Here is a 57,671-nt window from a genome sequence, read left to right as displayed (position 1 = left end):
CATCATGCGCAGAGGCCCCAGCGGCGTCACGCTGTTATCGCTATGCAGGGTAATTCTCATGCCTTGTTTTAACGCGGACTGGCAGCGGTCAAGCAAACTGGCGCGCTGTTCGCCAAGAATAGTCTGCTGAAATACCCATCCCCAATACCCTACATGACCGATTAAAAAGCTGGGGGAAATACCTAACGCTTTCATATCATCAAGATTCTGATCGGAAAGCAGGGAGGCATGTTCCATGCGATCTCGCCGCTCGTTATATGTGCTCTGTGTCACTCCGGCCTGCCTGAAGGCCAGCAGGGTACGATCAATCGCCTGCCCGCCATTAGCATGGATCATCAACGGCCAGTTATATTGAACCGCTTCACTCACCAGATGATTAAATACCGTTGGGTAATCAAAATTGAAGACCCCAATATTCTGCTCTGATGCATTTTTTTCATAATTATTATCACAGCAATACGGCTGTAGTTGATATCCCGTCAATCCCTGATTCGACCCATCGGAAACAACCTTGATGCATGGCAGGTTAAAGCGACTATCACCTGTATTTGGGAGGTATCGATTATTTATTTTGTTTTTAAAATCATCAGGGCTTGTCACTACCAGCGCCCCGCCAATTCTGGTGGGACAACGGCTGGCGCGTGCTTTTAACTTCAACAACAAGGGCTGGTTGAGCAGAGATTTTCCATCCCAGGGCTCAATCCCCGCATCAAATAAATAAGTCACGCCCCGCTGACTGGCTTGCACAAATATATTGTCAATGGATTGGTTTAACTGGAACGGGAAGGTTAACGGATTCTGGCTGCTGGTAATCACAGCGATAACAGGGGCAATGCCTTCTATTTCAGCCAGAATACCATCCGGACTGATGGTGATCGGCTGGCCTTTGTCTTTATAGTACTGCTGAACGACAGTGATCGCATGGTTGTTAATATAGGCAAGATGCATCGACGCATTCATGATAAAAACCGGCTTATCCGTCCCTATTTCCTGATCGAGAATAGTGGCATTGAACGCCTTGTCATCGCCAAGGAAAAGGGAGGGGTCGACATTATGACCAATCACCCATCCTCCCATATACGGACCGCTTTTCATGACATGCTTTAACTGTGATGTCACCCATTGCCTAGTGTATTGATCTTCCGGCTTCTGCGCCACCTGAGAGCGCAAATTCTGTCCAATAAATGGGCCAACGTCCGTTGCCAGATTTAGAACCGCAGTAGGAATGATATGTACGTGGGGTTCAATCAAACCGGGAATGAGGGTTTGGCTGCCCGACAGTACACGTTCCTGCGTACCGGGCGGCATCTGCGTTTTGACATAATTATATGACCCGGTAGCGACAATGATGCCGTCCTGAATCCCCATCGCCTCGACTGATGCGCTCTGACCATTCTCCAGTGTCAGAATGGTTCCCCCGGCGGCGCCATCCGCGCCCGTCGCAATGCGGAAGATAAGGGTTTCTGCATTCACCTTATTGATATCATTGGAGATATTGATAGTAATATCCGGAATGAAAGACTTCCATAACGGGCTACAACAGGAACAGGTAATACTGTCAGAATGATTGCATGCTTGCGTCATAAAATTTCCTTCCAACAATGAATTATTTAGAAAAACCAATATAAAGCTGGTCCACAATGCAGAATTCTTCAAGTTGGGGAAATCACTCATGACTTTTATCAAAAAATATTATTGATATTTAAAAGTTTTTTGTGAAACCTTCGTTACATGAAGCATGTCGCGCCTATATCGGCTTAATAGTTAAATTATCATTTTTTATGTATCACCATCGTCATGGTGTTTTCAGGTAATTAACAATGAATCTAAGGTCAGGCAGTATGTCTGCATCGGGAAAACATGTGGACAGGCAGAAAAAACGCATCAATAAACAGCGTTTCAGGCAGGGAACGGTGAGGAAAATGATCGACAATACGTTGTTGTGACAAAAAAATAGCACCCAACTGGGTGCTATCCATGAAACAGACGTTACAGCTGGTTAATCAGCCATAAATATTGGCGCGATCGCGTAATTCTTTACCCGGTTTGAAATGAGGAACGTATTTGCCTTCCAGTTCCACCTTCTCGCCAGTTTTCGGATTACGACCCACACGCGGTGCACGGTAGTGGAGTGAAAAACTGCCAAACCCGCGGATTTCGATGCGATCACCGGTGGCCAATGTTGTGGCCATCTGTTCCAGCATCTCTTTTACCGCATCCTCAACCACCTTGGCCGGGATATGAGATTGCTGTCCAGCAAGTCTTTCGATAAGTTCAGACTTGGTCATGATTCCTCCAAGCATGTGGTTAGTTACTGCCACGTTAACTTACTACCGTTTGAGGCCGGGCGGCAAGTATCGCCGCCCAACCCACCGTCATTACTCGCCTTTTGCAGCTTTGAAAGCTTCCGCCATGGCGTTAGAGAAATTGCCTTCTTCCTGTTTGTTGTTAACAGAAGCGATAGCATCTTTCTCGTCAGCTTCATCCTTGGCACGGATGGACAGGCTAACAACGCGGTTTTTGCGATCAACGCCAGTGTATTTGGCTTCGATCTCATCACCCACGCTCAGAACCAGCGTTGCGTCTTCGATGCGGTCACGAGAGGCTTCAGAAGCGCGCAGGTAACCTTCAACACCGTCGGCTAATTCAACTGTAGCACCTTTGGCGTCAACTGCGGTGACTTTACCTGTAACAATTGCACCTTTCTTGTTAACAGACAGGTAGTTGTTGAACGGGTCTTCAGCCAGTTGTTTCACGCCCAGGGAGATACGCTCACGCTCGGCATCAACCTGCAGAACCACAGCAGCGATTTCGTCGCCTTTCTTGTATTCGCGAACGGCTTCTTCGCCAGCTACGTTCCAGGAGATGTCAGACAGGTGCACCAGACCATCGATGCCGCCATCCAGACCGATGAAGATACCAAAGTCAGTGATGGACTTGATCTTGCCTTCTACGCGGTCACCCTTGTTGTGGGTTTCAGCGAACTGCTGCCACGGGTTGGCTTTGCACTGTTTCAGGCCCAGGGAGATACGACGACGTTCTTCGTCGATGTCCAGAACCATAACTTCCACCACGTCGCCCACGTTAACCACTTTGGACGGATGGATGTTTTTGTTGGTCCAGTCCATTTCAGATACGTGTACCAGACCTTCAACGCCTTCTTCGATTTCTACGAAGCAGCCGTAATCAGTCAGGTTGGTTACGCGGCCAGTCAGCTTGGTGCCTTCCGGATAGCGCTTAGCGATAGCGACCCACGGATCTTCGCCCAGCTGTTTCAGGCCCAGGGAGACACGGGTACGTTCGCGGTCGAACTTCAGCACTTTAACAGTGATTTCGTCGCCCACATTGACGATTTCGCTCGGATGCTTAACGCGTTTCCAGGCCATGTCGGTGATGTGCAGCAGGCCGTCAACGCCGCCCAGATCAACGAATGCGCCGTAGTCAGTGAGGTTCTTGACGATACCTTTGACTTCCATGCCTTCCTGCAGGTTTTCCAGCAGCTGATCGCGCTCGGCGCTGTTTTCGGATTCGATAACGGCACGACGGGAAACAACAACGTTGTTGCGTTTCTGGTCCAGCTTGATCACTTTGAACTCAAGCTCTTTGCCTTCCAGATGCAGGGTGTCGCGTACCGGACGGACATCAACCAGAGAACCCGGCAGGAACGCACGGATACCGTTCAGCTCAACGGTGAAACCGCCTTTCACTTTACCGTTGATAACACCGGTAACAGTGGCAGATTCTTCGTAAGCTTTTTCCAGCATCAGCCATGCTTCGTGACGTTTAGCTTTTTCACGGGACAGCAGAGTTTCGCCGAAGCCGTCTTCTACCGCGTCCAGAGCTACGTCTACTTCATCACCAATCTGGATTTCAATTTCACCCTGGGCGTTTTTGAACTGCTCTACCGGAATGGCAGATTCAGATTTCAGGCCGGCATCAACCAGGACAACGTCCTTGTCAATAGCAACCACAACGCCGCGAACGATGGAACCCGGGCGGGTTTCAATTTCTTTCAGGGATTCTTCAAAGAGTTGAGCAAAAGATTCAGTCATGTTGATAATCTTTGGGTTTTTAAATTTAACGTCCATCTGGCTTCCTGCTCGATGGGGTTGTTTCACATCCCCGCCACATCCTTGCGGCGAGGTAAAAAATAATATCAGGCCAATTGAGGCAATATCTGGCGCACATGCGCCAATGCCAGCCCGACCACTTCATCCAACGTCATATGCGTGGAATCCAACACCAGTGCATCCGGTGCCGGCACCAACGGCGCAACCGGTCGATTACGGTCGCGCTCGTCACGCTCTTTAATCTCGGACAAAAGACGTTCAAAGTTAACATTAAAGCCCTTCGCCTGCAACTGGAGCATGCGACGTTTGGCGCGTTCTTCCGCGCTGGCATCCAGAAAAATCTTCACTGGCGCATCGGGGAACACCACCGTTCCCATATCGCGGCCGTCGGCAATCAGCCCCGGCATTTCACGAAACGCGCGCTGACGACGCAGCAGCGCCTCGCGCACCCGCGGAAATACGGCGGCCTGAGACGCTGTATTGCTCACTTCCTGGCTACGAATCTCATTGCTGACATCTTCGCCTTCCAGGATAACTTTCAGTTGCCCGTTTTCCGGCACAAACCGCACATCCAGATGCGACGCTATCGGCACCAGCGCCTCTTCGGAGGCAATGTCCACCTGATGATGCAGGGCTGCCAACGCCAGCACACGATAAATCGCGCCGGAATCCAGCAGATTCCACTGCAGCGCGTTAGCCAGCGCCTTGCACAGGGTTCCCTTGCCCGCACCACTTGGCCCGTCAACCGTAATTACCGGTGCAGTCACCGCCATCTCTTACTCCTTACAAAACAGGGAAATCGCATGTCATTGTAGACAATACAATAAGTCATTATACCCTGCTGTGGCAGCAAGCGTGAAATTAAAGACTTATTACTGCAGAAGATCGGGCAAATATTGTGATACCCAGAGTATAACGCTAAATGTTGACGCACAGGACCCTATCGCAGACCTGTGCGTCAGAACATCAGCCGTGCTGGCTCAGACGTTCCAGTTGCTGGAAGTAATCCGGGAACGTTTTGGCGGTACATTTAGGGTCGAGAATGGTCACCGGCGTGTCAGACAACGCCACCAGCGAGAAGCACATCGCCATGCGGTGGTCATTGTAAGTGCCGATTTCAGCTGCTTTCAGCTGCGTTGGCGGGGTAATGCGGATGTAGTCATGCCCTTCTTCTACCTCAGCGCCGACCTTGCGTAACTCCGTCGCCATAGCTGTCAGACGATCGGTTTCTTTCACGCGCCAGTTGTAGATATTGCGCAGCGTCGTCGTCCCGCCCTCGGCAAACAACGCAGTAGTGGCAATGGTCATTGCCGCATCGGGAATATGGTTCATATCCATATCGATAGCGTGGAGATTACCGCGCTGACATTCGATATAGTCATCACCCCAACGGATCTCCGCGCCCATTTTCTCCAGCACATCGGCAAAACGGATATCACCCTGCACGCTATGGCGGCCGACGCCGGTCACACGTACCGTTCCCCCGCGAATTGCCGCTGCCGCCAGGAAATAAGAGGCGGACGATGCATCGCCTTCCACCAGATAGTGTCCGGGCGACTGGTAATGCTGATTACCGGCGACCACGAAGGTCTGGTAGTCGTTATTGTTCACCGTGATGCCGAAGGTCTCCATCATGTGCAGGGTGATATCGATATAAGGTTTGGAGACCAGGTCGCCTTTAATGCTGATGCGCGTATCCTGCGTAGCCAATGGCGCCGTCATTAACAGCGCAGTGAGAAACTGGCTGGATACCGAACCGTCGACACTGATGTCGCCGCCTTTGAAGCCCCCTTGCAGGCGCAACGGCGGATAATTTTCCTGCTCCAGATAGTCGATACGCGCGCCCCCCTGCCGCAACGCATCTACCAGATGACCAATCGGACGTTCTTTCATGCGAGGTTCACCGGTCAGCACGATATCGCCATCAGTCAGGCACAGTGCGGCGGCCAGCGGACGCATCGCCGTCCCGGCATTTCCTAAAAACAGCTCCAGCGGCGCAGACGCCGTTAATGCGCCCCCCACCCCGACGATTTCGCACTCTGTGCGGCTGCCCGACAGATGGTATTCAACGCCCAATGCACTCAGCGCATTAAGCATATGACGGACATCGTCGCTGTCCAGCAGGTTGGTCAGGCGAGTCGTGCCTTTGGCCAATGCCGCCAACAGCAACGCACGGTTAGAAACGCTTTTGGAACCCGGCAGATTGATCGTGCCGTTAATCAATGAAATCGGTTGTAGGGTCAGGGATTCCTGCATGTGAAACATGTTCTCCAAGAGTTAACACAAAAACCCCGGCCAGATACCGGGGTTTAAAATCAGAAGCAGCACGTTATCGCGCTATACCCGTCATACTTCAAGTTGCAGGTGCGTTGGCTGCGTTACTCGGCCCATTTCATAGGCCTAGCCCCTTCGGGGCCGCTGCCAGCAGCGTTCAAATCGGCTTACGCCAATTTGTCGCTCACCCCAGTCACTTACTTGTGTAAACTCCTGAGGATTCACTCACTTGCCGCGTTACAAGGCTCATAATGAGCCTTGCCCTAAAGGGCCAACGCGTGGCGTTGTTCAACACGCCAGCGTGTTGTCCTGCAACTCGAATTATTTAGGGTATATATTTATCAGCCGTGGCGACGCTCAAAATCGACCATGAATTCCGTCAGCGCTTTTACGCCCTCCAGCGGCATGGCGTTATAGATCGACGCACGCATGCCGCCTACGACACGGTGGCCTTTCAGCGCATGCAGACCGGCCGCCTGAGCTTCCTGCAGGAACACCGGATCCAATGCGGCATCTGCCAGCTGGAACGGCACGTTCATGCGGGAACGGCTGGCCAGCACAACGTCGTTACGATAGAAATCGCTGCCGTCAATCGCGGCATACAGCAGTTCGGCCTTGGCTTGATTACGTTTTTCCATTTCCAGCAGGCCGCCTTGCTCTTTCAGCCACTTGAACACCATACCGGACAGATACCAGGCAAACGTCGGCGGCGTGTTGAACATGGAATCGTTATCAGCCAGGGTTTTGTAATCCAGAATCGACGGCAGTTCACGGCGTGCCTTGCCGAGCAGGTCTTCACGCACAATCACCAGCGTCAGGCCGGCAGGCCCTACGTTTTTCTGCGCGCCAGCGTAAATCACGCCATAGCGACTGACATCCAGCGGGCGGGAAAGAATGCTGGAGGAGTAATCCGCCACCACGATTTTGTCGCCGAAATCCGGCGTTTCTTCAATCGCCAGACCGTCAATGGTTTCATTCGGGCAATAATGAACATAGGCGGCGTCATCCGACAGCGCCCATTCACTCATCGGTTTCACGCCGCGCAGACCGTCAACGCGGGTTTTCACGTCAATGACATTCGGGGTGAGGTACTTTTCAGCTTCCTTGACCGCACTATGCGCCCAGTAGCCGCCATCGATATAGTCGGCTTTGGTGTTATCGCCCAGCAGGTTGAGCGGAACCGCCGCAAATTGCGCACGTGCGCCGCCATGACAGAACAACACTTTGTAATTCGAGGGGATTTTCAGCAAATCACGCAAATCCTGCTCAGACTCGCTGGCCACTTGCATAAACTCTTTACTGCGGTGGCTGATTTCCATCACCGATGTACCCAGCCCATGCCAGTTGCACAGTTCCTGTTCTGCACGACGCAACACTTCTACCGGTAACATGGCCGGACCGGCACTAAAATTAAAAACCTGAGTCATTTCCCCTCACCACCTATCACTATAAATAGCGACCTGTCTAAGTCGCATCAGTTTACCCTGCTATCGGTTTTATCACTCGTTTTTCCTGCCTGCAATGCTTATTGCCCCTGATGTCGGAAAACTTGCGCGCGCGTTCGCCTGTTATCGTCCCCGGCGATACATCTGTTACATCATCGCCGGAACACGCCGCGCAATACGCAACATGCAGGATAGAGTCAGCACACAAAACCACGTATGATGCAGCCTCCTCATAACACATTCAGGTTCGAACCATGACCCAAACGTTTATCCCAGGCAAAGACGCCGCCCTGGAAGATTCCATCGCCCGTTTTCAACAGCAGCTCCTCAACCTGGGGTTCAACATCGAAGAAGCCTCCTGGCTGAATCCGGTGCCCAACGTCTGGTCGGTACATATTCGTGATCGCGACTGTGCGCTGTGCTTCACCAACGGCAAGGGCGCAACCCGGAAAGCCGCACTGGCTTCCGCACTGGGCGAGTACTTCGAACGTCTGTCCACCAACTACTTTTTTGCCGATTTCTATCTGGGCCAGCAGATCGCCGAAGGTGACTTCGTGCATTACCCTGACGAGAAGTGGTTCCCGCTGCCCGAAGACGACAGCCTTCCGGAAGGCATTCTGGACGCGCGCCTGCACGCCTTTTACGACCCGGAACAACAGTTGATCGCCAGCGACCTGGTGGACCTGCAATCAGGCAACCACAATCGCGGCATCTGCGCCCTGCCGTTTACCCGTCAGTCCGACCAGCAGACGGTGTATATCCCGATGAATATCGTCGGCAACCTGTATGTGTCGAACGGCATGTCCGCAGGCAATACCCGTAATGAAGCACGGGTGCAGGGGCTATCTGAAGTATTCGAACGCTATGTGAAGAATCGTATTATCGCCGAAGCCATCAGCCTGCCGGCGATTCCGGCCGACGTGCTGTCGCGTTATCCGGGCGTGGTGGAAGCCATTGCCACGCTTGAGCAGGAAGGCTTCCCGATTTTCGCCTATGACGCCTCTCTCGGCGGTCAGTACCCGGTGATCTGCGTGGTGCTGTTTAACCCGGCCAACGGCACCTGCTTTGCCTCGTTTGGCGCACATCCGGATTTCGGCGTGGCGCTGGAGCGTACCGTCACCGAATTGCTGCAAGGCCGCGGGTTGAAAGATCTGGACGTATTTACGCCGCCAACGTTCGATGATGAAGAAGTTGCAGAGCATACCAACCTGGAAACTCACTTTATCGATTCCAGCGGCCTGATTTCCTGGGATCTGTTTAAAACCCAGGCGGACTACGCGTTCGCCGACTGGAACTTCAGCGGCACCACCGAGCAGGAGTTCGCAACGCTGATGGCGATCTTCAATAAAGAAGACAAAGAAGTGTATATCGCCGATTACGAACACCTGTCGGTGTACGCCTGCCGCATTCTGGTACCGGGCATGTCGGACATCTATCCGGCGGAAGACCTGTTGCTGGCGAACAACAGCATGGGCGCGCATCTGCGTGAAACCCTGCTGTCCTTGCCGGACAGCCAATGGGAAAAAGCGGATTATCTGACGCTGTTGCAGCAACTGGACGATGAAGGGCTGGATGATTTTACCCGCGTACGCGAGCTGTTAGGGATAGCAACCGGCAAAGACAACGGCTGGTTCACACTGCGCATTGGCGAACTGAAATCCATGCTGGCTCTGGCCGGCGGCGACCTGGAGCAGGCGCTGAGCTGGACGGAATGGTCACTGGATTTCAACCAATCCGTCTTTGCCCCAGCGCGCAGTAATTACTACCGTTGTCTGCAAACGCTGCTGCAACTAGCGCTGGAGCCTGAACGCGACCCCGCCCAGTATTACGATGCATTCGTGCGCATGTACGGGCAGGACGCCGTTGACGCTGCAAGCGCCGCCATTGCCGGCGAACAGTGCTTCTACGGTCTGTTCACCGTCGATGCTGACCTGAAAGCGCTGCCGGCTCACCAGTCGTTGCTGGCTGCTTACGAAAAATTGCAGCGCGCTAAGCGCCAGCACTGGCAGGTAAAATAAGCCGGACCTGTAGCTGACCGGATGGCCCTCCGTCATCCGGTCAGGTCTTCACCACAGGCTACGGCTGCATTTCCGTATATATCTTTTTTACAGTATTACCACCGGGCAACACGATTGATGTTATTTTAAGCCTCGCTTATTCCCTTATTTTTATATGGGTATGTGAGCCTCGTTGCGAGATATTTATTTTTAATAAAAGCACCATTGTTATCGAATGGTAAATAACAAATTAAATAATATAAAACTCAAGTGTAGAATCACTACAAAAACTTATTTTATTTAACGCTAAATAGGTAAACAGAACCCTTAATTCAACTGTTTTTATAATTTTTAAAAAATATTTTTTACATTAAAATCAATTCATTAAGTGAAAAACACCCCATGAAGCCGCTCCTGATCAGCCTAATAAATTCCAGCGGTATGATCCACGTCAAATTATGACGAATAACCCTTTGTTAGTATCTCACCGTAGATAAACTTTAAGAGAGAGTTAGTGTGAAAGCTGACAACCCCTTCACCCTGTTATTACCGCCGGCGATGGCGAAAGTCGCTGAAGATGCCGGTGTCTATAAAGCAACAAAACAACCGCTTACTGCGTTTTTTCTGGCGATTACCGCCGGTGTGTTCATCTCAATAGCGTTCGTTTTTTACATCACCGCCACTACCGGTTCTTCATCCATGCCGTATGGTATGGCTAAACTGGTAGGAGGCATCTGCTTCTCTATGGGGTTGATGCTGGTGGTGGTCTGCGGCGCAGATCTGTTTACCTCTACTGTGCTTACCGTGATTGCCAAGGCCAGCGGCCGCATCACCTGGAAACAGTTGGGGATGAACTGGCTCAACGTTTATATCGGCAACCTGGTTGGCGCCTTGTTCTTCGTAGCGTTGATCTGGTTTTCCGGCGAGTTCATGGTAGCGAATGGCGCCTGGGGGCTGAATGTCTTGCAAACCGCCAGCCATAAGCTGGAGCATTCATTCGTTGAAGCGCTGTGCCTTGGGATTCTGGCGAACCTGATGGTTTGTCTGGCGGTGTGGATGAGCTACTCTGGTCATACCCTGACCGACAAGATGCTGGCCATGATCCTGCCGGTCGCCATGTTCGTCGCCAGCGGCTTTGAACATAGCATCGCCAACATGTTCATGATCCCGATGGGGATTGTGATTAAGAACTTCGCTCCAGATGCATTCTGGCACGCCATCAGCATGACGCCGGGCCAGTTTGAGCACTTGACCGTCAGCAACTTTATTGTCGATAACCTGATTCCTGTCACGATCGGCAACATCATTGGCGGTGGATTGCTGGTAGGGTTGACTTACTGGGTCATCTATTTGCGCGGTGGAGATCAGCACTAAGCTGCTGTCGGCCGCAACGTCGGGTTATAAAAATCCAAATCAAAGGTAGGTGTAATATGACCGAACTTAATCAGAAACTCGCCCAGGCTTGGGAAGGTTTTAGCAAAGGCGAATGGCAGAATGGCGTCAACGTACGTGACTTCATTCAGAAAAACTACGCGCCGTATGAAGGTGATGAATCATTCCTGGCTGGCGCTACCCCGGCAACCACTAAACTGTGGGATGCCGTTATGGAAGGCATCAAACAGGAAAACCGCACTCACGCGCCGGTTGACTTCGATACCAATGTAGCTGCCACCATTACCTCTCATGATGCCGGTTATATCGACCAGAAACTGGAACAAATCGTCGGTCTGCAAACTGATGCGCCATTGAAACGTGCGCTGATTCCGTTCGGCGGTATCAAAATGGTTGAAGGCTCCTGTAAGGTTTATGGCCGTGAACTGGATCCGCAACTGAAAAAAATCTTCACCGAATACCGTAAAACCCACAACCAGGGTGTATTCGATGTTTATACCCCGGATATCCTGCGCTGCCGTAAATCTGGCGTACTGACCGGTCTGCCGGACGCTTACGGCCGTGGCCGTATCATCGGCGACTATCGTCGTGTTGCTCTGTACGGTATCGACTACCTGATGGCGGACAAATTCGCCCAGTTCACGTCCCTGCAGACCAAACTGGAAAACGGCGAAGATCTGGAAGCAACTATCCGCCTGCGTGAAGAAATCGCTGACCAGCACCATGCGCTGTCACAGATCAAAGAGATGGCAGCGAAGTATGGCTGCGATATCTCCGGCCCGGCAACCAATGCCAAAGAAGCGGTTCAGTGGACTTACTTCGGCTATCTGGCTGCGGTGAAATCTCAGAACGGCGCCGCCATGTCCTTCGGTCGTGTCTCCACCTTCCTGGATATCTTCATCGAACGTGACCTGAAAGCGGGCAAAATCACCGAACAGGACGCTCAGGAACTGATCGACCACCTGGTGATGAAACTGCGTATGGTGCGCTTCCTGCGTACCCCGGAATACGATGAACTGTTCTCCGGCGACCCGATCTGGGCAACTGAGTCTCTGGCCGGTATGGGTCTGGATGGCCGCACGCTGGTTACTAAAAACAGCTTCCGTTTCCTGAACACCCTGTACACCATGGGGCCGTCTCCGGAACCGAACATGACCATCCTGTGGTCTGAAAAACTGCCGCTGAACTTCAAGAAATTCGCCGCTAAAGTGTCTATCGATACCTCTTCTCTGCAGTACGAGAACGATGACCTGATGCGTCCGGACTTCAACAACGACGATTACGCGATCGCCTGTTGTGTAAGCCCGATGGTAGTGGGTAAACAAATGCAGTTCTTCGGCGCCCGCGCTAACCTGGCGAAAACCATGCTGTACGCTATCAACGGCGGCGTGGACGAAAAACTGAAAATGCAGGTAGGTCCGAAATCCGAACCGATCAAAGGCGATGTGCTGAACTTTGACGAAGTAATGGATCGTATGGATCACTTCATGGATTGGCTGGCTAAACAGTACGTCACCGCACTGAACATCATTCACTACATGCACGACAAGTACAGCTATGAAGCATCGCTGATGGCTCTGCATGACCGTGATGTGTTCCGTACCATGGCTTGCGGTATCGCAGGTCTGTCCGTAGCGGCTGACTCCCTGTCTGCTATCAAGTACGCGAAAGTTAAACCGATCCGTGACGAAAGCGGTCTGGCCGTCGACTTCGACATCGAAGGCGAATACCCGCAGTTCGGTAACAACGACCCGCGTGTTGACGACCTGGCTTGTGACCTGGTTGAACGTTTCATGAAGAAAATTCAGAAACTGAATACCTACCGTGGCGCTACCCCGACTCAGTCCGTACTGACCATCACCTCCAACGTGGTATACGGTAAGAAAACAGGTAACACTCCGGATGGTCGTCGCGCTGGCGCGCCGTTCGGACCGGGTGCCAACCCGATGCACGGCCGTGACCAGAAAGGTGCTGTCGCCTCTCTGACCTCCGTGGCTAAACTGCCGTTCGCCTACGCGAAAGACGGTATCTCCTATACCTTCTCTATCGTGCCGAACGCGCTGGGTAAAGACGACGACGTGCGTAAAACCAACCTGGCAGGCCTGATGGACGGTTACTTCCACCACGAAGCCAGCATCGAAGGCGGTCAGCACCTGAACGTCAACGTGATGAACCGTGAAATGCTGCTGGACGCAATGGAAAACCCGGAAAAATATCCGCAGTTGACCATCCGTGTATCTGGTTATGCCGTTCGCTTCAACTCGCTGACTAAAGAACAGCAGCAGGACGTCATTACCCGTACTTTCACTCAGTCCATGTAATTACATGTCTGTCTGAAAAGGCGTAAACTAAAGGCTCCACATCGGTGGGGCCTTTTTATAGCGGGTGTCTTGTCCGTTCTCCGTGTGGATTGCCGCACGCGGCGTTAAAATTTCTTCCGGAAATTTTTCACCACTCCCACCGAAAGACCCAGAACCTGTTTTGTCAGCCAGCTACTTTTCCGGCTGGCGGGCTGACAAAACAGATTCGACACAGAGCGAATGCTGTGGCCGTCCGTGCCGCAGCCTCGTTACTGTGCTCATCGAAGGCCGCTATTTCTCGGCCCAACCTGGAGAAACCTTGCATGTCAGTTATTGGTCGCATTCACTCTTTCGAATCCTGCGGCACCGTAGACGGTCCCGGTATTCGCTTCATCACTTTTTTTCAGGGTTGCCTGATGCGTTGCCTCTACTGCCACAACCGCGATACCTGGGATACTCATGGCGGCAAGGAAGTTACCGTGGAAGAGTTGATGAAGGAAGTGGTGACTTATCGCCATTTTATGAATGCGTCCGGCGGCGGCGTGACGGCATCCGGCGGCGAGGCCATTCTGCAGGCAGAATTTGTCCGTGACTGGTTCCGGGCCTGCCACGAGCAAGGCATCAATACCTGTCTGGACACCAACGGCTTTGTCCGCCGTTACGACCCGGTTATTGACGAACTGCTGGACGTGACGGATTTGGTAATGCTCGACCTCAAGCAACTCAACGATGAGGTGCATCAAAATCTGGTGGGGGTATCCAATCACCGTACGCTGGATTTTGCCCGTTATCTCGCCAAACGTAACCAGCGCACCTGGATTCGCTATGTGGTGGTCCCCGGCTGGAGCGATGACGACGCTTCCGCTCATCAGTTGGGTGAGTTCACCAAAGACATGCGCAACATTGAGAAGATCGAACTGTTGCCTTACCACGAGCTGGGCAAACACAAGTGGACGGCCATGGGCGAGGAATACAAGCTGGATGGCGTCAAACCGCCCAAAGCAGACACCATGGACCGCATCAAGTCCATTCTGACCAGTTACGGCCACAAAGTGGTGTACTAACCCTCCGTCCCTGGTGGAGAATAGCGCCGGTGGATCAACACCGAATACACCTCTCCACCAAAGCCATCCCATTCAGCCAGTGTTAACGTCAGCGTAGACCAAAATCGGCTGACGTTGATAATTAACGCCCTGCCACCCGCCAGCCAAATATCGGCCGATAACGCGTGACCGAGCCGCCCTTCTGGGCTATCCATACTTACCATGCGCCACAATCAGCGAGATAGTCTATTCGAGGTTCCTCGCCGTTTGAGAGGCAGCGTTTTATGCTCATTGTCCGCGTGAAATGAATAACCTTGTTTTGCTGTGTTTTTTCTCCCTGCAACAATCAGAAGCAAACTCACGGCAAGAAAATAGATAATCATGGATATTATATGGCAGGTAATGGTATGCCCGCCCTAATGCGACATACTGAAAAAGAACCCTGGTGTCGTGCATAAACCACATTATTGCGGTGTGGAGACCGCCCAAACAGAGCGACTTGCGCGTACCATAAAGGGAAAATACATTGAATAAAACCGATTTATTTCAATGCTAACATTTAAAATGGCTATGTGTTCAGGGGCACATTTATGCGGCTCGACAAACTGGAAATTCGCTGGCTAAAACTATTCTGCAAAATTGTTGAGAAAAAAGGCATCACCAACGCTCAGGACGCTACCGGGCTGAGTCAGCCGGTACTAAGCCACTACCTTTCCCGGCTGGAAGACACGCTGGGGCTGATTCTGTGTGAACGCGGTCGCGGCGGTTTCTCGCTGACTACCGAAGGGGAAGTGGTCTATCAGGAAGCGCGCTCGGTGATCGCCACGCTAGATGACTTTGCCAACCGTCTGGCCCGCATCAAACATGAACTGATCGGCGAAGTACGAATTGGTTGTCTGGATAATATCGTCTCTCATCCGGATCAAGCCGTTTCACTGGCGATTCATCATCTGTTCGAGCTAAGTCCGGATGCATCGATGAACCTGAGCATCAGCGACCATCACACACTGATGGAGCGACTGCGCAGCAGCGAGCTGGATGTGGTATTAACGGTTCTGCCGGCCGATGTGCCGCCGGACATCTTCTTCCAGCCCGCATTCATTGAGCACAGTTCATTTTACGCCGCGACCGAACACGCCGAGCGCATCGAACAAGAGTGGCGCGACGGTACCCTGAACCCAAAACGGCTGCTGATTGGCGGCTACCCTATGAATGAAATCTGCAAACAGCTGGGACCGGTAGCCAAACAAGGGCAACAGAACATAGCCTGTAGCGAGGAGAGTTGCATGCTGCTGATTCTGGCCGGCACCCATATGGGGTTCCTGCCGGACCACTACGCTTCGCGTTGGGTACAGGAAGGAAAACTGACCGCAGTCGCACCGGAAAGTCTGCAACTCAGCAGTATTTTTTATCTGGTCCGCAACGCCAAACAGCGGCTGAGCCCGGTCGCCGAAGTCCTGTGGAACAATATCATCGAAGCCGGGCAGCCTTCCCTGGGCGGCCGTCGTCGCCAGTCATGACCCAGGTGTTGCCGAAATCGCTCACACAGCCAGCGGCCGGGGATGATGATCGGCTTTTTTCAGCAATATGATCAGATATCCCAGCGATACCGCCGCAATCAGTACAAACAGTAACTGGTCGGAATACGTCTGCATCAGCATTGCCGCCAGGCTCGGGCCGCACAGGCTACCGATAGTATAACTGAGCAGCAACGCCTGATTCATGGCTACCAGCTCGCTGGGCGCCACCTTTTCACAAGCCCACGACATCGCCACCGGATATAACGTAAACCCGGCAGCGCCAAGCAGAAACAGCGACGGAGCCATGCCGTATCGCCCCGGAACCAGCATCGCCAGCGAACCGAGAATGACGGCGAAGACCAGAACCCGCAGCACCAGCAATCGCCCATAACGATCCGCCATACGCCCGACCGGCCATTGCCCGAGGATACCGGCGCTGATCAATAACGCCATCCAATAGCCGACATTGGCGTCGCTCATGCCCTGATGGGCCAGATACAACGGCATCAGCCCATACAGCGAGCCAAGAATGATCCCGGAAATCACGCATCCCTGAATGCCCAACCGGGCGGTGCGATAACGCAACATGCGCCAGACGTTGACACGCTGGGTCACGGGCTGCGGCGGCGGAATGCGGGCAAACAACAGCGGCAGCACCGCCAGCAGCACCAACGCCACCAGCCAGGGCAGAATGCTGAATAGTGCGGTTGGCACCATCCCCAACAGCAACTGCCCCACGACGCTGCCCAGATAGTAGGCCATCATGTAAGCGGCCAGCAGTTGACCCCGATTGAGCGCATTACCACTACACAGCAGCGCGCTTTCCACTACCACCCAAATCAACGCGCAAGCGACCCCGGCGACAAAGCGCCACAGAATCCAGCTCCCGATATCCGGCGACAGCGCCAGCGCCGCGGTCGCCAGCCCAAACATCAGGGTCGCCAGATAATAACTGCGGTTAAAGCCATAGATCCGAATCAACCCGCCGGCCACCAACGTTCCCAACAGGTTGCCGCTAAAATAGGCCGAGCCTACTACGCCAACCTGCCAGACCGGCAATTGGCGATCATTGAGCCATAACGGCACCAGCGTATTCAAAACGGCCAGACAAACAGTAAGCAGCAACAGCCCGCAGAGCAGCAGTAAAACCGGGCGCGTATAGGTGGTTGACATGGGAAGACGAACCGGAAAGAGAGGATATTTTGCGCGCATCATGCCACTGGCAATGGCAAAGTCAATCGCCTCGTTATCCGCCGCCGCACAATTTGCTCATCCGTCGATATTTCGACAGCACAGGCTTATTTCAACGGCGAGAAACCCGCTTCCACTCCAGGTTGCTATCGAACCATTCCGCCAGAAAATCCACCAATGCTCGCAGTGCGGGCGGCATACGCTCGCGGGAGTGATAAACCGCATAAATGTCCAGTTCTTGCGGTTGCGCTTCGGGAAACAGGGCGATAAGCCGCTTGCTGGCGATCAGGTCTGTGACGGAATAGACCGGTTGCAGACTTACGCCTGCGCCATTCAATGCCGCCTCCAGCAGCATCAGCGAGTCATTGGCGCTGAAACTGCCGCTGACCGGTATCGCTACGGCTTCGCCTTTGCAGGTAAAACGCCACAGGCTTTTGCCAAAAAAGGAATAGGTCAGGCAGTTATGCACCGCCAGATCCTCCACACGTTGCGGTGTGCCATGCACGGCCAGATAGGATGGCGCCGCGCACACTACCGACGGACATCCCCCCAGCCGACGCGCAATCAACCCCGAATCCAGTTGACTGGTAATGCGAATCGCCAGATCGATACGCTCCTCGATCAGATTCAGGGTATGACTCGCTACCTGCAGGTCAATAGCGGTCTTTGGATAACGCCGCAGATAGGCGGTGATCGCCGCCACCAGCGTCGTTTGCGCCAGAGACGGGGAGCAAGTCAATCGCAACAATCCGGATGGCTCCTTCCTGCCGCGGGACGGCATCTCCAGTTTTTGCGACACCGCCAGCAATTCGCGACAGTGCCGCAATGCCGTCTCGCCTTCACCGGTCAGACTCAGTTGTCGGGTGCTACGATGTAATAACCGGGCTTCAGCCCAGCGCTCCATCTCGGCCAGATAGCGCGTCACCATAGCACGCGACATCTCCAGCGCCTGTGCCGCCCCCGTCAGGCTGCCCTGTTCGGTTATGGCGACAAAGACCCGGGCCGCGGTAATTCTATCCATCATTCGTCCGTTTTATGCAACAAAGCTGTTCGACAGGCAGAGTTTTTCTTTACGAAAATGAAACTTACCATGACGCCATCTTATTCAGGAAGGAGTATTACCGTGTTAAAACAAACCCTGCTCGCCACCCTCTTCGCCTCCCTGGCGTTTTCCGCCTCTGCCGCGCTGAAGATGGAGGTTTACAACCCCGGCGAAAAATCAGTCTTCCCGGTATCGTCTGAAATCATTACCGGCGAACACGATGCCTTGCTGGTCGATGCCCAGTTCCAGCGTAACGATGCCGAAAAGCTGGTGGAAAAAATCCGCGCCACCGGCAAAAACCTGAAAACCATCTATATCAGCCATCACGATCCGGATTTTTATTTTGGGCTGGATGTGCTGAAAGCCGCCTTCCCTAACGCGCAGATCGTCGCTACGCCGCAGACCATCGCCGCCATCAACGCCACCAAAGACAAAAAAGTGGCTTACTGGGGGCCGATTCTGAAAGAAAACGCGCCGAAACAGGTCGTGGTGCCGCAGGCGCTGAATGCGGATCATCTGACACTCGAAGGCAACACTATTGATATCGTGGGTCTGAAAGGCGCGACGCCGGACCGTACCTTCGTCTGGATTCCCTCGCTGAAAGCCGTCGTCGGTAGTGTGCATACCTCGGCGAATATCCATGTGTGGGTGGCGGACACCCAGACGGTTGCTTCGCGTCAGCACTGGCTGGCGGACCTGGATGCTATCGATAAGCTCAAACCGACCACCGTGGTGCCAAGCCACTATCTGCTGAACAAAGACGGTTCCGCGCCCTGGTCACCGAAAAATGTGGACTTTACCCGCCAGTATCTGAATACCTTCGAGCAAAACGTCCCGTCGTCGGCCAACAGTACGGCGCTGATCGACGCGATGAAGCGCGCCTACCCGGACCTCGGCGAACCCGCATCGCTGGAACTGGGCGCCAAGGTCATCAAAGGCGAGATGCAGTGGCCCTGATAACCGACCGATAAAAGCCAGAGGCGGCCGCCCGCGGATCGCCTCTGGCGTCAGGATGGGTCACTTTTCTTTCAGGTTTGCGATCCCTGATCGCAGAACGGATACAGAAAATTATGTCATCGCCTGCTAACTCTCAGGAAATAGATAATAATTAAAGCAGAGCGCCACACAGGCGATAATAACGGGCTGCCATTCCTACACTCTCTCGGAAAGGCGCGTGGCGCGATAACCCAGTCTCTTTCCCTTTTCTGATGTGCCCGGTGCACCGGGTAACATACGGAGCGTATGAATGAACAGGCTACACTACATCTTCGACCCTCTGTGCGGTTGGTGTTACGCCGCAGCGCCGTTAATCCATGCAGCCCGTAAAATCGAAGGGTTGCCTGTTGTGCTGCACGCCGGTGGCATGATGACCGGCCCGAACCGACGTCGCATTACCCCAGAGTGGCGGGATTATGTTCAACCACATGACCGCCGCATTGCTCAGATGAGCGGTCAGCCGTTCGGCGATGGCTATTTCAATGGCCTGTTGTGGGACGTGACGGCAACGCTCGACTCTGAACCGCCAACGACGGCTATTCTGGCGGCGGAAGAGCTGGGCGGCCGGGGGCTCGACCTGCTTGAACGTCTGCAACGCGCGCACTATGTCGAGGGGCTGCGCATCTCCGATCCCCCGGTACTGATGAAAATGGCGGTAGAAATCGGCCTGTCGCTGGACGACTTTGAGAACGCCTGCACGCACTGGCGCGGTTTGCCGACCCGCAAGCATATCGAAGAGAGCCGTCAGTGGCTTACCCAGTCGGGCGGCGCGGGTTTTCCGACGCTGGTCTTCGCGGTAGACGATATCTTCACCACACTGAATATTGCCCCCTGGCTGGGTCGCCCTGACGACTGGCATGACTATCTGGCAAAACTGGTGGCGGAAAATCAGTAAACTTCGCCCAACCCGCTTTTCCGCAACAACCGCACGATAGGAAACAGCGGGTTGTCGGCGTAGTCGGCATGAAAATACAAAAACACGGCAGCGACAAGATGTCGGCACCGTGCGCAGAGCGTTAGACTGACGCCACCCGGCAAAGGTGGTCTTTCATTGCCGCCCTTTCATCCTTATGTCCTATGACTTTTTCGTCGTGACCTGCGGTGTGAAATCGCAGCATTTCCCCCATAGACAGGACGCCCCATGATTCGTGTTCATCATCTGAATACCTCCCGTTCACAGCGGGTTTTATGGCTACTGGAAGAACTTGATGTCCCTTATGAGGTGATTAACTATCAGCGCAATAAAGCCACCATGCGCGCCCCGAAAGCCTTGCGTGACATTCATCCGCTGGGAAAAGCGCCGGTGGTTGAGCACGACGGTCAGGTGCTGGCGGAAACCGGTTTAATCCTGGAATATCTGGTCGCCACATTTGGCCCGCAGTTGGCTCCATCGAGCGACAATCCGAACATTTGGCGCTACCGCTACTGGATGCACTACGCTGAAGGTTCACTGATGTCGGCCATGCTGCTGAAACTGGTCGCTCACAAAATGGGACCATTTGGCTGGCCGATTCGCAGCATGACCACTACCCAGCTCAATCTGCATTATGATTTTCTGGAACAGGAGGCCGGGAAATTTCGCTGGCTGGCAGGCGATGCATTTTCAGCAGCGGACATCATGATGGGATTCCCGCTGGATATTGCCGCCCAGCGCGGCTGGCTCACCCCGGCGCGCGCCAGTCTCTGGCGTCTACTGGAAGCCATGCGGGCGCGACCTGCCTGGCAGCGCGCCGCCCGCTACGGTTAACAGCAGCGCATACCATGACAGTCCCTATTCATCATGGTATGCGCGGCGAGCAATATCGCTCAACAACCCGCCGCCAGGATTTCCGCCCGACGACATTACAGCCAGGTGCGAAAACAACCGCCAATCAGGCACTGTGCAATAAAGCGCTATTCACTAAAAACGCCATTCAATAGAACAGTGCCTTTTCCATCTGGATCAACTGAAATCGTGCCTGCCAGTCCTGCAGCGTGATGCGGGTTAACCGCGCCACGCCCTGATAAAACGGGTGGCGACAGTGGCACTCCAGCAAATCCAGATAGCGCGTCGCCCAGGGTAGCAAATGCTCGGTCAGCAATTCCGCCAGGCTGTCCGGCTGATTTTCCGCACACCATGCCGCCAGCATCAGCATCAGGCCGATGTGATCCTCCGGCTCATGCCGATCGCAGCGCGGCTCAATCCCCAGTTCTCGCAACCAGCGCCGCAATGCCAGTGTCGAATCACCAAACAATACATTTTGCCGGTCAAGATATACCGACCCCCAGGGCGGCGCAGGCACTTCCTCGCCACTGTTGAATAATCGCCGCCAGGCGACCGACAACGTTTCATCGTAGCCCGGCTGCAAGCCAAGCTGAATTTGCCGGGCGGCAATGGCGATGTCTGCCCGGTCGCCACATGGCCATGTCTGCTGCCACGCCTGATGTCTCAGGCGCTCAATCCACGCCGCGTTATGTTCATCATCCGGTGCATAATAGAGTAAAGCGCCTAGCAACCGTCCGGTCAGGCTGACGATATGTTTTGGCATAAATCACCTCGTTGACTCTGTCTTCAGGAGGATTCCCTCCTTGCTGTTATCGGGCGTTGTTATCCTGCGTTTTCATCCTGCCACTGCCGGTTCTTTCCTCAGCTGAGTCAGTACCGGCCAGTGCAACGACAAAAAACTTAGAACCCCGCGAGCCAGCTCTCCATAAGAGGATGCCTGAATCCTCTCATCCATACCGATATCCGGCCGGAATCAGACAATTCCGCGCGCCATGACCACAGCGAGACGTGATTTCAGCCATAAAAAAAGCGCCCCGAAGGACGCTTTAGTAAGAGAGTGAATGCCGTCATGATTGACGGTATTAACCGATAAATTGCAGACCATTCATGTACGGACGCAACACTTCCGGCACTTCAATCCGACCGTCAGCCTGCTGGTAGTTTTCCAGCACCGCGACCAGCGCGCGCCCTACCGCCAGACCAGAACCGTTCAGGGTGTGTACCAGACGGGTTTTCTTATCGCCCTTGCTGCGGCAACGCGCCTGCATGCGACGCGCCTGGAAATCCCCCATGTTGGAACAGGAAGAGATTTCACGATAGGTATTCTGCGCCGGCAGCCAGACTTCCAGATCGTAGGTTTTGCATGCGCCGAAGCCCATATCGCCGCTGCACAGCAGCACTTTGCGATACGGCAGTTTCAGCAGTTGCAGTACTTTTTCCGCATGCCCGGTCAGTTCTTCCAGCGCTTGCATGGAGTCTTCAGGACGGACGATCTGCACCATTTCGACTTTATCGAACTGGTGTACACGGATAAGACCGCGCATATCCCGACCATAAGAGCCGGCCTCAGAGCGGAAGCATGGCGTATGTGCGGTTAGTTTGATCGGCAGCGACTCTTCATCCAGAATTTCATCACGTACCAGATTGGTTAACGGCACTTCCGCGGTTGGAATCAACGCATAGTTGCTGGTTTCAGCTTCTTCTTCCAGCGGGCGGGTGTGAAACAAATCCTCTTTAAACTTAGGCAACTGCCCCGTGCCATACAATGTGGCATGGTTGACCAGATAAGGGACATACGCTTCCTCATAGCCATGCTCAGCGGTATGCAGGTTGAGCATGAACTGCGCCAGCGCACGGTGTAACCGGGCTACCTGACCTTTCATCACCGAGAAGCGGGAACCAGTCAACTTCACGCCCAGCGCCATACTCAAACCGCCCGTAATGTCGCCCAGGTCCACATGGTCGCGTACAGGGAAATCAAACTGACGGGGCTCTCCCCAGCGAAAGACTTCCTGATTTTCAGAATCATCTTTACCCAGCGGTACACAGTCGTCAGGAAGGTTGGGAATAGTCAGCGCAATGTTCTGAATCTCGCTCTGAATCTCTTCCAGCTCAGCTTTAGCAACGTCCAGCCTTTCACCCAGCGTGTTCACTTCTCGACGCAGCGGCTCAATATCTTCCCCACGCGATTTAGCCGCCCCGATCTCTTTCGATCGGGAGTTACGTTCTGCCTGCAAATTTTCCGTTTCGACCTGAAGCACTTTACGGCGTTCTTCCAGCGTACGCAGCGCTTCCACATCCAGTTTAAAATTTCGGCGAGCCAGTAATTTTTCGGCAACTGCGTCTAGCTCATTACGCAGTAAATTGGGATCGAGCATGCTAGTCCTGTGCTTGTATTATTAAGGGGATATCGATAATTACAGGGCGCCGACAGCGGCGCCGTGCAGCAGAAAATCTCGGAATAACCTTACCGCAACGTTAATGCTAGCGGTAGCGTTTTGTCGGGCTATTTTGATCCTGAGCAGCGAGCCAGGCCAGCTTTTCGCCAATCTTGGCTTCCAAACCCCGCGAAGTCGGCTGATAGTAGTGCGTTTCTGCCATTTCAGGCGGGAAATACACTTCACCGGCGGCGTAAGCGTTATCTTCATCGTGCGCGTAACGATATTCGGCGCCCAGCCCCATCTCTTTCATCAGGCGAGTTGGCGCATTACGCAAGTGCTCCGGCACGTCGTAATCCGGCTTATCACGGGCGTCGTGCATCGCGGCTTTAAACGCGGTGTACACCGCATTACTCTTCGGCGCGCACGCCAGATAAACTATCGCCTGAGCGATGGCGCGCTCCCCTTCCGCCGGGCCGACACGAGTGAAACAATCCCAGGCGGCGATCGCTACCTGCATCGCCCGCGGATCGGCGTTGCCCACATCTTCAGACGCGATAGCCAGCAAGCGCCGCGCAACATACAAAGGATCGCCACCGGCGGTGATGATACGGGCATACCAGTACAATGCGGCATCCGGCGCCGAACCGCGCACCGATTTATGCAACGCGGAAATCAGGTCGTAATAGCGATCGCCTTTGTTGTCAAAACGGGCGCTGCGTTCGCCGGAAACTTCCTTCAACAATGCCGATGTCAACAGACGCTGACCGCTGGCGTCCACTTCCGCCATATCGGCCATCATTTCCAGCAGATTCAGTGAACGCCGGGCATCGCCGTTTACCAGCTCAGCCAGCAGGCGGCGAGTCTCATCCGGCAAGACAATCTGCTGTCCGCCAAGCCCCCGTTCCTTATCCTGCAGCGCCTGCTCCAGCACCTGTTCGATATCGTCGGCGCTCAGCGCTTTAAGCAGATAGACGCGAGCGCGGGACAGCAGCGCCGAGTTCAGCTCAAAAGACGGGTTCTCGGTGGTGGCGCCAATAAACGTGATGGTGCCGTCTTCAATGTGCGGCAGAAAGGCGTCCTGCTGGCTTTTATTGAAGCGATGCACTTCATCCACAAACAGGATGGTACGACGCCCGGCATCACGGTTCTGGCGCGCGCGCTCAATTGCCTCGCGAATCTCCTTGATGCCGGAGGTTACCGCGGAAATCCGCTCCACATCGGCATGTCCATAGCGCCCAATCAACTCGGCCAGTGTCGTTTTCCCGGTCCCCGGCGGCCCCCACAGAATCATCGAGTGGAGCTGCCCCGCCTCAATCGCGCGCGGCAGCGGTTTGCCAGGCCCCAGCAGATGCTGTTGACCAATATATTGCGCCAGCTTGACCGGCCGCATCCTCGCGGCCAGCGGCTGGAACTGATTGCTGGAAAAATCGAGTGACAGGTTGCTCACACACGCCTCACTGACGCTGATCGTCCACCGCTACGCCTTTCGGCGGCGTAAAGCGAAACTTCGCGGCATCCACCTCGCCATTTTGCTGATTCTTCAGCGTATAGGCGCTACGCTGCCCATCTTGCTCGGTGGCGGTAAAACCGTGGATAGTGCCGTCACTGGTCACGTTGATGGAAAACTGTTTCAGATTGCCATTAGCCGCACGGGGAGTCAGGTCGAAGTCATCCCCTTTCTGACTCACGTTGTACTTACCCCAGTCTTTCGGATCGTTACGGGTGATCAGAATAAACGGCGTATTACCGGTCGCATCCTTCACCCAGGTTGCCGTCACCTGTTCGACGAACGGGTTATAAAACCACAGTGTTTTACCATCGGACACCAGCGTACTTTCATCCGGCGATGTGGTTTTCCAGTTGAACAGATTCGGGCGTTTTACCCACAGTTCACCGGCGCCTTCCTGCACCGCGGCACCGTCATTGGTGGTGACTTTTTGCGTGAAGCTGGCGTGAAAGCTGTTCACTTTACTCAAACGGCTCTGTAAATCACCGGCCGCATCGGCATAGACTGCGCCGGAAACCAGACTGGTCAGTAAACAACCAGCCATCAACCCTGTTCTTATCATACAAAAAATCCTTTGCGTGTTCTTACCGCGTCGCGGCTCCCGACGGGAGCCGATTTCAGTTGAACGCAACTTCAGTTGAGCGCTGATTCAATTGAACGCTGCTTCAGTTGAACGCTAATGTAGCCCAGCCGGGCATGGCATGACAGGCGAATTGTCTGTTACCCAATACTTTTACGCTTCTTTGCAGGGACATACACCGCACCGAAAATTACTCCATCGGCGGCGGCGCCAGCACCTCGCGGTTGCCGTTATGACCGGGGGCGCTGACAATGCCCTGCATCTCCATCTGCTCGACGATGCGGGCCGCACGGTTATAGCCGATGCGGAACTGGCGTTGCACCCCGGAAATCGAGGCGCGGCGTTTTTCCACCACAAAGGCCACCGCCTGATCAAACAGCGGATCCAGCTCTTCGTCTCCGTCAAAGCCAAGGCTACCGCCCTCGCCATCGTCATCGCCGCTGATAATACTGTCGATATACTCTGGACGACCACGCGCCTTCCAGTCCTGCACCACGGCATGCACTTCCTGATCACGCACGAACGCGCCATGAACGCGAACCGGAATCGAGGAGTTGGGCGCCATGTACAGCATATCCCCCATGCCGAGCAGCGATTCCGCACCGCCCTGATCGAGGATGGTACGGGAGTCGATCTTACTCGACACGGTAAAAGCGATACGGGTAGGGATGTTGGCTTTGATAAGGCCGGTAATCACATCCACCGACGGACGCTGCGTCGCCAGCACCAGATGAATCCCGGCGGCACGCGCCTTCTGGGCCAGTCGAGCAATCAACTCTTCCACTTTCTTGCCCACCGCCATCATCAGGTCGGCGAACTCGTCCACCATCACCACGATATACGGCAGCTTTTCCAGTACCGGCGGTTGGATATCCATACTGTCACCCGGTTTCCAGAACGGATCCGGCACCGGTCGACCCATCGCTTCCGCCTGCATCACGCGTTCGTTATAACCGCTGAGGTTACGCACGCCGAGCGCCGACATCAGCTTGTAGCGGCGCTCCATCTCACCCACGCACCAGCGCAAGGCATTGGCGGCGTCTTTCATGTCCGTCACGACTTCGGTAAGCAGATGCGGAATCCCCTCATACACCGACAATTCCAGCATTTTCGGGTCGATCATAATGAAACGCACGTCTGCCGGCGTCGCTTTATACAACATACTGATAATCATGGCGTTAACGCCGACCGATTTACCGGAACCGGTGGTACCGGCCACCAGTAAGTGCGGCATTTTCGCCAGGTCAGCCACAACCGGCTGTCCGGAAATATCCTTGCCCAGCACCACCGCCAGCGGCGAGGCGTTGTCACGGAATCGATCGCAATCCAGCACTTCCCGCAGGAATACCGTCTGGCGATGGCGGTTCGGCACCTCAAGCCCGACGTAGGGTTTGCCGGGGATAACCTCGACAATCCGCACCGCCACGACCGACAATGAACGCGCCAGGTCTCTGGCCAGATTGGAGATGCGGGCCGCCTTGACGCCCGGCGCCAGATCCAGCTCAAACCGGGTGATCACCGGGCCCGGATGGTAATCCACCACCGTCGCTTTAACGCGATAATCCGCCAACCGGGTTTCGATCAGGCGCGCCATGTCATCCAGCGCGTCACGATCCACCGGCGCGTCATTCATGGAAGGCGGCGTCAGCAGGTCCAGCGATGGCAATGGCGTCGTCGGCCTCTGCAGCGGTTGGTCGTTACGCATCAGGAACGGATGAATCAGGCTGTCCATAATTGACGGCGATTCGGCTTCCGCTTCAGGTTCGTTCGGCGCAGCGGTCTGCAACGCATGTACTGGCGCCAGCGGTTGCGCCTGCTGCTCATCAGGGAAACTCTCCTGCGGCGGCAGCGTGAACAGCGGCTCTAGCGGACCATCATCCACCAGGTCGGCAAAGGGTGAAATAGCGAAGGCGCTGTCCAGCGGAGCCTCGGTCTTCGGCGTCATGTCCGGCTGTCTGGTTTCGGCCGCAGCAGGCACCGCCTCGGACGGTTCAGCCGCAAAAATCGCCGGCGCAGCCTGCACCGTATCCGGCTCATGCGCTTCTCCATAACGGGAACGCTGCATGACGGCGAAGTCACGCGCCAGTTGCGCTTGCAACAGCGTTTCTTCGTCCTCTTCATGATCGGGATAGGTTTCGCCGTAGCGTTCGCGTTGCTGATCAGCAAAAGCCTGTCGTAACGCCGCGTCTTGTATCAACTCCTGCTCGTCGTCAGGCAACGCTGTCTGCGCTGTCACGTTGTCCGGCAAAGGCGCTGGCGCGGCAAACGACGCCGACGTGCTGGTTTGCTCAACGTGGGCGGCTTGCGCCTGTTGCTCCGCTTCGCGGGCCTGCTGTTCAGCCAGCCGCTGCGAGGGCAGTTTGATGCCATACGATGCCAGTTCACGGCGAGTAGGAATACGCACCGGATTTGGCCGCGGCAATTCCGGCCCCATACCACGCTTGACCTGCGGATTGTTATCTTCATCGGTGGTAAACGCCGGCATGAACGGCGTCGCATTTTGCAGTTCCGGTTTCGGCTCAGGGGCAACCCCGGCGCTTCCAGAAACGACCGTCGCCGCCGTGACTGCCGCCGCGGCCGTGCGGGCAATGCGATCGTCAGCTTGCAAGGTCAGCGGTTGCCAGTCAGGCAACGGTTCAGACAGTGATGACGCAAAGCCAGCCGGTACAGGCGCTGTCTCCGCTGGCGCTGGCGCCCATGTCGATGCCGGCGAGACATCAACCTTCGGCCTGAATTCAGGCGCAGGCGTTGCAACCGGCGGGACATAGGATTCAGACCCGGCTAACGGCGTAACGGCTATTGGTTCAGGGTGCGGCTTCAGCACCGGCTCCGGCTCCGCATCAGGCGTTGCCGCAACGGCAAATACAGGCTCGTTCGCTTCGTCTGCAGCCGGCATGCCGGCGGCGGCCGATGCAACGGCGGCCACACCGGAAGTCGCCGTCACCGCCGGGGCGGAAAACAGCACGTCATCTTCCTCTACGTCATCGTCCTCTGCCGAGGACGACATCGCGGTGGATTCTTCTTCGTGAGGCCCGGCTGTACGGCGAGCGTCTTTCCGCGTTTCGACTGGCGACTCATCGACCTCTTCGTCATCATCATAAAGGTAGTCATCTTCACGTCGACGCCCGGAAAACAGCGTCAGGCACCCCATCACCCCGGCGCCGAGCTTTTCGGCGATCGTCAGCCAGGACCAGCCGGTGAACAGCGTCAGCCCGGCGGCCCAGACGCACAGCAGAATCATGGTGCCGCCGATATTATTGAAACGCGGAATCATCGAGCTGCTAAGCAAACTGCCCAACACCCCGCCGGAGGCAAAATAGTAGATGTCATCCACATTGAGCGCCGCCAGCCCGCACGAGGTCAGAATCAGTGCCAGCGTGCCGATCAGACGCAGCGAAAGGGTAAAGTAATCCAGCGTGGCGCGTTGGCCGCGCTGGCGATGGATCACCCAGCACAACGACACCATTACCACGGGGATGGCATACGCCAGTACGCCGAAAATGAAAAACAGGGTATCCGCCAGCCAGGCGCCTACCCCGCCCCCCAGATTGTGAATCGGTTCATGCCAGGCGGTCTGCGACCAACTGGGATCCGAGGGACTGAAACTCAGCAGCGCCACCGCCAGATAAATGGCAAAAAGCACCACAACGATTAACATCGCTTCCAGTAAACGTCGACCCGCGCTGAGTTTTTTCAGCGTGACGTCTTTATCTTCTGTATATTCCTGGCTCAAGCGTCTCTCCAGGTTCCCTGTAAATGTTTCATGATAAAGCGCCGAGTCTTCCCCGGCGCCATACTGTACAAATTCACAGGAGTGTAGCTGAATTTATCGGGTTATGCACCCTTGCCGTCAACGGGTCTTGATGACCAGCCGGTTGCTTTGCTTCACTTCTTCCATCACCACATAGGTGCGGGTATCGTTTACGCCCGGCAGACGCAACAGCGTTTCTCCCAGCAACTTACGGTATGCCGACATATCCGGCACGCGGGTTTTGAGCAAATAGTCAAAATCCCCGGAAACCAGATGACACTCCTGAATTTCCTCAAGCTTCTGCACGGCTGCATTGAACTGTTCAAACACATCCGGCGCGCCGCGATTGAGAGTAATCTCAACGAACACCAGCAATGACGCATCCAGATAATGTGGGTTCAGCAGCGCGGTATAGCCATTGATAAAACCCTGTCGTTCCAGACGACGAACGCGCTCCAGACACGGGGTTGGCGAAAGACCGACCCGCTTGGAAAGTTCCACGTTGGAGATACGTCCATCTTTTTGCAATTCGTTCAGGATATTGCGATCGATACGATCAAGATCTTTTCCCGGACGTTTTTTCGTGTCTACCATTCTTATTGTCTCTCTTCATCCTTCCCTGTTTAACCGCTGTCTCTGACCAACCTCAATGTACCAGAGCCACCCCTAAAGAAGACCCCTGCCTTTTGTAATGTGTTCATTCTCTGTTCCGACCGCGTTTCCCGGAAACGTGGTAAAACGCCGGTTATCCATCGGCAGACAAACGCCGCCGCTAGAGACCCCAAACGCATAAAAGCCGGAGCATTTAACTATTCACATACAAAAAATTTCCTCTTCCAAGGATGTTTTCGCAAAAGCGCAGCCGATTGTCAAAGTAAAACAATTAAAATCAGAAGAAAGTGCCAGATTCGCTCCCGGCAGTCCATTAGGGCAGCGTTTTCACACGCTCCGCACCCGCCGTCAGGCTATTCGCCGTTCCCTGCCAATATTCCGTAACGATTGAACCGATAGCCAACAACATTCCTCCACACTTTTTTTACGCAGGTAATTTCCTTACAATCGGTCATATCGTCCGTTCGAGTGAATGAGGAACTCATGAGCACTGCCAAACACCGTAAATTATTGATTCTGGGTTCAGGCCCGGCAGGTTATACCGCCGCGGTCTATGCTGCGCGGGCAAACCTAAATCCGTTGTTGATTACCGGCATGGAAAAAGGCGGTCAGTTGACCACCACCACCGAAGTGGAAAACTGGCCCGGCGACCCGGACGAGTTGACCGGTCCGCTGCTGATGGAGCGTATGCACGCTCATGCCGCCAAATTCAATACCGAAATCGTCTTTGACCACATCACGCGCGTCGACCTGCAAACCCGCCCGTTCCGCCTGTTCGGCGACAGCGATGAGTACACCTGCGACGCCTTGATCATCGCCACCGGCGCATCCGCCCGCTATCTGGGTCTGCCGTCTGAAGACGCGTTCAAAGGGAAAGGCGTCTCCGCCTGCGCAACCTGCGACGGTTTCTTCTATCGCAACCAGAAGGTCGCGGTAGTCGGCGGCGGCAATACCGCAGTGGAAGAGGCGCTGTATCTGTCCAACATCGCCGCCGAAGTGCATCTGATCCATCGTCGCGACAGCTTCCGCGCGGAGAAAATCCTGATCGACCGTCTGATGGCGAAGGTCAGCAGCGGCAATATCGTGCTGCATACCAATCGCACGCTGGATGAAGTGCTGGGCGACGATATGGGCGTGACCGGCGTGCGCCTGCGCGACGCAACTGAAGCAACCGAGCAGTTGGATGTAGCGGGCGTGTTTATCGCTATCGGTCACAGCCCGAATACCGCCATATTCGGCGATCAGCTGGAACTGGAAAACGGCTACATCAAGGTGCAATCCGGCATCCACGGCAACGCGACTCAGACCAGCATTCCCGGTGTGTTCGCCGCCGGCGACGTCATGGACCACATTTATCGCCAGGCTATCACTTCCGCCGGCACCGGTTGTATGGCGGCGCTGGATGCCGAACGCTATCTGGACGCCCTCGTCAAGTAAGCCTTGATGACCAACAATGCCAACCCGGGCGTGATCGCGTCCGGGTTTTTTATTGCAGTTCATCACTGCAAAAATTGATCGACACCCCGTTCCGCCATCTGCTTTTCGTTTGCACAACCCCGCCACCGCGGTAACATGGCGCATCGCGACCGTTACGCTCACAATTGTGTTAAGTAACGGTTATGTAAGCGTTATTTTCATGTACCAACTGGAAGCGATCGGCACCTGATGAAAGACACCCGACAACGAGAACTGACCCGCTGGCTGAAACAGCAAAGCCGTCTGGCGCACCGCTGGCTACGACTATCGCTGATGCTCGGTCTGGCAAGCGGCCTGCTGATTATGGCGCAGGCCTGGTTACTGGCCTCACTGCTGCACGCCCTGATTATCACACCCCCGCGCAACGAACTGACCACGATGTTTCTGTCACTGGCAACGACATTCGTATTACGGGCGTTGATCAACTGGATACGGGAACGCGTCGGTTTTCGCTGTGGTCAGACGATTCGCCAGCATATCCGCCAGCAGGTTCTGGATCGACTGCAGCAGTTGGGACCGGCCTGGATTCAGGGAAAACCGGCCGGCAGTTGGGCCACGCTGATACTGGAGCAGGTGGACGATATGCACGATTACTACGCCCGCTATCTGCCCCAGATGTATCTGGCCGTACTGATTCCGGTGCTGATCCTGATTATCGTGTTTCCGGTGAACTGGGCTGCGGGGGTCATCCTGTTAGTCACCGCGCCGTTGATCCCGCTGTTCATGGCGATGGTCGGCATGGGCGCCGCCGACGCCAACCGCCGCAACTTTCAGGCGCTGGCCAGACTGAGCGGCAATTTTCTTGATCGACTGCGTGGTCTGGATACCCTGCGCCTGTTTTATCGCGGCGAGGCGGAAACCGCACAGATTCGCCAGGCGTCGGAACAGTTTCGCAATCGCACGATGGAAGTGCTGCGTATGGCCTTTCTGTCTTCCGGCGTGCTGGAATTCTTCGCGTCGATTTCGATCGCGGTGGTAGCGGTTTATTTCGGTTTCTCATACCTCGGCGAGTTGCATTTTGGCAGCTACGGCGTCGGCGTAACGCTGTTTGCCGGTTTTCTGGTGCTGATTCTGGCGCCGGAGTTCTTTCAGCCGCTGCGCGATCTCGGCACGTTTTACCACGCCAAGGCGCAGGCGGTCGGGGCGGCGGAAGCCCTGCACCGTTTCATGACGGCAGAAAGCGAGGAAACCGGAGCCGGCACGCACCTATTTCAAAGCGATACGCCCGTCACACTGGTCGCCCATGAGCTGATTATTCTGTCGCCCTCAGGCAAAACGCTGGCCGGGCCGCTCACCTTTAAACTGAACGCCGGGCAACGGGTCGCGCTGGTCGGTCCCAGCGGCGCCGGGAAAAGCTCGCTGCTGAACCTGCTGTTGGGTTTTCTGCCCTACCGCGGTTCACTGACGGTCAATGGCGAGGAACTGCGTACCCTGTCGTCCACATCATGGCGGCAGCACCTGAGTTGCGTGGGGCAAAATCCTCACCTGCCGGAACCCACGCTGCGGCAGAACGTACTGCTGGGTCGCCCGAAGGCCAGCGACCATATGCTGCAACAAGCGCTTGAGCGCGCGTATGTGCACGAATTTCTGCCTCAGTTGCCGCAAGGCCTGGACACGCAGTTGGGCGACGGCGCCGCACGTCTGTCAGTCGGCCAGGCCCAGCGGGTCGCCGTGGCGCGCGCATTGCTGCACCCATGTCGATTACTGCTGCTGGACGAACCCTCCGCCAGCCTTGATGCGCACAGCGAACAGCGGGTCATGAGCGCGCTGAGCGAGGCGTCGCACACTCAGACCACATTGCTGGTGACCCACCAACTGAGCGAAATTCGGGACTATGACGAAATCTGGGTCATGGTCAACGGCCAGTTGGTCCAGCAGGGTGACTACCTTACCCTGAGTCAGGTCGCCGGGCCGTTTGCCGACTTACTGGCGCAACGCCGGGGAGAACTGTGAGATGGAAAAGATTCGGGCAATGCAGGTACTCAAACCCTTTCTGGCGCTGTACCGCCGTCACCTGTTCCGGCTTGGGTTGGGCGTGGTGCTGGCGATACTGACTCTGTTAGCCAGTATTGGTCTGTTGACGCTGTCAGGCTGGTTTCTGGCGGCCTCGTCCATCGCCGGTCTGGCCGGGCTGACTACGTTCAACTATATGCTGCCGGCGGCCGGGGTGCGCGGCGCAGCGATTCTGCGTACCGCCAGCCGTTACTTTGAGCGACTGGTAAGCCACGACGGCACCTTTCGCGTCCTGCTACATCTGCGTGTGTTCACCTTTAGCCGTATCCTGCCGCTGGCGCCGGGCGGGCTGATTCGTTTTCGTCAGGCCGAACTACTCAACCGGCTGGTAGCGGATGTGGATACGCTGGACCATCTCTACCTGCGGGTAATTTCGCCGCTGGTGAGCGCGCTGGCCGTGATTCTGGCGCTGGCTTATGGCTTGAGCTGGCTGGATGCGTCGCTGGCGCTAACGCTGGCCGCCATCATGCTGGCGCTGCTGCTGGTGTTGCCTCTGGCGTTTTACCGTGCGGGACAACCGGTCGGCGCCGACCTGACCGCGCTGCGCGCCCACTATCGGGTACAACTGACCACCTGGATCCAGGGGCAGGCCGAACTGGCGGTATTCGGCGCCCTGGCGCCCTTTCGCCAGCAGTTGGAAATACTGGAGCAGCGCTGGTTTGAACGGCAACGTCAACAGGCCGGGCTAAGCGCGTTGTCGCAGGCCATCCTGATTGCCGCCAGCGGCCTGACCGCCACCTTACTGCTGTGGCTGGCCGCCGGCGGCGTCGGCGGCGACCATCAGCCGGGCGCGCTCATCGCACTGTTTGTGTTTGCCGCCCTCGCCGCTTTCGAAGCGCTGGCGCCGGTCGCAGGCGCCTTCCAGCATATCGGGCAAGTCGTCGCGTCGGCGGCCCGAGTCGATCAACTACTGAAACTGCGCCCGCCGGTTGCCTTTCCGTCTCAGGGCCCTACGCCGTTGGAACAGGTTCAACTCACACTGGATAAAGTGAGCTTTACCTACCCGGAACAAAACCAACCGGCGCTGAGCGGAATTACGCTGACGCTTACGCCGGGCGAGCATGTCGCGTTGTTGGGGCGTACCGGCTGCGGCAAGTCGACGCTGTTGCAATTGCTGACCCGCGCCTGGGATTGCAGCGCCGGCGAAATCCGTCTTAATGACACGCCGATCGCGGCATTCCCGGAGTCTACGCTGCGCGATGCCATGAGCGTGGTGCCGCAGCGGGTGCATATTTTCAGCGCCACGCTGCGGGAAAACCTGCGGTTGGCGGCCCCAGCGGCCAGCGACGAACGTTTGCAGGCGGTGCTAACGCAAGTCGGGCTGGAGAAACTGCTGGAGGATCAGGGACTCAACGCCTGGCTGGGCGAAGGGGGACGCCAGTTGTCCGGCGGCGAACAACGCCGTATCGGCGTGGCGCGCGCCCTGCTCCACCCGGCGCCGCTGGTGTTGCTGGATGAACCGACCGAAGGGCTGGACGCCGATACCGAACAGCGCATACTGCAGTTATTACGTCAGCATTGCCTGGGTAAGACCCTGATCGTCATTACCCATCGCCTGAATGGACTGGAGAGTATGGACCGGCTGTGCGTGATGGATGGCGGACAACTGGTGGAACAGGGTTCGCATCATAGCCTGATGGCGTTGCAAGGGCGCTACTGGCAATTTCATCAACACCTGTAGGCCGAGGTGCGCATGCTGTTGTATGAACTGTCTCCGTTTTCGCTGCAGTTTCCTAACCCGGAAACCGCGCTGCGGGATCCCAATGGTCTGCTGGCCTACGGCGGCGATCTGTCGCCCGAACGCTTGCTAAGCGCCTACCGTCAGGGTATTTTCCCGTGGTTTTCACCGGGAGAGCCGATCCTGTGGTGGAGCCCGGACCCACGAGCGGTGCTGTTCCCGGCACAGTTTCACCTTAGCCGCAGCATGAAAAAGTTCATTCGCCGCACCGATTATCGGGTCACACTGAATCAGGCGTTTGAAGCGGTGATTTCCGCCTGCGCCAGCGAGCGCGAGGAAGGCACCTGGATTGGCAGGGACATCGTGCGTTCCTATGTTCAGTTACACCTGTCCGGCCTGGCGCACTCGGTCGAGGTCTGGCGTGGCGCCCAGTTGGTGGGCGGCCTGTACGGTATCGCTCAGGGCGCGCTATTTTGCGGCGAGTCGATGTTCAGCCGGGCGGATAACGCGTCCAAATACGCGCTGGCGGCGTTTCTGCAGCATTTCGTGCGCCACGGCGGCCAGTTGATTGATTGCCAGGTGCTCAACGACCATACTGCCTCGCTGGGCGCCTGTGATATTCCCCGGCGCGAGTTTCTGTACGAGCTGAACCGGCTGCAACAGGCCGCATTAATCGATGGTTGCTGGCATCCGCAACCCCTGAATACACCCACTGCCGACACCCCTGGTGAAGGGGATAAATGAGCGGCAGCGACTTACGCGCCTTTACATAATGAGGGTTTTTCGGCATTATCTTGCCGGTTAAAAACTAAGGTACTTAAACCTAGAGGATTCGATGGCCAAAGAAGACAATATTGAAATGCAAGGCACCGTGCTGGATACGCTGCCCAACACCATGTTCCGCGTTGAGCTGGAAAACGGGCACGTGGTTACCGCTCATATCTCCGGTAAAATGCGTAAAAACTATATCCGCATCCTGACGGGTGACAAAGTGACTGTGGAACTGACCCCGTACGACCTGAGCAAAGGCCGCATTGTCTTCCGTAGCCGTTAACAACCGCGCTATCGCCTGAGGCGATGCGCCAGGGTGTTTACCTCTCTGCCCTCACCGTTCGGTGAGGGCGTTTGCATTTTAAGCCGGTCAATAACTTACCCGCCTATTAATTCGGATATCGCAGTAAGCTGCAGTCAGACAAACCGTGTGGTAACGTGAATGCGACCAACATGAAAAAGGGCATCTGACGATGCCCTTTTGTGTTTTTAGCGTGACGACGTAATCAATTCACTCAGTGAACCGCACCTTCGGCTTTAGTCTTTTGCGCGCTCAGGAAGCGATAAGTCAGCTGTTGGGCGGCCTTATCCAGTTCCACTTTCACGGAGCCACCGTCTACCAGCGAGCCGAACAACAGCTCATTGGCCAGCGGTTTCTTGAGGTTTTCCTGAATGACTCGCGCCATCGGTCGCGCGCCCATCGCTTTGTCATAGCCTTTTTCCGCCAGCCAGTTACGTGCTTCTTCGCTAACTTCCAGCGACACGCCTTTGGCGTCCAGTTGCGCCTGCAGTTCGACAATAAACTTGTCCACCACCTGCTGAATCACTTCAGCCGACAGGTGGTTGAACCAGATGATGCCGTCCAGACGATTGCGGAATTCCGGCGTGAAGACTTTTTTGATCTCTTCCATCGCATCGCTGCTGTTGTCCTGCTGGATAAGACCAATGGACTTACGCTGGGTTTCCCGCACCCCGGCATTGGTGGTCATCACCACGATCACATTGCGGAAATCCGCCTTGCGGCCGTTGTTATCGGTCAGCGTGCCGTTGTCCATCACCTGCAACAGCAGGTTGAACACATCCGGGTGCGCCTTCTCGATCTCATCAAGCAGCAGCACCGAATGCGGATGCTTGATCACCGCATCGGTGAGCAAACCGCCCTGATCGTAGCCCACGTAGCCCGGAGGCGCGCCGATCAAACGGCTGACCGTATGGCGTTCCATGTATTCAGACATATCGAAGCGCAGCAGCTCGATATCCAGCGCTTTCGCCAACTGTACCGTTACTTCCGTTTTCCCGACCCCGGTCGGACCGGCAAACAGGAACGACCCGACCGGCTTGCGCTCATGCCCCAGACCGGCACGGCTCATCTTGATGGCTTCGGTCAGCGCCTCAATGGCTTTATCCTGCCCGAATACCAGCATCTTCAGACGATCGCCCAGATTGCGCAGCACATCACGGTCGCTGGCGGAAACGGTTTTCTCCGGAATACGGGCGATGCGGGCGACCACCGCTTCAATATCCGCCACATTGACGGTTTTCTTGCGTTTGCTCACCGGCAACAGGCGGCAGCGGGCGCCGGCTTCATCGATCACGTCGATCGCTTTATCCGGCAGGTGACGGTCATTAATGTATTTCACCGCCAGTTCCACCGCCGCACGGATCGCCTTGGCGGTATAACGCACGTCGTGGTGCGCTTCGTATTTCGGCTTCAGACCATTAATGATCTGCACCGTCTCTTCCACGCTCGGCTCGGTGATGTCGATTTTCTGGAAGCGGCGCGCCAGCGCGCGATCTTTTTCGAAGATATTGCTGAATTCCTGATACGTGGTGGAGCCAATCACGCGAATCTTGCCGCTGGACAGCAACGGCTTGATCAGGTTGGCGGCGTCCACCTGACCGCCGGAAGCTGCGCCAGCACCGATAATGGTGTGGATCTCGTCGATGAACAGAATGCTGCTCTGATCCTGCTCCAACTGCTTGAGCAGCGATTTAAAGCGTTTTTCGAAGTCGCCGCGGTATTTGGTGCCAGCCAGCAACGAGCCGATATCCAGCGAGTAGAGCGTGCAGTCGGCCATCACCTCCGGCACGTCGCCCTGCACGATGCGCCAGGCCAACCCTTCGGCGATAGCGGTTTTCCCCACGCCGGATTCGCCCACCAGCAGCGGGTTGTTTTTACGGCGACGGCACAGCACCTGAATCGTGCGCTCCAGCTCGCTGTCGCGGCCGATCAGCGGATCGATGCCTCCCACCCGGGCAAGCTGGTTGAGATTTGTGGTGAAGTTTTCCATACGCTCCTCCCCGCCAGCCTGTTCTTCGTTAACCGGATTTTCCGGGTTTGCCGCCGGACCGGTTTCTTCTTTGCGCGTACCGTGGGAAATGAAATTCACCACATCCAACCGGCTGACGTCATGTTTGCGCAGCAGGTAGGCAGCTTGAGATTCCTGCTCGCTGAAGATGGCGACCAGCACGTTGGCGCCGGACACTTCGCTGCGCCCGGACGACTGCACGTGGAACACGGCGCGCTGCAGCACCCGCTGAAAGCTCAGCGTCGGCTGGGTATCCCGTTCTTCATCATTTTGCGGCAGCGTGGGCGTGGTCTGTTCGATAAAGGTTTCCAGTTCCTGACGCAGAACCGCCAAATCGACCGTACAGGCTTCCAGTGCCTCTCGTGCGGAGGGGTTGCTGAGCAGCGCCAGCAACAAATGTTCCACGGTCATAAACTCATGCCGGTGCTCGCGCGCTCTGGCGAAAGCCATGTTGAGACTGAGTTCCAGTTCTTGATTGAGCATAGGCACCTCCCCCAATAAATTGCCCTATTCAGGCTTTTTCCAGCGTACAAAGCAATGGATGCTCGTTCTCCCGGGCATAACGGTTCACCTGCGCCACCTTGGTCTCGGCTACCTCGGCGCTGTAGACGCCGCAGATGGCCTTGCCCTGATAGTGAACCGTAAGCATCAGTTGCGTTGCACGTTCAATATCATAAGAAAAGAACTTTTGCAGAACGTCAATAACAAATTCCATCGGCGTGTAATCATCGTTGTTAAGTATCACTTTATACATCGATGGAGGCTGCAAGGCTTCAGTATAATGCTCTTTGGTCAGGTCGTCGGTCTGCGCCCCGGTGCTATGATTTCCCATCTTCTACCCAAATCAGTTCTGATACTTATCCGCTGGCTGTCTTCACAGCAGCATGCCTGATTTTTATTGTATCACCGCCCGGTCAAAATCGCTCAGACCCCAAAAACGCATCCCTCTTGATATTAACGGCAATAAAACCCGACGATAGCGTTATCTGTATCAAATTTTCACAAACCTGCGGCAAAGTGTCGGATTCGGGTGCTTGACGGCAAGGGCGATTTCACTAGAGTGTAGAGTTGAATTGATGTCGTTTTAATCAATTTGGTTTTGCCTTAACCCAATAACCTCACCTTAGAGAACACTCTAGCGAAGGATGAAGATTCATGGAGACAGGTACTGTTAAATGGTTCAATAACGCCAAAGGCTTTGGCTTTATTTGTCCCGAGAGCGGCGGTGAAGATATCTTCGCCCACTATTCAACCATTCAGATGGACGGCTACAGGACGCTGAAAGCAGGTCAGGTGGTGCAATTCACTGTACACCAGGGACCCAAAGGAAATCACGCCAGTCTGATCGTGCCGGTAGTCGGCGAAACGGTCGCCTGAATGTTCACCCCACGCTTTCCGGTCTTTCTCCTTTAATTCCTGTGACCAGGTCAAACGAGTCCAATGCCGGTCGCAAAGCGGCCGGCATTCTTTATGCTCTCTTCACATGCGCTCTACACGCGACAGGCTCGTTCAGCCGGATAACACGCCTAATCCGCCCGCCCGCGCGCCAGCCACAAGACCCGTGAAAACATGCTGCGGATCAGCGGCGGGATGGCTGATTCCCCCTGAGACGCCGCTTCCAGCGCCACTTCAATCGCCAGATCCGGTTTTGAGGTACGGTGAATCGCCTTGGTGATGACTTTCGCCGCCGACAGCGGCACCGGTTCCGGCAACTGCGCAACCCGGTGATAGACCTGACTAAAGCCGTTGCGATACATGAAATGCTCCATATCCAGCGCCGGCAGCACGGTCAAATGGTCGCGTTCGGACTCACTCTGCGATTGCAGCAGGCTACGAACCGTGGCGGCGTATTTTTTCCCAGCGTCATCGCCATCCACCAGCACATGCCATTCGATACCCATCCGATAGGCGAACTTCAGCAGCGGTTTTAACCCCACCTGCGCAAACTCGATCACCCTCACGCCTTCCGCCTCGAAGTGATGACCGCACTGACGCGCCAGTTCACTGAGCATCCAGACTTCGGTTTCGCCCTCCACCAGCAGCCAGCAGCGCGCGAATAACGACGCCGGGCGATTAAACCGAATGTGAAAGGTAATGCGGCGGCTATCTTCCTGCGTCATGCCCTGACGGCCGATACGGTAGGTTGCGACCTTCGCCGATTCTCGCACCAGACGGCAAACCTGTTCTACCGGCACCAGCGACAGCAGTTCACCGGAATTGGTGGTGGTGATTTTTTGCAGCGGCAACTGCGTCAGCAGCCCCCATGCCACCGACAGCATAATCGGATGCAGCCGGGTTTCCGGGTCTTCAATCAGCAGCAGCGGCCGGGCGTGCGGATCAAGCGCCGTGGACCCTTTGGCCTGCAGCAGGGTGGAAAACAGCTCCAGCAGAATAATACGACGGCTGCGACTATTGGGGCCGGAAATCATGCGATTGATGTTATCCAGCGAGCGCCATGCCCGGCCATTGCCCGCACGGGCATGGCGATGGTGACGCCGATCGTTCGGGTCCGCGCCCTGCTCGGAAAAATAGTGCTCGACCAGTTGGCGCATCGCCACCAGACCTTGTCGCAGTTCCTGATTAGTCAACCGGTTGGGATTTTGCGCCAGTTCGCGCACCAGCGTCTCAAACTGGCGCGATAGCCGATCGTTATCATCGATTTGCGGCATCAACGAGCCGGTGCGAAAACGGCGAATAAAGCGGGCGTCACGCAGCCGCAACACCGGATGCAGACGAATCACTTCGCTGGCCAGCCAGTCGATATTGTCCAGCGGCAATGCCTGACCATTGGCATCAAGAAAACTGCGCCAGGTAAAGATCGCCTGGCTTTCATCCATTTCCCCTTCCAGCCGATAGAAAATGCGATGCAATCGCCCTTCGCCCTTGATCCATACCGACGACAATGAACGATAGCGAGGGGCCAGATGGTGACCGGGCGCAGATTCGCAAAACGTGAAGATCACCTGCAGATGACGCTCGCGGCTGGTTTCGTTGCCCGGCGTAAAATGAAAGTCCTGCAGATCAAAGTGATAAAGCGGTGGTGACGGCGTCAGCAGCAGCGACAGCGCATCCAACAAGCTGGACTTGCCCCAGGCGTTTTCGCCGATCAGCACGGTATTATCATCCAGCATCAGCGACAGTCGGTTAATACCACGGAATCCAAGAATCTCGACTCTTTCCAGATACATCCGTGCCTCCTGTTCTGTGGTCTTCTAACGAGAATGACGATAAAAGCGCGGCAGGGTCAAGCCCTATGCCTCGGATCTGCCTCGCGACGCATAAAAATGCCCGGCAGATGCGAGTGATTGTCATCCACAAGTAAAAATTGCGCTAAATCAACTTCACCTTAAATTGCCTATAAAAGATCTTTTTAGACACCGGCAAACCGTTCTATGCTTTTAAACAAGCATTATAAATGCAACTTTAAAAAGGAAGTCATTATGTATTGTGTGCAATGTGAACAGACCATCCGAACCCCGGCCGGCAATGGCTGCGCTTACGCGCAAGGCATGTGCGGCAAGACCGCCGAAACCTCTGACCTGCAAGACCTGCTGGTCGCCGTTCTTCAGGGGCTGTCCGCCTGGGCGCTGCAGGCGCGCGCATTGGGCATCATTGACCATGAGATCGACAATTTTACGCCCCGCGCTTTCTTCGCCACCCTGACCAACGTGAATTTTGATTCGCCGCGTATCATCGGCTACGCCCGTGAAGCGATTAGCCTGCGTCAGGGGCTGGCCGCCCGTTGCCGGCTGCTGGACGCCGCCATCGCGGTCGATCATCCGATGGCGGAACTGCAACTGGCGGGCGACGATATCCCGACGCTGCTGCAACAGGCGGCGATGTTCGCGCTGAACAAAGATAAAGCCGCTATCGGCGAGGATATTCACGGGTTACGTATGCTGTGCCTGTATGGCCTGAAAGGCGCGGCCGCCTATATGGAACATGCCCACGTGCTGGGTCAGTACGATGACGCGCTGTACGCCGATTTCCATGCGTTTATGGCCTGGCTCGGCACCGAGCCCACCGATGTCGACACCCTGCTCGGCAACGCGCTGGCTATCGGCAAAATGAATTTCGGCGTAATGGCGATCCTGGATCAGGGAGAAACCTCCGCCTACGGTCATCCGCAGCCGACTCAGGTTAACGTACGCCCGGTGGCGGGCAAGGCGATTCTGATTTCCGGCCATGACCTGAAAGACCTGCGTATGTTGCTGGAACAGACCGAAGGCACCGGCATCAATATCTATACCCACGGCGAAATGCTGCCGGCGCACGGCTATCCGGAACTGAAGAAATTTTCCCACCTGGTCGGCAACTACGGCAGCGGCTGGCAGAATCAGCAAAGCGAATTCGCTAAATTCCCTGGCCCGATCCTGATGACCTCCAACTGCATCATCGACCCCAACGTAGGCCAGTATACCGACCGTATCTGGACCCGCAGCATCGTCGGCTGGCCGGGCGCGCAGCACCTCGAAGGCGATGATTTCAGCGCGGTGATCGCTCAGGCGCAGCAACTGCCGGGGTTCCCGTACAGCGAAATCGAGCACCTGATTACCGTCGGTTTTGGTCGCCAGACCCTGTTGAGCGCCGCCGATACCGTGATTGATCTGGTCGCCAGCAAGAAACTGCGCCACGTATTTCTGGTCGGCGGTTGCGACGGCAGCCGCACCGAACGCAGCTACTACACCGATTTCGCGCTCAACGTCCCGCAAGACTGCCTGATCATGACGCTGGCGTGCGGTAAATATCGTTTCAATAAACTGGATTTCGGCACGCTGGAAGGCTTGCCGCGTCTGCTGGATGTCGGCCAGTGCAACGATGCGTACGCCGCCATCATGCTGGCGGTCAATCTGGCGGAAAAACTGGGCTGCGGCGTCAACGACCTGCCGCTGAGTCTGGTACTGTCCTGGTTTGAACAGAAAGCCATCGTCATTCTGCTGACGCTGCTGGCGCTGGGTGTGAAAAATATTTATACCGGCCCGACCGCCCCTGGCTTCCTGACCCCGTCGCTGCTGGCGATCCTGAACGAGAAGTTCGGCATGCGCGCCATCACCACCGTGGAGCAGGACCTCAAAGACATCCTCGCCGCCTGATTTTTCGTTGACCTTCGCCTTCCGCCGACGCATGGCGGAAGGCTGTTATGGAGACCGCCATGACCATGCCTACTCCGCAGTGCCCCAACCGCATGCAGGTGCACTCTCTTCATCAGGAAACGCCGGATGTGTGGACGCTTTCCCTGATCAGCCATGACTTTTACCCCTGGCAACCCGGCCAGTATGCGCTGGTCAGCATCGCCAACAGCAGTGAAACGCTGCGCGCTTATACCCTGTCCTCCTCGCCCGGACTGAGCCCGTTTATCACCTTCACGGTACGCCGACTGGAAAACGGCGTCGGCTCGCGCTGGCTGACCGAACAGGTGAAGCCCGGCGATTATTTGTGGATCTCCGATGCGCAGGGCGAATTCAGCTGCACCCGTGCCGTCAGCGATCGTTACCTGATGCTGGCGGCAGGCTGCGGCGTTACGCCGATCATGTCGATGACGCGCTGGCTGCTGGTCAATCGCCCGCACACGGACATTCAGGTCATCTTCAATGTGCGCTCGCCGCAGCACGTGATTTTTGCCGACGAATGGCAAACACTCCGCCAGCGCTACCCACAGCAACTGCAACTGACCCTGATGGCGGAACAGCAGGCTGAAACCGGTTTTCTCAGCGGTCGTCTCACTGAGTCGGTCCTGTCGCAACAGGTGCCGGATATCGCCAATCGCACCGTGATGACCTGCGGCCCGCAACCCTATATGCAGCAGGTGGAAACCTTCTGTCTACAGGCCGGCGTCCCACGCGAGCGCATCTTCAAAGAGCAGTTCGGCGCGCCGGAAGCCGCCGTGGATGATGATGGCGAACAACTCACCATGACCATTCGCCATTCGTTGCAACAGTTGAAAGCTCCGATCGGCATCAGCCTGCTGGCAGCGTTGGAAAGCCACCAGTTACCGGTAAACGCCGCCTGTCGCGCCGGGGTATGCGGTAGCTGCAAGACCCGGATTCTCAGCGGCAGCTACACTACCACCAGCACCATGACGCTGACGCCTGACGAAATTGAAAACGGCTATGTGCTGGCCTGTAGTTGCCAGTTACAAGGCGATGTCGAACTGGTCTGATTTTTCCGCTCGCTCTTGCCATACGGCTGACATCACGCTCTGGATCCACCCCGCACTTTCGTTAAGAAACCGTTAAGGCGGGGTTTTTCCCCTTCCTGCTTCCGGCTATATTAGGTTGTATTGATATCGTATTGCGGGTGTGAACATCGACAGGGACACCGCTGCAGTTTCAATCGCGCTGTTGTGGCAGGAGCAAACACCATCATGACCATCAGACCCGCCCCAATTCTGATCCTTGGCGCCAGTGGCTACATTGGCCGTCACCTCCTCACGCGTCTCAGCCAGCAAGGTCAATCGGTGATTGCCGCTTCGCGTCACATCGACTCGCTGGCGGCACTGAATCTTCCCGGCATACGCTGTGAATACGTTGATTTGATGAAGCCGTATACGCTGCCGGAAGGGTTATGGCAGGCAGACACCCTTTACTATCTGGCGCACAGCATGGGTGATGGCGCCGATTTTCTGGAGCGGGAATATCAATCGGCGCAAAATCTGCGTCAGGTGCTGCGAACCAGCCGGATTCGACAGATAATCTATCTCGGTTCAGCGCAGGCTGAGTGCCATCCCTCCATTCATATGCAGGCGCGCAAACTGACCGGCGACATTCTGCGCAGCAGCGGCATTCCGGTCACCGAGTTGCGCGCCGGCATTATCGTCGGCCCCGGTTCCGCTGCATTCGAAATCCTGCGCGATATGGTGAACAATTTGCCGGTGCTGACGCCGCCGCGCTGGGTGCGCTCGAAATCCGCGCCGATTGCGCTGGAAAATCTGCTCACCTACCTGACGGAACTGCGACACTACCCTGCGGAACGTCATCGGGTTTTCGATGCCGCCGGGCCGGAATACCTTAGCTATCAGACCCTGTTCGAACGGTTTATTCGTATTACCGGCAAACGTCGCCTGTTGTTGCCGATTCCGGTGCCGACCGGGTTGATATCGGCCTGGTTTCTGAACATGGTGACCTCAGTTCCCGGCTCTACCGCACGGGCGCTGGTACAGGGGTTGCGACACGATCTGCCGATGGACGACGGCGAACTGCGTCGCCTGATTCCCCAGCGGCTGATCGGGTTTGATGAAGCGGTGCGGGCTACGCTGGCCGATGAAAAAGCGGCGGCGCAACATCCGGACTGGGGATATGACCCCGATGTTTTAGCGCGCTGGCAACCCAATTACGCGTTCTACCCCAAACAGGCGGGTTACAGCCACAAAACCGGTGCCAGCAGCCAGGCATTGTGGCAGGTGATCCAGCAAGTCGGAGGCCGGGAAGGCTACTTTTACGCCAACCTGCTGTGGGCTATCCGCGCTCGAATAGATGATTTATGCGGTAATCAGGTGATTTACCGCCGTCCGGAGCGGGCTGAGTTAAGGGAAGGCGACTTCGTCAACGGCTGGAAGGTCATCCGGGTCAGGCCTCATCAGCAGTTGGTGCTGCTGTTTGGCATGAAAGCGCCCGGACTGGGGCGTCTGGTCTTCTCCATTGACGATCGTGGCGCGTATCGGGTGCTGGATGTTCGTGCCTGGTGGCACCCCGCCGGCAGCAGCGGGCTGGGTTACTGGTTCCTGATGATGCCTGCGCATCTGTTTGTGTTTCGCGGCATGGCGCGCCGTATCGCCGTACTGGCGCAGGAGGCCGAACAGCGGGACATCGTTCGCCTCCCCCACAGCGATTAAGCCGCCGACCTTCCTGCCGCGACCAACGGAGACGCAGGTTATCGCCCAGACCCCGCGCCGCTGCGGGGCGCGGCGCCGTACTTCTCGAGCAGCGCATCGGCGATCGCTTCGGTTTCCGCATCCGCCTCACCGTCATAGCGCTGCTGCCGGAAGTGCATCTGGAATGCCGCCACCACCTGTTGCTGCTGGCGCGCGCTCATGTTCGGGTTGACCTCATAACCATAACGCGCCAGTTTCTCCAGCAGCGCCTGTCTGTCCACCGGCGTATATTGCTGTCGTCCTCTCAGATAGAAATGCACCCGTTGCGGCTCCGGCCAGGCGCCGATACCCGCCATCGCCAGTTGATGCCAGGGAAACAGCGGTCCCGGGTCGACTTTGCGCTGGGGTGCAATATCGCTGTGCCCCACCACATCCTGCGGCGCAATATGGTGACGGGCGATGATGTCCCGGGCAAGATGGGTCACCAGCGTGATCTGTTGCGGGGTATAAGGCTGCCACCAGTGGGTACCGGACGCAGTTTGCCGCCAGCCGGGGTTTTCCTGTTCGATGCCGATCGACGTGGCGTTCAACTGACTGTAACCGCGCCAGTAACTGGCGCCTGCATGCCAGGCCGCCTGCGACTCCGGCACCAGCTTCCACGCCACCGGCTTGCCATTAACCTGCGGCGGATAAGCCGGCACCAGATAATGCGCGCTAACATGTTCGGCGGTGAGTTTTTCCAGCGAACTGCCTAAATCTTCGGCCGTATAGTGAAATACCAGAAAGCGGACCCGCTCCCCCCGGCTGACAGCCGGAGACGACTGATCCAACTGGTAATCGCCCTCATCGACATAGCGTTCGCGGCTCTGGCAGCCTGCCAGCAACGTTAGCGCCACCAACGCTACACTTCGCCATGCCAGCCCGATGCGCCCGCAGGTCATGATCGGCGAACCACCACCGCAGTACCGCTGACGGACACCATCAGCATGCTGGCGTCCTTACCCACGGTTTCATAATCAATGTCGATGCCAACCACGGCATTCGCGCCCAGCTCCTGCGCCTGCTGCTGCATTTCGCGAAACGCGATCTGCCGGGCGTTGCGTAACTCTTTTTCATAGGCGCCGGAACGGCCGCCGACGATATCGCGGATACCGGCGAAGAAATCCCGAAAGATATTGGCGCCAAGGATGGCTTCGCCCGTCACCACGCCGCAGTAGTTTTCAATGACGTGCCCTTCCAGGGTTGGTGTGGTGGATAATTGCATCATGCCTCCTCGTCTCAGATATTCGGCCGTTGGATCGACTGCACATTCTCACAGCCTTCTTACGCTTTTATAGCAATTTCTGCCACTAAAAGACTTTCTCACAACACAGAAGTCATCAATCGCGCTTTTTAGCAACGTAGCTCGCTACAGCCGGGGTTGGTTATGGCTGAGGATTGTCCGCTACAAGTCGGCTATCGCCCTGACAAATCCGCCTGCCGCCGCGGCAAAGCACGATTTTGTGCTAAAATATCGACAATAAGTCGTGTATTTGCAAATTTTAACCCACGACGATTGCATAACTATTCTGCCGAGGCTACCATTTGCGGCATCAATGTCTATTCAATTCTTGCGCATGAGTATTCAACTAAACAGCATTAACTGTTTCTATGGCGCACACCAGGCGCTGTTCGATGTCACCCTTGATTGTCCATCCGGAGAAACACTGGTGTTGCTGGGTCCCAGCGGGGCCGGTAAAAGTTCGTTATTGCGGGTGCTGAACCTGCTGGAAACGCCCCGTTCCGGTACGCTCAACATCGGCGGCAATACCTTCGATTTCAGCCAGACGCCCGGCGAAAACGCCATTCGCGAACTGCGCCGCAATGTCGGCATGGTGTTCCAGCAGTACAATTTGTGGCCGCACCTCACCGTGCAGCAGAATCTGGTCGAAGCGCCCTGCCGCGTGCTGGGGCTGGGTCGTCAGGAAGCGCGGGAACGGGCGGACAAACTGTTGAGCCGTCTGCGACTGAACGACTTCGCCGATCGCTACCCGTTACATCTCTCCGGCGGCCAGCAGCAGCGTGTCGCCATCGCCCGCGCGCTGATGATGGAGCCGCAGGTGCTGCTGTTTGACGAGCCGACCGCGGCTCTCGATCCGGAAATCACCGCTCAGGTCGTCAGCATTATTCAGGAACTGAGCGAAACCGGCATCACCCAGGTGATCGTCACCCACGAAGTCGATTTCGCACGTAAAACCGCCAGCCGCGTGGTGTACATGGAAAACGGCCGCATCGTGGAACAAGGCGACGCCTCGCATTTTACCCAACCCCAAACACCGGAATTTGCTGGCTATTTATCTCACTGATAGATAAGGATAATAAGATGAAAAAATTGCTCGTTGCCGCCCTGCTCGGCGGGTTAAGCCTTTCCGCTGGCGCAGCCGAAACTATCCGTTTTGCCACTGAAGCGTCCTATCCTCCGTTTGAGTCGGTGGACGCCAGCAACCAGATCGTCGGGTTCGATATCGACCTGGCCAACGCGCTGTGCAAACAGATTCAGGCCACCTGTACTTTCAGTAATCAGGCATTCGACAGTCTGATCCCCGGTCTGAAATTCCGCCGTTACGATGCGGTGATCGCCGGTATGGATATCACGCCGGAACGCCAGCAGCAGGTGACCTTCACCCAGCCGTACTATGAAAACTCGGCGCTGTTCATCGCCCAGAAAGGCAAACTGGCCGATATCGCCGCGCTGAACGGCAAGCGTGTCGGGGTACAGAACGGCACCACCCACCAGAAATTCCTGCTGGACAAGCATAAAGACATCACCGTGGTACCGTACGACAGCTACCAGAACGCGGTGCTGGACCTGAAAAACGGTCGTCTGGACGCCGTCTTCGGCGACACCGCCGTCGTGAACGAGTGGCTGAAACAGAACGAGAATCTGGCGTCGGTGGGCGACAAGGTTACCGATAAAGACTACTTTGGCATCGGCCTGGGGATTGCCGTTCGTCAGAACAACGACGAGCTGGTGAAAAAATTCAACGATGCTCTGAACAAGATCAAGCAGGATGGCACCTACCAGACCATCTACAAGAAATGGTTCCAGCAGTAAGCCGACTAAGACTCAATGACTGAATTCCAACCTCTTGCAAGCGCCGCCGGGATGACCGTCGGCCTTGCCGTTTGCGCCCTGGTGCTGGGGCTGCTGTTGGCGATGCTGTTTGCCCTGTGGGAAACGGCGCGCTGGAAAGCCGTCAGCGCCTGCGGCACCGCTGTCGTCACCCTGCTGCGCGGCCTGCCGGAAATTCTGGTGGTGCTGTTTATCTATTTTGGTTCGTCGCAGTTGCTGCTGATGCTGTCCGATGGCTTCACGCTTAATCTCGGTCTGGCGCAGGTGCCGGTCAAACTGAATATCGATAACTTCGAAGTCAGCCCGTTTCTGTGCGGCGTCATTGCGCTGTCGCTGCTGTATGCCGCCTATGCGTCTCAGACGCTGCGTGGCGCGCTGAAAGCGGTGCCGCGCGGCCAATGGGAGTCCGGGCAGGCGCTGGGAATGAGCAAAAGCGTGATTTTCCGCCGGCTGATCATGCCGCAAATGTGGCGTCACGCGCTGCCGGGGCTCGGCAACCAGTGGCTGGTGCTGCTGAAAGATACCGCGCTGGTATCGCTGATCAGCGTCAACGACCTGATGCTGCAAACCAAAAGCATCGCCACCCGTACTCAGGAACCCTTTACCTGGTACATGATTGCGGCGGCGATCTATCTGGTGATAACCCTGTTGAGTCAGGCGATCCTGAACAGGATTGAAGCACGCGCCACGCGCTTTGAACGGAGGCCGTCCTGATGCTGGGCTACATTCCTGAACTACTGAAAGGGTTGCACACCAGCCTCTGGTTGACGCTGGCCGCGCTGCTGCTGGCGTTGCTGCTGTCGCTATTGCTGACGGTGATCCTGACGCTGAAAACCCCGGTAGCGTCGCAGATAGCCAAAGGCTACATCACATTGTTCACCGGTACTCCGCTGCTGGTGCAGATTTTCCTGATTTACTACGGTCCCGGTCAGTTCGCTTCGATCCGCCAGACCGACTGGTTGTGGAATCTGCTGTCTCAGCCGTGGTTGTGTGCGGTCAGCGCGCTGGCGCTTAACAGCGCGGCTTATACCACTCAGCTGTTCTACGGCGCGGTGCGAGCTATTCCGTCCGGACAGTGGCAATCCTGCGCCGCGCTGGGCATGAATCAACGCCAGACGCTGCGCATCCTGCTGCCGTTTGCGTTCAAGCGCGCGCTCTCTTCGTACTCCAACGAAGTGGTGCTGGTGTTCAAAGGCACCTCGCTGGCGTACACCATTACGCTGATGGAAGTGATGGGCTACGGCCAGCTGCTGTACGGCCGCACCTATGATGTGCTGGTGTTTGGCGCGGCGGGTATCGTCTACCTGTGCGTCAATGGCTTGCTGACGTTGCTGATGCGTCTGGTCGAACGGCGCGCCTTGCGTTTCGAACAGCGCAATACCTGAACCATCAGTGAACGTAACCTAATGACTGATTACGCCGGCTTTCATGCCGGCGTTTTTTATGCATATCATCCAGCCTTCCATCGATTTAAATCTGCTTTATTTTTATTCAATTACCACAGGTACGCTTTATCACCATTGCCACACTGCAAATTAAAATGAATTTATAATCATATTATTTGCATATAAATACATTTAATGGCATGGTGTCGTCATCCTTTTCAACGACCATCACGTTGATAAACATAAATTAAGCTGGAGTACTCCATGAAGAAGCTCGTCCTTGCCGCACTGCTGGCCAGCACCACCTTTAGCACCATGATCTTTAACGCCACGGCGGCTGATACCATCCGCTTCGCCGCGTCGGCGACGTATCCGCCGTTCGAATCGTTGGATGCCGGCAACCAGATCGTCGGGTTTGATATCGATCTCGCCAACGCGCTATGCAAACAATTGCAGGCTACCTGCACCTTCACCAATCAGGCGTTCGACAGCCTGATTCCGGCGTTGAAATTCCGCCGTTATGACGCCGTTATTTCCGGTATGGACATCACGCCGGAGCGCAGCAAGCAAGTGGCGTTTACCCAGCCTTACTACGCCAATTCGGCGATCGTCATCGCTCAGAAAGGCAAATTCCATACGCTGGCGGATCTGAAGGGCAAACGTATCGGCATGGAAAACGGCACCACACACCAGAAATTCCTGCAGGACAAACATCCTGAAGTGAAAACCGTCCCGTACGACAGTTACCAGAATGCGCTGATCGACCTGAAAAACGGTCGTCTGGACGGCGTGTTCGGCGATACCGCGGTGGTGAACGAATGGCTGAAAACCAACCCGGACCTCGCCACCGTGGGCGAGAAAGTCACCGATCCCGCTTACTTCGGCATCGGGCTGGGTATTGCGGTGCGCCCGGACAATCAGGCGCTGCTGGAAAAATTGAACAGCGCGCTGAACGCCATCAAAGCCGACGGCACCTACAAGGCCATCAACGATAAGTGGTTCCCGCAGCAGTAATCCCGCTCTTGTTTTTATAATGCTGTTTTTATGACGCTGTTTTTATAACGTTGCTTTCACGCTGCCGGTTGCCGCCGGTAGCGTGCCGCGCCAGCCATCGATTCGCACCCGCCTTGCATTTTGTACTTATCAAATCCCCTGCGGATTGATTTAATAGCGTTTTCTCTTTACCGGGTCATCACCTCCAGGCAGGAAATCGATGTCGCTGGATTTTTCAACATTGAAACGCATCCCGAAAGGGGTATGGGTATTGGGCGGCGTCAGTCTGTTGATGGACATTTCGTCGGAAATGATCCACAGCCTGCTGCCGTTATTCATGACGACGGTCCTCGGCGCCAGCGTGGTCTTGATCGGTTTGATTGAAGGGCTGGCGGAAGCGACCGCGCTGATCATCAAAGTGTTCTCCGGCGCGCTCAGCGATTACCTCGGCAAACGCAAAGGGCTGGCGCTGCTAGGATATGGTCTGGGTGCCGTCAGCAAGCCGTTGTTTGCGCTTGCGACCTCATCCGGTCTGGTGCTGGGCGCCCGCCTGCTCGACCGGGTAGGCAAAGGCATTCGCGGCGCGCCGCGCGATGCGCTGGTCGCGGACGTCACGCCGCCCGATATTCGAGGCGCGGCGTTTGGCCTGCGTCAGTCGCTGGACACCATCGGCGCCTTCGCCGGTCCGCTGCTGGCGGTCGTGCTGATGTTGCTGTGGCAGGACGATTTTCGCGCTATCTTCTGGGTGGCGTTCATCCCCGGCGCCCTGGCGATCACGCTGTTGTTTTTCGGCTTGCGCGAGCCGGAACGGAGCAATGCTGCCAAACGCACCAACCCGATCCGGCGCGATAACCTGAAACGGCTATCCGCCCGGTATTGGTGGGTGGTCGGTCTGGGGGCGGTATTTACGCTGGCGCGTTTCAGCGAAGCCTTCTTGGTGCTGCGCGCACAGCAGGTAGAGATTCCCGTAGCGCTGATTCCGCTGGTGATGGTGGCGATGAATCTGGTTTATGCCTGTTCCGCCTATCCCTTCGGCAAACTTTCCGACCGGATGGATCATCATCGTCTGCTGAAAATGGGCCTGCTGGTGCTGATTGCCGCCGATGTGGCGCTCGCCATCAGCCAGCACTGGCTCGGCGTGATCATCGGCGTCGCGTTATGGGGCGTACACATGGGAATGACGCAGGGGTTGCTGGCTGCGATGGTGGCTGATACCGCACCGGCGGACCTGCGCGGGACCGCCTACGGCGTCTTCAACCTGATAAGCGGCGTAGCACTGCTGCTGGCCAGTCTGAGCGCCGGGATTCTGTGGGACGTCTGGGGCGCGGCGTCCACCTTTTACGCCGGCGCGCTGATCTGCCTGGTCACGCTGGCCGGCATGGCGCTGATGCCGCGCTCGCTGTTATCACGTTAAACAGTCATCACGTTAAACCGTCATCGCGTTAAACGCGTCGTTGCAGCAGCGCCAGCACCTCGTAATGCGCGGTGTGCGGGAACATATCGAACAGTTGCGCCTGCTGTATCTGGTACGCCGGCAGGCGCGCAATGTCTCTCGCCATGCTCTCGGCATTGCAGCTGGAGTACAACAGATACGGCGGCGCCATGCGGCTCAGGTAATCGCACAATTCAGCGCCGATACCGCGCCGGGGCGGGTTGACGATCACCAGATCCGGCGTCTGGGTCTCGCCAACGGCAAAGCGGGTGGAATCAAGCGCGGCAAAACTGACCTCTGTCAGCCCCAGCTGCGCCGCCGAACGACGGGCGCAGGCGATGGCTTCCTGGCTGATCTCAATGCCGGTGAGCGGCGTATCAGGGCTGGCGCAATGCAGGCCGAATCCGCCCACGCCACAAAACAGATCCCACAGGCTGCGCACCGGCAACGCCGATACCCACTGCCGGGCGGTGTCATACAACGCCGCCGCCACCTGCGGGTTGGTCTGGAAGAAACTTTGCGGTCGGATATACAGCGGCACCTGATTAAAACGCTCTTCCAGCGCCTGCGCTTCCGTCAGCGGAATCTCCTGCTCTCCTTCCAGTATCGCCTGATGAACCGGCTGAATATTCGCCGATATCACCGCCAGCTGCGGCAACTGCTGTTGCAGCCAGGGCAACGCGGCGCGCAATTGCGCCAGCTTGGTTTCGGATCGCAACACAAAGCGCAGCATGAAGCGGCCGCTCAGAGTGCTTTGCGTCAACAACAGGTATTTCAGTTCTCCCCGACGCCGGGCGACGTTATAAGGAGTTAAGCCGGCACGGGCGATGAGCACTTTCAGTATAGCGAACACCGGCGCAAAGCTGTCGGGATACAGCGGACAGTCGCAGAGATCCACCGCCGAACCGTCACGGTGCAGCATCCCCAACAGCGGGCGTTCCACACTGCCGCTGACCACCATCTTGGCTTTATTGCGAAAAGCGACTTCCGCCGAGGTCACCGGCGTCAGCCATTGTTGAACCGGATGGGCGGACAGCAATCCGATCAGGTGTTGCTGCTTATCGCTCATCTGCTGCGGATAGGCGATTTCCAGCCATTGGCAGGAACGGCACGAACCGTCGTTATAGCGGGCACATTGCATGGAAAATCTGAAATCTGTCGTCAACATCAAAAGGGGGCTGATTGTATCACCCCCGTGCGGGAAAGTTAGGGATGGCGCGTAAAAAAACGCTGGCTGCGTCGGGGCAGGAACAGGAGCAAAATCAGCAAAAAATCCGGCAACCGCTGCATCAGCAGATGGTTAAGGATTTCACCGACGCCGTCGCCATTGATATGAAAGATCGGCGGCAGAAACTCCACCAGCGATGCGGTCAGCATGTAAACCGTCACCAGGCACTGGGTCAACAGGAAGCACCAGCGCCCCCAGTTCAACCCGCTGAGCACCGCAAACCCGCAGCGGATTTCAAGGCAAACCACCAACAGCGCAGCCAGCAGCACCAGCGTGCTGTCCCACTGTTTAGCGCTGCTGCTGAGCCAGCCGCCAAAACCGCTCAGACCCAGCTCGCTGATGGTCAGGACGATACCCAGACAGCGGGTGGCGATAATCGCCGACCCCGCCACCATGATGGCGACCGGAGCGAATATCCCCCGCCGCAGCAGCTCCCGCTTACCGTACAGTATGATTGCGTTCCCCCTGAAATCACCGCGCCACCAGAAAGTATGGCGGCGCGGCGAGAATTGGCAAATACAGGGCGGAAACGACGTGGCCGTCAGCCGCGTCTCGCTTTTTGCAAATCGCGCTGGCGCTGTTTTTCCGCCCGAGCCATAAACCACCAGGCAATCAAACCGATAATGCCTACCACCAACAATATCAGGGATGCCAGTGCGTTAATCTGCGGGTTAACGCCCATTCTTACGCTGGAAAAGACCAGCATTGGCAAGGTGGTGGCACCGGGACCGGAGACAAAGCTGGCAATCACCAGATCATCCAGCGACAGCGTAAAGGCCAGCAGCCAGCCGGAAACCAGCGCGGGTGCTATCATCGGCACGGTAATGATGAAGAACACTTTCAGCGGTGTCGCGCCCAGATCCATCGCGGCTTCTTCAATCGAGTGATCCAGTTCGCGCAGGCGGGCGCTGATGACCACGGTGACATACGCCGAGCAGAAGGTGACGTGCGCCAGCCAGATGGTCAGCATGCCGCGCTCGGCCGGCCAACCGATGGCCTGCGCCAGCGACACAAACAGCAGCAGCAGCGACAGCCCGGTGATCACGTCCGGCATCACCAGCGGCGCGGTCAGCATAAATGCGAAGCCGTTGGATCCGCGGAAATTGCCGAAACGCACCATCACCACCGCCGCCAGCGTTCCCAGCACCACCGCCATCGTGGCCGACGCCGCCGCGATGGTCAGACTGAGCGCCACCGCGCTGATCATGGCTGAATCCTCGAACAGCGCGCTGTACCACTGCGTGGACCAGCCGGCCCACACCGTCACCAGGCGGGAACTGTTGAAGGAATAAACCACCAGCATCAGCATCGGCGCATACAGGAAGCTATATCCCAGCACCAGAATCAGTGTCCGCCACGGCGAACGCACGACCGGTAAATTGTTCATGCCTGATCCTCCGCGGCTTTATTCTGATGTTTATGGAACCAGATGATCGGAACAATCAGCAGGAACAGCATTACCATCGCCACCGCCGACGCCACCGGCCAGTCGCGGTTATTGAAGAATTCCTGCCACAGGATACGACCGATCATGATGCTATCCGGCCCACCCAGCAGCTCAGGAATCACGTACTCGCCGACGGTGGGAATAAACACCAGCATCGACCCGGCGATGATGCCGCCTTTAGTGAGCGGCACAATAACGCTGAAGAAGGTTCTTACCGGGCGCGCGCCCAAATCCAGCGACGCTTCCACCAGCGAATAATCGAGGCGGGTCAGCGCGGTATAAATCGGCAGCACCATGAACGGCAAATAGGAATAGACCACGCCGATATACACCGCCAGATTGGTATGCAGAATCACCAGCGGCTGATCGATAACGCCCAGCCAGAGCAGGAAATTATTCAGGATACCGTTGTCTTTCAGAATGCCCATCCAGGCGTACACGCGGATCAGGAACGACGTCCATGACGGCAGGATCACCAGCAGCAACAGAATGTTGCGGGTAGACGACTTGCTGTGCGCCACCGCCCAGGCCATCGGATACCCCACCACCAGACAGCACAAGGTGGAAATCGCCGCCACTTTCAGCGACTGCAGGTAAGCGTCGATATACAACGGGTCGGACAGCAGTTGCAGGTAGTTGCCGATATTCAGGCTGATTTGCAGCCGGTTCTCCGCCCACTCCAGCAGATCGGTATAAGGCGGTACGGTACGCGCCATTTCCGCGAAGCTGATCTTGAATACGATCAGGAACGGCAGCATAAACAGGCACAATAACCACAGATACGGCAGCGCGATCACCAGCTTGCGGCCATGCGCCAGACGCAGCCGCGCCAGCGTGGCGCGCAACGGGCTCATCGGCTGGCCCGGCGGTTCATGTTGTTCAGATAACATCGCCATTGCGTCTTCCCCCGTTATACCGTCAACACCACACAGCTGTCCGCATCCCAACACAGGCGGACTTCATCCCCCCAGGTCGGCGAGCCTTTGCGGAACCGGTCGGCGTTTTGCAACTGGGCGCTGATGATCTGACTGCTGTTCAGCCGGACATGGTAAATAGAGAGATCGCCCAGATAAGCGATGTGCACCACTTCGCCCACGGCGAAGTTGCAGCCGTCGGCCGGCACCTCGTCGCACAGCATGATTTTTTCCGGACGCAGCGCGATGTACACCGGCACGCCGTCCACCACCGAGACATCGGAGTTGACCTTCAGCGGATGCACCAGCCCCGGACTCTGCACAATCAGCGCATCGTCCTGGCGCTCTTTCAGCAATCCTTCGAACATATTGACCGACCCGATGAACTCGGCGCTAAATCGGCTGTTCGGGTTTTCGTAGATCTCTTCCGGCTCGCCAATCTGCACGAATTTACCGCGGTTCATGATGGCGATACGGCCCGCCATGGTCATGGCTTCTTCCTGATCGTGCGTCACCATCACGCAGGTCACCCCTACCCGCTCCAGAATGTCGACCACTTCCAGTTGCATACGGTCACGCAGTTTTTTATCCAGCGCGCCCATCGGTTCGTCCAGCAGCAGCAGTTTGGGACGCTTGGCCAGACTGCGCGCCAGCGCCACGCGTTGACGCTGCCCGCCGGAAAGCTGATGCGGTTTGCGTCCGGCAAATTCCTGCATGTGCACCAGCGTCAGCATCTCTTCCACGCGATCTTTGATTTCGCCGCGCGACAGCTTGTCCTGTTTCAGGCCAAAAGCGATATTCTTCTCCACCGTCATGTGCGGGAACAGCGCGTAAGACTGAAACATCATATTGATCGGGCGCTGGTAAGGCGGCACCAGAGACAGGTCCTGCCCGTCCAGCACAATCTGCCCCTGGGTAGGCTGTTCAAAACCCGCCAGCATACGCAGCAGCGTGGATTTACCACACCCCGAGGCGCCCAGCAGGGCAAAAATCTCGCCTTTATAGATGGTCAGGCTGACATCATCAACCGCGAACTGGCCGTCATAGGATTTCGTCAGGTTGCGCACTTCCAGCAACGGCGTGGCCGCTTTCTGAGGTTTGGGCTGGGGGCGGGGAATCGCTTCGTTCACTTAATATTGCTCTCCGGCAGAAGCAGAACAAAGTCGCAGCCACATGACTGCGACACAAATACAAATAGCACAAACAGGCGGGGTTGAGCCGCCTGTTGCATGAAGTG

Annotated in this window: 47 protein-coding genes (1 of these 47 only partly in view); 23 read left to right on the top strand and 24 right to left on the bottom strand. The window is 56.2% G+C overall.

The window, feature by feature from the left end; all coding sequences use genetic code 11:
* From CPA59_RS10105 to serC, 6 genes are all read right to left on the bottom strand, one after another.
* Positions 1-1,584 carry the 5' portion of an amidohydrolase gene (locus CPA59_RS10105; RefSeq protein WP_174213740.1) on the bottom strand. 312 nt of this gene lie to the left of the window's left edge, so only the first 1,584 of its 1,896 coding nucleotides appear in the window; the start codon lies at positions 1,582-1,584; the stop codon falls past the left edge of the window.
* 419 nt (positions 1,585-2,003) lie between these two features.
* On the bottom strand, positions 2,004-2,288 hold the full coding sequence (ihfB, locus tag CPA59_RS10100) for an integration host factor subunit beta (protein ID WP_038918872.1): 285 nt from the start codon (positions 2,286-2,288) through the stop codon (positions 2,004-2,006).
* A gap of 90 nt (positions 2,289-2,378) precedes the next feature.
* On the bottom strand, positions 2,379-4,088 hold the full coding sequence (gene rpsA, locus CPA59_RS10095) for a 30S ribosomal protein S1 (protein WP_071603939.1): 1,710 nt from the start codon (positions 4,086-4,088) through the stop codon (positions 2,379-2,381).
* Between the two features lie 68 nt (positions 4,089-4,156).
* Positions 4,157-4,843 carry a (d)CMP kinase gene (gene cmk, locus CPA59_RS10090; RefSeq protein WP_038918871.1) on the bottom strand — a complete coding sequence of 229 codons (687 nt, stop codon included), beginning with the start codon at positions 4,841-4,843 and terminating at the stop codon, positions 4,157-4,159.
* Between the two features lie 193 nt (positions 4,844-5,036).
* Positions 5,037-6,326 carry a 3-phosphoshikimate 1-carboxyvinyltransferase gene (aroA, locus tag CPA59_RS10085; protein ID WP_107760796.1) on the bottom strand — a complete coding sequence of 430 codons (1,290 nt, stop codon included), beginning with the start codon at positions 6,324-6,326 and terminating at the stop codon, positions 5,037-5,039.
* A gap of 359 nt (positions 6,327-6,685) precedes the next feature.
* Positions 6,686-7,771, bottom strand: coding sequence for a 3-phosphoserine/phosphohydroxythreonine transaminase (gene serC / locus CPA59_RS10080; RefSeq protein ID WP_049853903.1), 1,086 nt, complete (start codon positions 7,769-7,771; stop codon positions 6,686-6,688).
* A gap of 272 nt (positions 7,772-8,043) precedes the next feature.
* On the opposite strand from serC, the gene ycaO reads away from it, so the two are divergent.
* The 5 genes from ycaO to CPA59_RS10055 all read left to right on the top strand — a co-directional run bounded on the left by ycaO (position 8,044) and on the right by CPA59_RS10055 (position 16,041).
* Positions 8,044-9,807, top strand: coding sequence for a 30S ribosomal protein S12 methylthiotransferase accessory factor YcaO (gene ycaO / locus CPA59_RS10075; RefSeq protein ID WP_038918869.1), 1,764 nt, complete (start codon positions 8,044-8,046; stop codon positions 9,805-9,807).
* Positions 9,808-10,302: 495 nt separating this feature from the next.
* Positions 10,303-11,160 (top strand): formate transporter FocA, encoded by an 858-nt coding sequence (focA, locus tag CPA59_RS10070; protein ID WP_038659314.1) that lies wholly within the window; start codon positions 10,303-10,305, stop codon positions 11,158-11,160.
* A gap of 56 nt (positions 11,161-11,216) precedes the next feature.
* Positions 11,217-13,499 carry a formate C-acetyltransferase gene (gene pflB / locus CPA59_RS10065; RefSeq protein WP_038659317.1) on the top strand — a complete coding sequence of 761 codons (2,283 nt, stop codon included), beginning with the start codon at positions 11,217-11,219 and terminating at the stop codon, positions 13,497-13,499.
* A gap of 302 nt (positions 13,500-13,801) precedes the next feature.
* A complete protein-coding gene (gene pflA, locus CPA59_RS10060; protein ID WP_038918868.1) occupies positions 13,802-14,542 on the top strand; it encodes a pyruvate formate lyase 1-activating protein in 741 nt (246 codons plus the stop codon).
* A 569-nt stretch (positions 14,543-15,111) separates the two neighbouring features.
* On the top strand, positions 15,112-16,041 hold the full coding sequence (locus CPA59_RS10055; protein WP_107759208.1) for a LysR family transcriptional regulator: 930 nt from the start codon (positions 15,112-15,114) through the stop codon (positions 16,039-16,041).
* Positions 16,042-16,062: 21 nt separating this feature from the next.
* Here the strand turns inward: CPA59_RS10055 and CPA59_RS10050 are convergent, their stop codons facing one another.
* The gene (locus CPA59_RS10050) at positions 16,063-17,214 is read right to left on the bottom strand and encodes an MFS transporter (protein WP_049853899.1); all 1,152 of its coding nucleotides are present in this window, start codon (positions 17,212-17,214) and stop codon (positions 16,063-16,065) included.
* A gap of 130 nt (positions 17,215-17,344) precedes the next feature.
* Positions 17,345-18,253: a LysR family transcriptional regulator gene (locus tag CPA59_RS10045; protein WP_038920945.1), complete on the bottom strand. Its 909-nt coding sequence runs from the start codon at positions 18,251-18,253 to the stop codon at positions 17,345-17,347.
* A 102-nt stretch (positions 18,254-18,355) separates the two neighbouring features.
* Here CPA59_RS10045 and CPA59_RS10040 point away from each other — a divergent pair, with 102 nt between their 5' ends.
* From CPA59_RS10040 to CPA59_RS10030, 3 genes are all read left to right on the top strand, one after another.
* A complete protein-coding gene (locus CPA59_RS10040; RefSeq protein ID WP_107759206.1) occupies positions 18,356-19,231 on the top strand; it encodes an MBL fold metallo-hydrolase in 876 nt (291 codons plus the stop codon).
* A gap of 289 nt (positions 19,232-19,520) precedes the next feature.
* Positions 19,521-20,165, top strand: coding sequence for a DsbA family protein (locus CPA59_RS10035; protein WP_038918863.1), 645 nt, complete (start codon positions 19,521-19,523; stop codon positions 20,163-20,165).
* Between the two features lie 246 nt (positions 20,166-20,411).
* Entirely contained in the window at positions 20,412-21,017 is a 606-nt protein-coding gene (locus CPA59_RS10030; RefSeq protein WP_049853897.1) for a glutathione S-transferase family protein, read from the top strand.
* 166 nt (positions 21,018-21,183) lie between these two features.
* Here CPA59_RS10030 and dmsD read toward each other — a convergent pair whose 3' ends face one another.
* The 6 genes from dmsD to lrp all read right to left on the bottom strand — a co-directional run bounded on the left by dmsD (position 21,184) and on the right by lrp (position 29,848).
* Positions 21,184-21,798 carry a Tat proofreading chaperone DmsD gene (gene dmsD / locus CPA59_RS10025; RefSeq protein ID WP_038918861.1) on the bottom strand — a complete coding sequence of 205 codons (615 nt, stop codon included), beginning with the start codon at positions 21,796-21,798 and terminating at the stop codon, positions 21,184-21,186.
* A 319-nt stretch (positions 21,799-22,117) separates the two neighbouring features.
* On the bottom strand, positions 22,118-23,413 hold the full coding sequence (gene serS, locus CPA59_RS10020; RefSeq protein ID WP_107759204.1) for a serine--tRNA ligase: 1,296 nt from the start codon (positions 23,411-23,413) through the stop codon (positions 22,118-22,120).
* A gap of 106 nt (positions 23,414-23,519) precedes the next feature.
* On the bottom strand, positions 23,520-24,863 hold the full coding sequence (locus CPA59_RS10015; protein WP_038918859.1) for a replication-associated recombination protein A: 1,344 nt from the start codon (positions 24,861-24,863) through the stop codon (positions 23,520-23,522).
* A gap of 7 nt (positions 24,864-24,870) precedes the next feature.
* Positions 24,871-25,485 carry an outer membrane lipoprotein chaperone LolA gene (lolA, locus tag CPA59_RS10010; RefSeq protein WP_100849449.1) on the bottom strand — a complete coding sequence of 205 codons (615 nt, stop codon included), beginning with the start codon at positions 25,483-25,485 and terminating at the stop codon, positions 24,871-24,873.
* 208 nt (positions 25,486-25,693) lie between these two features.
* On the bottom strand, positions 25,694-29,236 hold the full coding sequence (locus tag CPA59_RS10005; protein ID WP_107759202.1) for a DNA translocase FtsK 4TM domain-containing protein: 3,543 nt from the start codon (positions 29,234-29,236) through the stop codon (positions 25,694-25,696).
* Between the two features lie 117 nt (positions 29,237-29,353).
* Positions 29,354-29,848 carry a leucine-responsive transcriptional regulator Lrp gene (gene lrp / locus CPA59_RS10000; protein WP_010277211.1) on the bottom strand — a complete coding sequence of 165 codons (495 nt, stop codon included), beginning with the start codon at positions 29,846-29,848 and terminating at the stop codon, positions 29,354-29,356.
* Between the two features lie 501 nt (positions 29,849-30,349).
* On the opposite strand from lrp, the gene trxB reads away from it, so the two are divergent.
* The 5 genes from trxB to infA all read left to right on the top strand — a co-directional run bounded on the left by trxB (position 30,350) and on the right by infA (position 36,087).
* Positions 30,350-31,303: a thioredoxin-disulfide reductase gene (gene trxB / locus CPA59_RS09995; RefSeq protein WP_100849447.1), complete on the top strand. Its 954-nt coding sequence runs from the start codon at positions 30,350-30,352 to the stop codon at positions 31,301-31,303.
* A 228-nt stretch (positions 31,304-31,531) separates the two neighbouring features.
* Complete coding sequence (cydD, locus tag CPA59_RS09990; RefSeq protein ID WP_107759200.1) at positions 31,532-33,295, top strand: cysteine/glutathione ABC transporter permease/ATP-binding protein CydD; 1,764 nt, start codon at positions 31,532-31,534, stop codon at positions 33,293-33,295.
* Between the two features lie 19 nt (positions 33,296-33,314).
* Entirely contained in the window at positions 33,315-35,036 is a 1,722-nt protein-coding gene (gene cydC / locus CPA59_RS09985; RefSeq protein ID WP_174213767.1) for a cysteine/glutathione ABC transporter ATP-binding protein/permease CydC, read from the top strand.
* Positions 35,037-35,048: 12 nt separating this feature from the next.
* A complete protein-coding gene (aat, locus tag CPA59_RS09980) occupies positions 35,049-35,777 on the top strand; it encodes a leucyl/phenylalanyl-tRNA--protein transferase (RefSeq protein ID WP_049853893.1) in 729 nt (242 codons plus the stop codon).
* 91 nt (positions 35,778-35,868) lie between these two features.
* Positions 35,869-36,087: a translation initiation factor IF-1 gene (gene infA / locus CPA59_RS09975; protein WP_002211347.1), complete on the top strand. Its 219-nt coding sequence runs from the start codon at positions 35,869-35,871 to the stop codon at positions 36,085-36,087.
* A 232-nt stretch (positions 36,088-36,319) separates the two neighbouring features.
* On the opposite strand, the gene clpA is transcribed toward infA, so the two are convergent.
* Entirely contained in the window at positions 36,320-38,596 is a 2,277-nt protein-coding gene (gene clpA, locus CPA59_RS09970; RefSeq protein WP_107759196.1) for an ATP-dependent Clp protease ATP-binding subunit ClpA, read from the bottom strand.
* A 28-nt stretch (positions 38,597-38,624) separates the two neighbouring features.
* A complete protein-coding gene (gene clpS, locus CPA59_RS09965; RefSeq protein WP_033568380.1) occupies positions 38,625-38,945 on the bottom strand; it encodes an ATP-dependent Clp protease adapter ClpS in 321 nt (106 codons plus the stop codon).
* Between the two features lie 323 nt (positions 38,946-39,268).
* Here clpS and cspD point away from each other — a divergent pair, with 323 nt between their 5' ends.
* A complete protein-coding gene (gene cspD / locus CPA59_RS09960; RefSeq protein WP_022633331.1) occupies positions 39,269-39,490 on the top strand; it encodes a cold shock-like protein CspD in 222 nt (73 codons plus the stop codon).
* Between the two features lie 149 nt (positions 39,491-39,639).
* On the opposite strand, the gene CPA59_RS09955 is transcribed toward cspD, so the two are convergent.
* Positions 39,640-41,301 carry an ATP-dependent endonuclease gene (locus CPA59_RS09955; RefSeq protein ID WP_038918853.1) on the bottom strand — a complete coding sequence of 554 codons (1,662 nt, stop codon included), beginning with the start codon at positions 41,299-41,301 and terminating at the stop codon, positions 39,640-39,642.
* A gap of 252 nt (positions 41,302-41,553) precedes the next feature.
* Between CPA59_RS09955 and hcp the strand changes: the two genes are divergently transcribed.
* The 3 genes from hcp (at position 41,554) to CPA59_RS09940 (ending at position 45,944) form a co-directional block, all read left to right on the top strand.
* Positions 41,554-43,206, top strand: coding sequence for a hydroxylamine reductase (gene hcp, locus CPA59_RS09950; protein ID WP_038918852.1), 1,653 nt, complete (start codon positions 41,554-41,556; stop codon positions 43,204-43,206).
* A 59-nt stretch (positions 43,207-43,265) separates the two neighbouring features.
* Positions 43,266-44,273, top strand: a complete 1,008-nt coding sequence (hcr, locus tag CPA59_RS09945) for an NADH oxidoreductase (protein ID WP_107760795.1) — start codon at positions 43,266-43,268, stop codon at positions 44,271-44,273.
* A gap of 204 nt (positions 44,274-44,477) precedes the next feature.
* Entirely contained in the window at positions 44,478-45,944 is a 1,467-nt protein-coding gene (locus CPA59_RS09940; protein ID WP_038918851.1) for a DUF2867 domain-containing protein, read from the top strand.
* A gap of 38 nt (positions 45,945-45,982) precedes the next feature.
* Here the strand turns inward: CPA59_RS09940 and CPA59_RS09935 are convergent, their stop codons facing one another.
* Together CPA59_RS09935 and CPA59_RS09930 are read right to left on the bottom strand one after the other, a co-directional pair.
* Positions 45,983-46,864 carry an N-acetylmuramoyl-L-alanine amidase gene (locus CPA59_RS09935; protein ID WP_049853889.1) on the bottom strand — a complete coding sequence of 294 codons (882 nt, stop codon included), beginning with the start codon at positions 46,862-46,864 and terminating at the stop codon, positions 45,983-45,985.
* Positions 46,861-47,187, bottom strand: coding sequence for a heavy metal-binding domain-containing protein (locus CPA59_RS09930; RefSeq protein WP_038918849.1), 327 nt, complete (start codon positions 47,185-47,187; stop codon positions 46,861-46,863). Before CPA59_RS09930 ends, CPA59_RS09935 begins: the two co-directional genes overlap by 4 nt.
* A 352-nt stretch (positions 47,188-47,539) precedes the next feature.
* On the opposite strand from CPA59_RS09930, the gene artP reads away from it, so the two are divergent.
* From artP to CPA59_RS09900, 6 genes are all read left to right on the top strand, one after another.
* Positions 47,540-48,268 carry an arginine ABC transporter ATP-binding protein ArtP gene (artP, locus tag CPA59_RS09925; protein ID WP_162942926.1) on the top strand — a complete coding sequence of 243 codons (729 nt, stop codon included), beginning with the start codon at positions 47,540-47,542 and terminating at the stop codon, positions 48,266-48,268.
* 17 nt (positions 48,269-48,285) lie between these two features.
* Positions 48,286-49,017, top strand: coding sequence for an arginine ABC transporter substrate-binding protein (gene artJ, locus CPA59_RS09920; RefSeq protein ID WP_038918848.1), 732 nt, complete (start codon positions 48,286-48,288; stop codon positions 49,015-49,017).
* Between the two features lie 15 nt (positions 49,018-49,032).
* Complete coding sequence (gene artQ, locus CPA59_RS09915; RefSeq protein WP_038918847.1) at positions 49,033-49,749, top strand: arginine ABC transporter permease ArtQ; 717 nt, start codon at positions 49,033-49,035, stop codon at positions 49,747-49,749.
* Positions 49,749-50,420 (top strand): arginine ABC transporter permease ArtM, encoded by a 672-nt coding sequence (gene artM / locus CPA59_RS09910; protein ID WP_038659391.1) that lies wholly within the window; start codon positions 49,749-49,751, stop codon positions 50,418-50,420. The genes artQ and artM overlap by 1 nt, the downstream gene beginning before the upstream one ends.
* A gap of 264 nt (positions 50,421-50,684) precedes the next feature.
* The gene (locus tag CPA59_RS09905) at positions 50,685-51,434 is read left to right on the top strand and encodes an arginine ABC transporter substrate-binding protein (RefSeq protein WP_038918846.1); all 750 of its coding nucleotides are present in this window, start codon (positions 50,685-50,687) and stop codon (positions 51,432-51,434) included.
* Positions 51,435-51,633: 199 nt separating this feature from the next.
* A complete protein-coding gene (locus CPA59_RS09900) occupies positions 51,634-52,827 on the top strand; it encodes an MFS transporter (protein ID WP_038918845.1) in 1,194 nt (397 codons plus the stop codon).
* A 28-nt stretch (positions 52,828-52,855) separates the two neighbouring features.
* Here CPA59_RS09900 and rlmC read toward each other — a convergent pair whose 3' ends face one another.
* From rlmC to potG, 5 genes are all read right to left on the bottom strand, one after another.
* The gene (rlmC, locus tag CPA59_RS09895; RefSeq protein WP_038918844.1) at positions 52,856-53,986 is read right to left on the bottom strand and encodes a 23S rRNA (uracil(747)-C(5))-methyltransferase RlmC; all 1,131 of its coding nucleotides are present in this window, start codon (positions 53,984-53,986) and stop codon (positions 52,856-52,858) included.
* 65 nt (positions 53,987-54,051) lie between these two features.
* Positions 54,052-54,468, bottom strand: a complete 417-nt coding sequence (locus CPA59_RS09890; protein WP_231348863.1) for a YbjO family protein — start codon at positions 54,466-54,468, stop codon at positions 54,052-54,054.
* 146 nt (positions 54,469-54,614) lie between these two features.
* Positions 54,615-55,460: a putrescine ABC transporter permease PotI gene (potI, locus tag CPA59_RS09885; RefSeq protein WP_038918842.1), complete on the bottom strand. Its 846-nt coding sequence runs from the start codon at positions 55,458-55,460 to the stop codon at positions 54,615-54,617.
* Complete coding sequence (gene potH, locus CPA59_RS09880; protein ID WP_049853885.1) at positions 55,457-56,416, bottom strand: putrescine ABC transporter permease PotH; 960 nt, start codon at positions 56,414-56,416, stop codon at positions 55,457-55,459. Before potH ends, potI begins: the two co-directional genes overlap by 4 nt.
* 14 nt (positions 56,417-56,430) lie before the next feature.
* The gene (gene potG, locus CPA59_RS09875) at positions 56,431-57,564 is read right to left on the bottom strand and encodes a putrescine ABC transporter ATP-binding subunit PotG (RefSeq protein ID WP_038918840.1); all 1,134 of its coding nucleotides are present in this window, start codon (positions 57,562-57,564) and stop codon (positions 56,431-56,433) included.
* Positions 57,565-57,671: the final 107 nt, after the last annotated feature.

This window comes from Dickeya sp. Secpp 1600, assembly GCF_003049805.1.
GTDB classification, from domain to species: Bacteria; Pseudomonadota; Gammaproteobacteria; order Enterobacterales; family Enterobacteriaceae; genus Dickeya; species Dickeya fangzhongdai.
Note: the sequence above shows the minus strand (reverse complement) of the source record. Positions and strands in the feature narration are given on the sequence as shown.

Coding starts and splice junctions, on each gene's coding strand:
- CPA59_RS10055 (WP_107759208.1), top strand. CDS start 15,112: ATGCGGCTCGACAAACTGGAAATTCGCTGGCTAAAACTATTCTGCAAA.
- CPA59_RS10030 (WP_049853897.1), top strand. CDS start 20,412: ATGATTCGTGTTCATCATCTGAATACCTCCCGTTCACAGCGGGTTTTA.
- artJ (WP_038918848.1), top strand. CDS start 48,286: ATGAAAAAATTGCTCGTTGCCGCCCTGCTCGGCGGGTTAAGCCTTTCC.
- lolA (WP_100849449.1), bottom strand. CDS start 25,485: ATGATAAGAACAGGGTTGATGGCTGGTTGTTTACTGACCAGTCTGGTT.
- CPA59_RS09935 (WP_049853889.1), bottom strand. CDS start 46,864: ATGACCTGCGGGCGCATCGGGCTGGCATGGCGAAGTGTAGCGTTGGTG.
- clpA (WP_107759196.1), bottom strand. CDS start 38,596: ATGCTCAATCAAGAACTGGAACTCAGTCTCAACATGGCTTTCGCCAGA.
- artQ (WP_038918847.1), top strand. CDS start 49,033: ATGACTGAATTCCAACCTCTTGCAAGCGCCGCCGGGATGACCGTCGGC.
- rlmC (WP_038918844.1), bottom strand. CDS start 53,986: ATGCAATGTGCCCGCTATAACGACGGTTCGTGCCGTTCCTGCCAATGG.
- cydD (WP_107759200.1), top strand. CDS start 31,532: ATGAAAGACACCCGACAACGAGAACTGACCCGCTGGCTGAAACAGCAA.
- rpsA (WP_071603939.1), bottom strand. CDS start 4,088: ATGGACGTTAAATTTAAAAACCCAAAGATTATCAACATGACTGAATCT.
- lrp (WP_010277211.1), bottom strand. CDS start 29,848: ATGGTAGACACGAAAAAACGTCCGGGAAAAGATCTTGATCGTATCGAT.
- CPA59_RS09930 (WP_038918849.1), bottom strand. CDS start 47,187: ATGCAATTATCCACCACACCAACCCTGGAAGGGCACGTCATTGAAAAC.
- CPA59_RS09940 (WP_038918851.1), top strand. CDS start 44,478: ATGACCATCAGACCCGCCCCAATTCTGATCCTTGGCGCCAGTGGCTAC.
- potH (WP_049853885.1), bottom strand. CDS start 56,416: ATGGCGATGTTATCTGAACAACATGAACCGCCGGGCCAGCCGATGAGC.
- CPA59_RS09900 (WP_038918845.1), top strand. CDS start 51,634: ATGTCGCTGGATTTTTCAACATTGAAACGCATCCCGAAAGGGGTATGG.
- CPA59_RS09890 (WP_231348863.1), bottom strand. CDS start 54,468: ATGGTGGCGGGGTCGGCGATTATCGCCACCCGCTGTCTGGGTATCGTC.
- cydC (WP_174213767.1), top strand. CDS start 33,315: ATGCAGGTACTCAAACCCTTTCTGGCGCTGTACCGCCGTCACCTGTTC.
- aroA (WP_107760796.1), bottom strand. CDS start 6,326: ATGCAGGAATCCCTGACCCTACAACCGATTTCATTGATTAACGGCACG.
- CPA59_RS10050 (WP_049853899.1), bottom strand. CDS start 17,214: ATGTCAACCACCTATACGCGCCCGGTTTTACTGCTGCTCTGCGGGCTG.
- artM (WP_038659391.1), top strand. CDS start 49,749: ATGCTGGGCTACATTCCTGAACTACTGAAAGGGTTGCACACCAGCCTC.
- cspD (WP_022633331.1), top strand. CDS start 39,269: ATGGAGACAGGTACTGTTAAATGGTTCAATAACGCCAAAGGCTTTGGC.
- cmk (WP_038918871.1), bottom strand. CDS start 4,843: ATGGCGGTGACTGCACCGGTAATTACGGTTGACGGGCCAAGTGGTGCG.
- pflB (WP_038659317.1), top strand. CDS start 11,217: ATGACCGAACTTAATCAGAAACTCGCCCAGGCTTGGGAAGGTTTTAGC.
- aat (WP_049853893.1), top strand. CDS start 35,049: ATGCTGTTGTATGAACTGTCTCCGTTTTCGCTGCAGTTTCCTAACCCG.
- hcr (WP_107760795.1), top strand. CDS start 43,266: ATGACCATGCCTACTCCGCAGTGCCCCAACCGCATGCAGGTGCACTCT.
- infA (WP_002211347.1), top strand. CDS start 35,869: ATGGCCAAAGAAGACAATATTGAAATGCAAGGCACCGTGCTGGATACG.
- trxB (WP_100849447.1), top strand. CDS start 30,350: ATGAGCACTGCCAAACACCGTAAATTATTGATTCTGGGTTCAGGCCCG.
- CPA59_RS09905 (WP_038918846.1), top strand. CDS start 50,685: ATGAAGAAGCTCGTCCTTGCCGCACTGCTGGCCAGCACCACCTTTAGC.
- potI (WP_038918842.1), bottom strand. CDS start 55,460: ATGAACAATTTACCGGTCGTGCGTTCGCCGTGGCGGACACTGATTCTG.
- pflA (WP_038918868.1), top strand. CDS start 13,802: ATGTCAGTTATTGGTCGCATTCACTCTTTCGAATCCTGCGGCACCGTA.
- serS (WP_107759204.1), bottom strand. CDS start 23,413: ATGCTCGATCCCAATTTACTGCGTAATGAGCTAGACGCAGTTGCCGAA.
- hcp (WP_038918852.1), top strand. CDS start 41,554: ATGTATTGTGTGCAATGTGAACAGACCATCCGAACCCCGGCCGGCAAT.
- CPA59_RS10045 (WP_038920945.1), bottom strand. CDS start 18,253: ATGGATAGAATTACCGCGGCCCGGGTCTTTGTCGCCATAACCGAACAG.
- CPA59_RS09955 (WP_038918853.1), bottom strand. CDS start 41,301: ATGTATCTGGAAAGAGTCGAGATTCTTGGATTCCGTGGTATTAACCGA.
- ycaO (WP_038918869.1), top strand. CDS start 8,044: ATGACCCAAACGTTTATCCCAGGCAAAGACGCCGCCCTGGAAGATTCC.
- dmsD (WP_038918861.1), bottom strand. CDS start 21,798: ATGCCAAAACATATCGTCAGCCTGACCGGACGGTTGCTAGGCGCTTTA.
- ihfB (WP_038918872.1), bottom strand. CDS start 2,288: ATGACCAAGTCTGAACTTATCGAAAGACTTGCTGGACAGCAATCTCAT.
- clpS (WP_033568380.1), bottom strand. CDS start 38,945: ATGGGAAATCATAGCACCGGGGCGCAGACCGACGACCTGACCAAAGAG.
- artP (WP_162942926.1), top strand. CDS start 47,540: ATGAGTATTCAACTAAACAGCATTAACTGTTTCTATGGCGCACACCAG.
- CPA59_RS10035 (WP_038918863.1), top strand. CDS start 19,521: ATGAACAGGCTACACTACATCTTCGACCCTCTGTGCGGTTGGTGTTAC.
- serC (WP_049853903.1), bottom strand. CDS start 7,771: ATGACTCAGGTTTTTAATTTTAGTGCCGGTCCGGCCATGTTACCGGTA.